The organism is Pseudonocardia sp. ICBG1142, from assembly GCF_020496255.1.
GTDB lineage: Bacteria > Actinomycetota > Actinomycetes > Mycobacteriales > Pseudonocardiaceae > Pseudonocardia.
In genome coordinates this window covers 1351529-1409199 of the sequence record NZ_JAHLJC010000030.1, presented here as the reverse complement: position 1 = coordinate 1409199, position 57671 = coordinate 1351529, and the positions used below count along the sequence as shown (strand labels likewise).

General features: G+C 75.1%; 49 protein-coding genes, 1 pseudogene and 1 riboswitch (2 of these 51 running past the window's edge). Of the genes and pseudogenes, 20 read left to right on the top strand and 30 right to left on the bottom strand.

Annotation, left to right across the window (positions count from 1 at the left end; translation table 11 throughout):
• A protein-coding gene (locus KPL59_RS20940; protein ID WP_226358065.1) for an MFS transporter crosses the window boundary here: on the top strand, positions 1-92 show its end. Its footprint begins 1438 nt before the window's first position; 92 of the gene's 1530 nt are visible here — the last part of the coding sequence; the start codon falls outside the window, past its left edge; the stop codon is at positions 90-92.
• 44 nt (positions 93-136) lie between these two features.
• Complete coding sequence (locus KPL59_RS20935; RefSeq protein ID WP_060710416.1) at positions 137-646, top strand: DUF2771 family protein; 510 nt, start codon at positions 137-139, stop codon at positions 644-646.
• Positions 647-791: 145 nt separating this feature from the next.
• Here the strand turns inward: KPL59_RS20935 and KPL59_RS20930 are convergent, their stop codons facing one another.
• From KPL59_RS20930 to KPL59_RS20915, 4 genes are all read right to left on the bottom strand, one after another.
• Complete coding sequence (locus KPL59_RS20930) at positions 792-1715, bottom strand: MsnO8 family LLM class oxidoreductase (protein ID WP_255677228.1); 924 nt, start codon at positions 1713-1715, stop codon at positions 792-794.
• 88 nt (positions 1716-1803) lie between these two features.
• Positions 1804-2190, bottom strand: a complete 387-nt coding sequence (locus KPL59_RS20925; RefSeq protein ID WP_043281879.1) for a cold-shock protein — start codon at positions 2188-2190, stop codon at positions 1804-1806.
• A 105-nt stretch (positions 2191-2295) separates the two neighbouring features.
• Positions 2296-3957, bottom strand: coding sequence for an AMP-binding protein (locus KPL59_RS20920; RefSeq protein WP_226362118.1), 1662 nt, complete (start codon positions 3955-3957; stop codon positions 2296-2298).
• Positions 3958-4047: 90 nt separating this feature from the next.
• Positions 4048-5682, bottom strand: a complete 1635-nt coding sequence (locus KPL59_RS20915; RefSeq protein WP_226361745.1) for a phosphatidylserine/phosphatidylglycerophosphate/cardiolipin synthase family protein — start codon at positions 5680-5682, stop codon at positions 4048-4050.
• Between the two features lie 48 nt (positions 5683-5730).
• On the opposite strand from KPL59_RS20915, the gene KPL59_RS20910 reads away from it, so the two are divergent.
• Positions 5731-6408 carry a hypothetical protein gene (locus KPL59_RS20910; protein ID WP_226358069.1) on the top strand — a complete coding sequence of 226 codons (678 nt, stop codon included), beginning with the start codon at positions 5731-5733 and terminating at the stop codon, positions 6406-6408.
• Here the strand turns inward: KPL59_RS20910 and KPL59_RS20905 are convergent.
• From KPL59_RS20905 to KPL59_RS20890, 4 genes are all read right to left on the bottom strand, one after another.
• Positions 6405-7604 carry a S8 family peptidase gene (locus KPL59_RS20905; protein WP_226361744.1) on the bottom strand — a complete coding sequence of 400 codons (1200 nt, stop codon included), beginning with the start codon at positions 7602-7604 and terminating at the stop codon, positions 6405-6407. The genes KPL59_RS20910 and KPL59_RS20905 overlap by 4 nt on opposite strands.
• Before the next feature lie 175 nt (positions 7605-7779).
• Positions 7780-8895: a sulfate/molybdate ABC transporter ATP-binding protein gene (locus KPL59_RS20900; protein ID WP_226361743.1), complete on the bottom strand. Its 1116-nt coding sequence runs from the start codon at positions 8893-8895 to the stop codon at positions 7780-7782.
• Positions 8892-9665 carry an ABC transporter permease gene (locus KPL59_RS20895; protein WP_075312735.1) on the bottom strand — a complete coding sequence of 258 codons (774 nt, stop codon included), beginning with the start codon at positions 9663-9665 and terminating at the stop codon, positions 8892-8894. The genes KPL59_RS20900 and KPL59_RS20895 overlap by 4 nt, the downstream gene beginning before the upstream one ends.
• Positions 9666-9760: 95 nt before the next feature.
• On the bottom strand, positions 9761-10165 hold the full coding sequence (locus tag KPL59_RS20890; RefSeq protein WP_020627631.1) for a molybdopterin-binding protein: 405 nt from the start codon (positions 10163-10165) through the stop codon (positions 9761-9763).
• Between the two features lie 95 nt (positions 10166-10260).
• Between KPL59_RS20890 and KPL59_RS20885 the strand changes: the two genes are divergently transcribed.
• The 3 genes from KPL59_RS20885 (at position 10261) to KPL59_RS20875 (ending at position 12967) form a co-directional block, all read left to right on the top strand.
• Positions 10261-11481, top strand: a complete 1221-nt coding sequence (locus KPL59_RS20885; RefSeq protein WP_226358072.1) for an acyl-CoA dehydrogenase family protein — start codon at positions 10261-10263, stop codon at positions 11479-11481.
• Positions 11482-11633: 152 nt separating this feature from the next.
• Positions 11634-12692: a GTP 3',8-cyclase MoaA gene (gene moaA, locus KPL59_RS20880; RefSeq protein WP_226358073.1), complete on the top strand. Its 1059-nt coding sequence runs from the start codon at positions 11634-11636 to the stop codon at positions 12690-12692.
• Between the two features lie 2 nt (positions 12693-12694).
• Positions 12695-12967: a MoaD/ThiS family protein gene (locus tag KPL59_RS20875; protein ID WP_149663398.1), complete on the top strand. Its 273-nt coding sequence runs from the start codon at positions 12695-12697 to the stop codon at positions 12965-12967.
• A gap of 66 nt (positions 12968-13033) precedes the next feature.
• On the opposite strand, the gene KPL59_RS20870 is transcribed toward KPL59_RS20875, so the two are convergent.
• Positions 13034-13510: a hypothetical protein gene (locus tag KPL59_RS20870; RefSeq protein WP_226358074.1), complete on the bottom strand. Its 477-nt coding sequence runs from the start codon at positions 13508-13510 to the stop codon at positions 13034-13036.
• Between the two features lie 104 nt (positions 13511-13614).
• Between KPL59_RS20870 and KPL59_RS20865 the strand changes: the two genes are divergently transcribed.
• Together KPL59_RS20865 and KPL59_RS20860 are read left to right on the top strand one after the other, a co-directional pair.
• Positions 13615-14361, top strand: a complete 747-nt coding sequence (locus KPL59_RS20865) for a response regulator transcription factor (protein ID WP_226361742.1) — start codon at positions 13615-13617, stop codon at positions 14359-14361.
• A complete protein-coding gene (locus KPL59_RS20860) occupies positions 14361-15641 on the top strand; it encodes a HAMP domain-containing sensor histidine kinase (protein ID WP_226358076.1) in 1281 nt (426 codons plus the stop codon). Before KPL59_RS20865 ends, KPL59_RS20860 begins: the two co-directional genes overlap by 1 nt.
• Before the next feature lie 87 nt (positions 15642-15728).
• Here KPL59_RS20860 and KPL59_RS20855 read toward each other — a convergent pair whose 3' ends face one another.
• The 4 genes and pseudogenes from KPL59_RS20855 to KPL59_RS20840 all read right to left on the bottom strand — a co-directional run bounded on the left by KPL59_RS20855 (position 15729) and on the right by KPL59_RS20840 (position 24010).
• Entirely contained in the window at positions 15729-16748 is a 1020-nt protein-coding gene (locus KPL59_RS20855; protein WP_226361741.1) for a hypothetical protein, read from the bottom strand.
• Between the two features lie 2 nt (positions 16749-16750).
• Entirely contained in the window at positions 16751-21289 is a 4539-nt protein-coding gene (locus KPL59_RS20850; protein WP_226361740.1) for a hypothetical protein, read from the bottom strand.
• A gap of 526 nt (positions 21290-21815) precedes the next feature.
• A pseudogene (locus KPL59_RS20845) lies at positions 21816-22553 on the bottom strand (hypothetical protein); the annotation flags it as partial.
• Positions 22550-24010, bottom strand: coding sequence for a hypothetical protein (locus KPL59_RS20840; RefSeq protein ID WP_226358079.1), 1461 nt, complete (start codon positions 24008-24010; stop codon positions 22550-22552). The gene KPL59_RS20840 and the pseudogene KPL59_RS20845, both read right to left, overlap by 4 nt.
• A gap of 146 nt (positions 24011-24156) precedes the next feature.
• Between KPL59_RS20840 and KPL59_RS20835 the strand changes: the two genes are divergently transcribed.
• Positions 24157-24666, top strand: coding sequence for a PepSY domain-containing protein (locus KPL59_RS20835; RefSeq protein ID WP_226361739.1), 510 nt, complete (start codon positions 24157-24159; stop codon positions 24664-24666).
• A 185-nt stretch (positions 24667-24851) separates the two neighbouring features.
• Here the strand turns inward: KPL59_RS20835 and KPL59_RS20830 are convergent, their stop codons facing one another.
• The 7 genes from KPL59_RS20830 to mftF all read right to left on the bottom strand — a co-directional run bounded on the left by KPL59_RS20830 (position 24852) and on the right by mftF (position 32784).
• A complete protein-coding gene (locus tag KPL59_RS20830) occupies positions 24852-25160 on the bottom strand; it encodes a hypothetical protein (protein WP_226358081.1) in 309 nt (102 codons plus the stop codon).
• Positions 25157-26173 (bottom strand): P1 family peptidase, encoded by a 1017-nt coding sequence (locus KPL59_RS20825; RefSeq protein ID WP_226361738.1) that lies wholly within the window; start codon positions 26171-26173, stop codon positions 25157-25159. Before KPL59_RS20825 ends, KPL59_RS20830 begins: the two co-directional genes overlap by 4 nt.
• Positions 26174-26249: 76 nt before the next feature.
• Positions 26250-26969 (bottom strand): SRPBCC family protein, encoded by a 720-nt coding sequence (locus tag KPL59_RS20820; protein WP_020626513.1) that lies wholly within the window; start codon positions 26967-26969, stop codon positions 26250-26252.
• 85 nt (positions 26970-27054) lie between these two features.
• Positions 27055-27906 (bottom strand): xanthine dehydrogenase family protein subunit M, encoded by an 852-nt coding sequence (locus tag KPL59_RS20815; RefSeq protein WP_075309902.1) that lies wholly within the window; start codon positions 27904-27906, stop codon positions 27055-27057.
• Complete coding sequence (locus tag KPL59_RS20810) at positions 27903-30386, bottom strand: xanthine dehydrogenase family protein molybdopterin-binding subunit (RefSeq protein WP_226361737.1); 2484 nt, start codon at positions 30384-30386, stop codon at positions 27903-27905. Before KPL59_RS20810 ends, KPL59_RS20815 begins: the two co-directional genes overlap by 4 nt.
• A gap of 1 nt (position 30387) precedes the next feature.
• Positions 30388-30906 (bottom strand): (2Fe-2S)-binding protein, encoded by a 519-nt coding sequence (locus tag KPL59_RS20805; RefSeq protein ID WP_226361736.1) that lies wholly within the window; start codon positions 30904-30906, stop codon positions 30388-30390.
• Between the two features lie 384 nt (positions 30907-31290).
• Complete coding sequence (mftF, locus tag KPL59_RS20800) at positions 31291-32784, bottom strand: mycofactocin biosynthesis glycosyltransferase MftF (protein WP_226361735.1); 1494 nt, start codon at positions 32782-32784, stop codon at positions 31291-31293.
• A gap of 97 nt (positions 32785-32881) precedes the next feature.
• Here mftF and KPL59_RS20795 point away from each other — a divergent pair, with 97 nt between their 5' ends.
• On the top strand, positions 32882-34015 hold the full coding sequence (locus KPL59_RS20795; RefSeq protein WP_226358087.1) for an alkaline phosphatase family protein: 1134 nt from the start codon (positions 32882-32884) through the stop codon (positions 34013-34015).
• A gap of 7 nt (positions 34016-34022) precedes the next feature.
• Here KPL59_RS20795 and mftE read toward each other — a convergent pair whose 3' ends face one another.
• From mftE to mftA, 5 genes are all read right to left on the bottom strand, one after another.
• Positions 34023-34745, bottom strand: a complete 723-nt coding sequence (mftE, locus tag KPL59_RS20790) for a mycofactocin biosynthesis peptidyl-dipeptidase MftE (protein WP_226361734.1) — start codon at positions 34743-34745, stop codon at positions 34023-34025.
• A 110-nt stretch (positions 34746-34855) separates the two neighbouring features.
• The gene (locus tag KPL59_RS20785) at positions 34856-39427 is read right to left on the bottom strand and encodes a mycofactocin system FadH/OYE family oxidoreductase 2 (protein ID WP_226361733.1); all 4572 of its coding nucleotides are present in this window, start codon (positions 39425-39427) and stop codon (positions 34856-34858) included.
• A 59-nt stretch (positions 39428-39486) separates the two neighbouring features.
• Entirely contained in the window at positions 39487-40722 is a 1236-nt protein-coding gene (mftC, locus tag KPL59_RS20780) for a mycofactocin radical SAM maturase (RefSeq protein ID WP_020626287.1), read from the bottom strand.
• Between the two features lie 37 nt (positions 40723-40759).
• Positions 40760-41071: a mycofactocin biosynthesis chaperone MftB gene (gene mftB, locus KPL59_RS20775; protein WP_043280690.1), complete on the bottom strand. Its 312-nt coding sequence runs from the start codon at positions 41069-41071 to the stop codon at positions 40760-40762.
• Positions 41061-41147, bottom strand: a complete 87-nt coding sequence (gene mftA / locus KPL59_RS20770; protein WP_060710386.1) for a mycofactocin precursor MftA — start codon at positions 41145-41147, stop codon at positions 41061-41063. The genes mftB and mftA overlap by 11 nt, the downstream gene beginning before the upstream one ends.
• A gap of 158 nt (positions 41148-41305) precedes the next feature.
• Between mftA and KPL59_RS20765 the strand changes: the two genes are divergently transcribed.
• From KPL59_RS20765 to KPL59_RS20750, 4 genes are all read left to right on the top strand, one after another.
• A complete protein-coding gene (locus KPL59_RS20765; protein WP_226361732.1) occupies positions 41306-41665 on the top strand; it encodes a DUF952 domain-containing protein in 360 nt (119 codons plus the stop codon).
• A complete protein-coding gene (locus KPL59_RS20760; RefSeq protein WP_226351754.1) occupies positions 41619-42842 on the top strand; it encodes an ISAs1 family transposase in 1224 nt (407 codons plus the stop codon). Before KPL59_RS20765 ends, KPL59_RS20760 begins: the two co-directional genes overlap by 47 nt.
• 16 nt (positions 42843-42858) lie before the next feature.
• The gene (locus KPL59_RS37055) at positions 42859-43830 is read left to right on the top strand and encodes a GNAT family N-acetyltransferase (protein ID WP_374111661.1); all 972 of its coding nucleotides are present in this window, start codon (positions 42859-42861) and stop codon (positions 43828-43830) included.
• 99 nt (positions 43831-43929) lie between these two features.
• The gene (locus tag KPL59_RS20750; RefSeq protein WP_226361730.1) at positions 43930-45507 is read left to right on the top strand and encodes an ABC transporter substrate-binding protein; all 1578 of its coding nucleotides are present in this window, start codon (positions 43930-43932) and stop codon (positions 45505-45507) included.
• 94 nt (positions 45508-45601) lie between these two features.
• Here the strand turns inward: KPL59_RS20750 and KPL59_RS20745 are convergent, their stop codons facing one another.
• The gene (locus KPL59_RS20745) at positions 45602-45964 is read right to left on the bottom strand and encodes a four-helix bundle copper-binding protein (protein ID WP_149663414.1); all 363 of its coding nucleotides are present in this window, start codon (positions 45962-45964) and stop codon (positions 45602-45604) included.
• A gap of 15 nt (positions 45965-45979) precedes the next feature.
• Between KPL59_RS20745 and KPL59_RS35865 the strand changes: the two genes are divergently transcribed.
• The 5 genes from KPL59_RS35865 to KPL59_RS20725 all read left to right on the top strand — a co-directional run bounded on the left by KPL59_RS35865 (position 45980) and on the right by KPL59_RS20725 (position 52183).
• Positions 45980-46102: a hypothetical protein gene (locus KPL59_RS35865; protein WP_020621844.1), complete on the top strand. Its 123-nt coding sequence runs from the start codon at positions 45980-45982 to the stop codon at positions 46100-46102.
• A 32-nt stretch (positions 46103-46134) separates the two neighbouring features.
• Positions 46135-46521, top strand: coding sequence for a hypothetical protein (locus tag KPL59_RS20740; protein WP_075333935.1), 387 nt, complete (start codon positions 46135-46137; stop codon positions 46519-46521).
• A 75-nt stretch (positions 46522-46596) separates the two neighbouring features.
• Positions 46597-46800: riboswitch (cobalamin riboswitch) on the top strand.
• Positions 46801-46930: 130 nt separating this feature from the next.
• On the top strand, positions 46931-49816 hold the full coding sequence (locus tag KPL59_RS20735) for a ribonucleoside-diphosphate reductase subunit alpha (protein ID WP_226361729.1): 2886 nt from the start codon (positions 46931-46933) through the stop codon (positions 49814-49816).
• Positions 49813-50901 carry a ribonucleotide-diphosphate reductase subunit beta gene (locus tag KPL59_RS20730; protein ID WP_020624607.1) on the top strand — a complete coding sequence of 363 codons (1089 nt, stop codon included), beginning with the start codon at positions 49813-49815 and terminating at the stop codon, positions 50899-50901. The genes KPL59_RS20735 and KPL59_RS20730 overlap by 4 nt, the downstream gene beginning before the upstream one ends.
• Before the next feature lie 205 nt (positions 50902-51106).
• Positions 51107-52183 carry a HoxN/HupN/NixA family nickel/cobalt transporter gene (locus KPL59_RS20725; protein WP_374111647.1) on the top strand — a complete coding sequence of 359 codons (1077 nt, stop codon included), beginning with the start codon at positions 51107-51109 and terminating at the stop codon, positions 52181-52183.
• On the opposite strand, the gene KPL59_RS20720 is transcribed toward KPL59_RS20725, so the two are convergent.
• The 4 genes from KPL59_RS20720 to KPL59_RS20705 are packed head-to-tail and all read right to left on the bottom strand — an operon-like array spanning position 52173 to position 57530.
• Positions 52173-53030, bottom strand: coding sequence for a siderophore-interacting protein (locus tag KPL59_RS20720; protein ID WP_226361728.1), 858 nt, complete (start codon positions 53028-53030; stop codon positions 52173-52175). The genes KPL59_RS20725 and KPL59_RS20720 overlap by 11 nt on opposite strands.
• The gene (locus KPL59_RS20715) at positions 53027-54772 is read right to left on the bottom strand and encodes an ABC transporter ATP-binding protein (protein WP_226361727.1); all 1746 of its coding nucleotides are present in this window, start codon (positions 54770-54772) and stop codon (positions 53027-53029) included. Before KPL59_RS20715 ends, KPL59_RS20720 begins: the two co-directional genes overlap by 4 nt.
• Positions 54769-56568 (bottom strand): ABC transporter ATP-binding protein, encoded by a 1800-nt coding sequence (locus KPL59_RS20710; protein ID WP_226361726.1) that lies wholly within the window; start codon positions 56566-56568, stop codon positions 54769-54771. Before KPL59_RS20710 ends, KPL59_RS20715 begins: the two co-directional genes overlap by 4 nt.
• Positions 56565-57530: an ABC transporter substrate-binding protein gene (locus KPL59_RS20705; RefSeq protein WP_226361725.1), complete on the bottom strand. Its 966-nt coding sequence runs from the start codon at positions 57528-57530 to the stop codon at positions 56565-56567. Before KPL59_RS20705 ends, KPL59_RS20710 begins: the two co-directional genes overlap by 4 nt.
• Before the next feature lie 81 nt (positions 57531-57611).
• On the opposite strand from KPL59_RS20705, the gene KPL59_RS20700 reads away from it, so the two are divergent.
• Positions 57612-57671 carry the start of a TetR/AcrR family transcriptional regulator gene (locus KPL59_RS20700; protein WP_020626904.1) on the top strand. The gene runs 618 nt beyond the window's last position, so the window shows 60 of its 678 coding nt (coding positions 1-60); its start codon is at positions 57612-57614; the stop codon falls past the right edge of the window.

The window sequence follows — 57671 nt, the reverse complement described above, 5'->3', positions numbered from 1 at the left end:
TGGCGGTGTTCGCGCTGCAGGCCGCCCTGGTGCGCCGCGGCACCTCGCTGGTGCCGGGGCTGGGGCCGCGCCCGGCCGCCGTCGCCCGCTGAGGGCCGGGCCCGCCCGCCGGGCCCCGGTCCGTACGCTGGTCGGCGTGATCACCCGCCCCCGACCGCGCCCCCGCCGGTCCGCCGGTGTGCTGGCCGGGACCCTGGCCGCGGCCGCCCTCGTCCTCGCCGGGTGCGGTGGCGCGGCCCCGACGGTGACGTTCGACGTCGGCGGCACCGCGCTGGTCGCCGCACCCACCCAGTTCTGCGACACCAGCCTGCAGAACTGCCAGGACGCCCCGAACGCCCGGGTGACCGCGCCGGTCCCGCCCGGGACGGAGGTCCGCATCACGGTGCCCGAGGAGGTCTCCTCCGCGCCCTGGCAGGTCGCCTACGCGTTCACCCGCGGTACCGACCCGACCCCGGTCCAGCAGCGCAGCGCGATCGCCGCGCCGGGCACCCGCACCGACTTCACGCTGTCCCTGCCCGAGCCGGGCGACCGGCTCGTCACCGCGCAGGTGCAGGTGTTCGGGGCGCCGCCGTCGATCGACCCGGAGAGCACCGACATCCAGTTCCCGGTCCGCGCGACGTGGGTCCTGGTCGGCGAGCAGGGCTGAGCGGGCACGGACCCCGGTCCCAGCGGCACGGACCCCGGTCCCAGCGGCACCGTCCCCGGTCCCAGCGGCACCGTCCCCGGTCCCAGCGGCACCGTCCCCGGTCCCAGCGGCACCGCCCCGGGTCCGAGCCGTAGCGAGCCGGGTCTCAGCGGCCCGCGCCGAGCAGCCGGGCCAACGCGGCGTCGGAGTCGGCCTGCGCGTCGCGGTCGTGGGTCGAGGAGAACACCAGCAGCTCGTCGGCGCCGGTGCGGGTCACGAGGTCGTCGAGGCGCTCGGCGACCGTGTCCTCGTCGCCGACGACGGAGCGGGCCAGCGCCCGGTCCACGGTCTCCCGCTGGCGCCGGGTGGTCACCCGCCTCGGGTCCGGCGGTTCCAGCGGCGGGAACTCGCCGGTGGTGCGGGCCGCGGCGTGCGCCCACGCCTCGGACAGCGCCAGCTGCGGGTCCCCGACGAGCACGTCGACGGACACCACGAGGTGCGCCGCGTCCCCGGCCCGCTCGCGGTAGTCCGCCAGCGTCGCCGGGTCGTCGAGCACCGGGCCGCCGACGACGACGGGCAGCCCCAGGTCACCGGCCAGGGCCAGGCCCGCCCCGGTCGCGAGCAGGAACAGCGGCACGGCGTGCTCCAGCCGCGGCCGGGCGGTGACCGGGCCGCTGCCGTCGAGGTAGGCGCGCAGCTCGTCGAGGGCGGCGCGGAACGCGGCGTCGTCCGCGGCCCCGGCACGCAGGGCACGGCGCACCGGCTCGGTGAACCCGGGCGAGCGCCCGATCCCCAGGTCGATCCGCCCGGGGTGCAGCGCCTCCAGCAACGCGACCTGCTCCGCGACGACGAGCGGCTGGTGGTTGGGCAGCATGAGCCCGCCCGAGCCGACCCGGATCCGCGACGTCGCCGCGCCCACCGCGGCCATCAGGACCGGCGGGCTGCCCGACGCGATCCCGGGCACGGCGTGGTGCTCGGCCACCCAGAACCGGTGGTAGCCGAGCTGCTCGGCGCGCACCGCGCGCGACACCGTCCCGCGGACCGCGGCGGCGTCGGGCTCCCCGGCCCGCGTCCGCGAGCGGTCCAACATCGACAGGCGCACACCCGCCCCAACGCCGCCCGCCCCGGCGACCATTCCGCCCCGCCCCGCCCCGCTGCGGCCCGGCGGGGCGGGTGGGTCAGCCGTCCAGGTCGCGGGCCACGGCCCGCACGGCCTCGGCGGCCAGCTTGCAGGTCTTGCGGTCGGGGTAGCGCCCGTGCCGCAGCGCCGGCTGGATCTTGTTCTCCAGCAGCCCCATCATGTCCTCGATGAGGCCGTGCAGCTCCTCGGCCGGGCGGCGGGTGTTCTCCACCGCGGACGCCTGCTTCTCGACGATGCGCACGGACAGCGCCTGCGGACCGCGGCGGCCCTCGGCCATCCCGAACTCGACCCGCTGGCCGGACTTGAGCGCCTCCACGCCGGACGGCAGCGCCGCCTTGCGCACGTAGACGTCCTCACCGCCGTCCTGGGAGAGGAACCCGAAGCCCTTCTCCGCGTCGTACCACTTCACCCTGCCGGTGGGCACCGTCGTCCTCGATTCCTGCTTGCTGTGTTGCTGCGTGCACGACAAACGCGCCCGGGCTCCCCGGACGCGCCGTCACCGATGGTACGCCTGGGAACCCGTCCGGGGTCAGGCGTTTCGGACGTTCGCCGCACCCTCCAGGTCCAGCAGCCCGACCGACTTCTCGCGCATCTCGACCTTGCGGACCTTGCCGGTGACCGTCATCGGGAACTCGTCGACGACGAGCACGTAGCGCGGGATCTTGTAGTGCGCCAGCTTCCCGGTGGCGAACTCGCGCAGCGTGTCGGCGGTCATGGTCGCCGCGCCCTCGCGCAGCACCACCCAGGCGCAGAGCTCCTCGCCGTAGCGCTCGTCGGGGACCCCGATGACCTGGGCGTCGACGACGTCGGGGTGGGTGTAGAGGAACTCCTCGATCTCGCGCGGGTACACGTTCTCCCCGCCGCGGATGACCATGTCCTTGATCCGGCCGGTGATGTTGAGGTAGCCCTCGTCGTCCATCACGGCGAGGTCGCCGGTGTGCATCCAGCGGGCGCGGTCGATGACCTCGGCGGTCTTCTCCGGCTGCTCCCAGTAGCCCAGCATCACCGAGTAGCCGCGGGTGCACAGCTCGCCGGGCTCGCCACGGGGCAGCGTCCGGCCCGTCTCCGGGTCGACGACCTTGACCTCCAGGTGCGGGTGCACCCGCCCGACCGTGGACACCCGCCGTTCGAGGGTGTCGTCGGCGCGGGTCTGGGTCGACACCGGGCTGGTCTCGGTCATGCCGTAGGCGATGGTCACCTCGGTCATGCCCATCCGGTCGACGACCTGCTTCATCACCTCGACCGGGCACGGCGAGCCGGCCATGATCCCGGTGCGCAGGGTGGACAGGTCGTAGGAACCGAAGTCCGGGTCGTTGAGCTCGGCGATGAACATCGTCGGCACCCCGTAGAGCGAAGTGCAGCGCTCCTGCTGCACGGCGTGCAGGGTCGCCTTCGGGTCGAAGCCCTGCGCCGGGACGACCATCGTCGCGCCGCTGGTGGAGCAGGCGAGGTTGCCCATGACCATGCCGAAGCAGTGGTAGAAGGGCACCGGGATGCAGACCCGGTCGGCCTCGGTGTAGCCGCAGGTCCGGCCGACGTAGTAGCCGTTGTTGAGGATGTTGTGGTGCGACAGCGTCGCGCCCTTCGGGAACCCGGTCGTCCCGGACGTGTACTGGATGTTGATCGGGTCGTCGGCCGTCAGCGACGCCTGGACCTGCGCCAGCTCGTCGCGGCGGGAGGCGTCGCCCGCGGCCAGCGCGTCCCACTCGGGCGATCCGGTGATCACGACCTGCTCCAGGTCGGGGCAGTTCGGCCGGACCTCGGCGATCATCTTCTCGTAGTCGGAGGTCTTGAACGACGACGCCGACACCAACGTCGAGATCCCGGCCTGCTTGAGCACGAACTCCAGCTCGTGGGTCCGGTAGGACGGGTTGATGTTGACCAGGACGACGCCGATCTTGGCCGTCGCGAACTGGGTCAGCGTCCACTCCGCGGTGTTCGGCGACCAGATCCCGAGCCGGTCCCCCACGGTGAGCCCGGTCGCGAGCAGCCCGGTGGCCAGGTCGTCGACGGCGGCCCGCAGCTCGCGGTAGGTCCAGCGGCGCCCGGTCTGCACCTCGACGAGCGCGTCGTTGTCCGGGACCCGGGCGGCCGTGCGGTCGAGGTTGTCCCCGATGGTGTCGCCGAGCAGCGGGGTGTCCGAGATCCCGGACGCATAGGACGGGACGGCGGGGGTTCCGGCGGGGATCACGACGTCGTACTCCTCGGGTGGCTCAGTGCTGGTCGTCACATCCTCACCCCGGACGACGCGGTTGCCAACACCCGTCGGCAGCACGCGACATCACGACGAGGACAGGCGGCGCCTCCCGGACTGCGCGACCTTCGCCGCCCCGCGCCGTGCCCCGTGGGCCGCGCGGCGCAGCGGCCGCGGGGAGGACTCGGGCCAGGGCCCGACCGGCACCAGCACCCGTTCGGCCGGGGCGAACCCGGCGGGGTAGCCGGGCACCCGCCAGGTCCCGGCCGGCGCGTCCGGCGGCAGCCACTCCGGCCGCCACATGCCCAGGGCGAGGTCCAGGTCGGCCAGCCGGGGGGCGAGCTCGTCGGTCAGCTCGGTGCGCAGGTGCTCGGCCCACAGCCGTACCCGCAGGTCACGCACCTGGTCGCCGGAGGTGACGAACGCCGTCGACAGCTCGGTGTCGGTGCCGCGCATCGAGCGGGAGAAGAAGTTGGCCGACCCGATGGAGGCGAAGACGTCGTCGACCAGCGCCAGCTTGGTGTGGACGGTGAGGTCCTCGATCCGGTGCATGATCACGTTGCCGCGGTCGCCCGGGGCGAGCTGGTCGATCACGCCACGCTGGACGTCGCCGGTGACGCGGCGACGGAACTTGTTCACCCCGGCGTCGACCGGGTCCTTGCGTCCCGAGCAGACGAGCACGACCTTCACCCCGCGGGCGGCGGCGTCGCGCAGCAACCCGTAGAGCCGGAACGCCCGCCGCCCGCCCGGGACCTCGAAGAAGTACTGGTCCTCCAGGTAGACGTAGCGCCGGGCGCCGCGGATCGCCGCGGACAGCGTGTGGAAGACCTCCTGCACGCCGTGCCGCGGGAGCACCGTCCAGTGCCGCCGGTAGAGCATCCCGAAGTGGTCGATCTTCCACGGCCGCAGCGAGCGCAGGACCTGCACCGCGGTGCCCGGGGAGGGGTACGGCGGGGCCGGCGGCGGCGGCGGCGGCAGGTCGGCGACGAACGGCTCGGGGTTCATCGGCTCCCAGTCGGTGGGGCCGACCATGAACCGGCGCGGCGGGAGCGTGGCGGCCTCGGTCCACCGGCCGCGGTAGACCTCCCACACCCGGGCGGCACCGGGCCCGCGCAGCGCGGCGGCACCGTCGTGCCAGCCCCAGCGCTCCTCGCCGATGGACAGCCGGTCGTGCGGCTCGGCGTCGAACCGGTTGGCGGACAGGTCCAGCCCGCCGACGAACGCCGTCAGCTCGCCGCCGACGTGGGTGAGCACCACCTTCTGGTGGTGGCAGCCGATCCCGGAGCCCGACCAGTCGAGCAGCACCCGTCCGGCCAGCTGCGGGCGGCGGCGCAGCTCCAGCGCGGCGAACGCGTTCGCCCGGAACGGCCCGATCGCCACCCCGGGCACCGACCCGGAGAACACCGCCGCGGTGAGCAGCACGCGCAGGTCGACTCCGGCGTCGACGAGGCGCGCGAAGCGGTCGGCGAGCGCCTCGTAGCCCTCCTCGTCGGGGGCCAGGCCGCGCAGGTCCATGTCGGGTTCGAGGTTCAGGCCGGTGACCAGCACCGTGTCGCCGGGCCCCGCCCGGTCGAACAGGTCCCGCAGCCGGGCGAAGTAGTCGACGCCGTCGACGATCGGCTCCCACTCGGTGTCCTCGACGAACGTGGGGCACTCGGCGGTGGCGGGGGCGAGGTAGCGACGGGTGAGGGACGCGAGGTCGGCGGGGGGCGTGCCGGGCATGCGCCGGACGCTATCCGGGTGACCGGGGGTCGCGCCTATCCTGCGGGCATGGCACGCCCTGGCACGGTCGACCGGGTCTCCGCAGCAGTCTCGGTGGCGGGGGCGGTGGTGGTCGGCGGCTGGTTCGTCGTGGCCGGCCTGCAGACCGGTCGGGCGATCCCGTTCGTGGCGGCCGCGGTGGCCGTCGCGGTGTTCGGGTTCCTGGCCCGGCGGTCGTGGCGGCTCGCGCGCCACGCCGAGCTCGCGCCCGCGGTGCCGGCGACGGAGGTCGTGGTGCCCGGCGCCGGTGGTGCGACCTCGACGCTGCCGGACGCGGTGCGGGTGGTGCCCGCACTGTCGGCGGAGGGCCGGGAGCGGCTGGACCGGGTGCTGGACGTGCTGGTCGCGGCGGGGGTGCTGCCGGACGGGGTGGTGGACCCGGACCGGATCGCGGCGTCGGTCGCCGACCACGGCGAGCCGGTGACCAGCGGGACCGTGCTCGGCGCGCTCGACGAGGCGGGACCGGACGGCTGGGACGCGCTGCTGGACCGCCACCCGGCGCAGGACGGTGCGCCCGACCTCTCCGGGGTCCGCGGACCACGCCTCGCCTGGCTGAGGACCGACCGGACGGTGTGGGTCGCGGCCCCGTCGTACGACCCGGCCGAGCTGAACGACCTGCTCGACCAGCCCGCGTACGAGCTGTGGGAGTGGGCCGACGAGGCCCGGACCGACGGGGCCCGGAGCTAGAGCCCGCCGGTCTGCAGCAGCCGGTTCGGGGTGCCGCCGGTGTCGCCGCCGTCGATCTTCCCCGGGACCGCGTTGTCGACGATCCACTTCTTGACGGTGGTGGCCGGGGCGTCCCCGCGGGCCTGCTTGTAGAGCGCCGCCACCCCGGCCGCGAACGGCGCGGCCATCGAGGTCCCGCTGTAGGAGGCGGTGCCGCCACCGGGGACCGGCGCGACGATCCGGGTGCCCGGCGCGTAGAGCGCGACACAGCGGCCGGTCGAGGAGTTCGAGGCGCGCTTGTCGTCGATCGTCGAGTTCGCGACGACCAGCACGTCGTCGATCGCGCGGGGCAGCGCGGTGCAGTCGTCGCCGCCGGTGTTGCCCGCCGAGGACGCCGCGAACACCCCGGAGTCGATCATGCGCTGGACGGCCTGCTGGAGCATCGGCGAGCCGCCGTAGCTCCACGACATCACCGCGACCGCGGGGCCGCGCTTGTTCTTCGACACCCAGTCCAGACCGGCGATCAGCGACGACAGCGTCCCGGTGCCGTTGCAGTCGAGCACCTTCACCGCGCGCACGTTCGCGCCCGGTGCCACGCCGTAGTCCGTCGACGCGGCGATCCCCGCGACGACGGTGCCGTGCCCGTCGCAGTCGGTGTCGGTCCGGTCGATGGTGTTGAGCTCGAGCTTCGCCCGGCCGCCGAACTGCGGGTGGCTCGCGTCGACGCCGGTGTCGAGGACGAAGACGTCCACCCCGGCGCCGGTCGCGGTGTGCCGGTACTGCCCGTCCAACGGCAGGTTCGGCTGGTCGATGCGGTCCAGCCCCCAGTTGCCCGGCGCCTGCTCGGCAGTGGCGAGCGGGACGACCGGCGCGTCCTGGTGGACGGCCTGCGGGTCGAGCGGGGAGATCGTGCGGTCCTCCTCCACCCCGACGACGCCGGGCCGGTCGCGCAGCTCGGTCGCCTGGGCGGGGGTGAGGTCCGCGGCGAAGCCGTGCACCACGCTGTCGAAGGTGGCCGTGGGTTCGACGCCGACGGACTCGGCGGCGGCCCGGGTCTGTCCGTCGGTCGCCGTCTGCACCAGGTATCCGGCAGGCGCCGACTGCGCCGACTGCGCCGTCTCGGTGGCGGACGCCGTCGGTGCGAGAGGAACACCGAACGCGACCGCCAGGACACCGGCAGTGACCAGTCGGGCGGCGCGGGGACGCAGTGGACTCACAGACAGCGACGGTATGCGCCTGTGACGCCTGATGCGAGAGACACGATGGTGGTCCGGGTGACACATGGGACCACCCGGGTGACGGAGTGTTTCGGCACCGGGGGTGCCGGGCACGCCTGCCGACCGGGGTCCGGCAGGGCGCCGAGCTGCGCGATCAGCGGATCGGTCGCTGCGCTCAGGCGTGCCGGCCGTGCACGGCGACCTCGGTCGCCTTCACCGCGAACCACACCTCGTGGCCGGGTTCGACACCCAGTTCGGCGACGGCGGCCGGGGTGACGTCGGCGGCCAGCCCGGCCACCCAGTCCGGCCCCCCGGCGACGGGTACGGCCCGCAGCCGCACGGTGTCCCCGCGCGGCTCCAGCGCGGCGATCCGGACCGGGAAGACGTTGCGCGGACTGCCCCCGGGCCTGCTGCCGTGCACCGCCACCGCCGACGGCGGGAACACCGCGACCGCGGGCTCGCCCGCGGTGACCTCGACCGCGCGGCCCTGGATCTCGGTCCCGTCGGCGGTGCGCACCCCCGAGCCCTCGGCGGTGCCCGGCACCAGGTCCAGCCCCGCGATCCGGGCGGAGAACGCGCTCCGCGGACGGGCCAGGACGTCCCGGGCGGGACCGGACTCGACGATCCGGCCCCGGTCCAGCACGACGACGCGGTCGGCGAGCACGAGCGCGTCGAGCGCGTCGTGGGTGACCAGCAGGGCGGTCTGCTTGCCGTCGGCGATGACCCGGCGCAGCAGGGTGCGCATGGCGGGGGTGGCGTCGACGTCGAGAGCGGCGAGCGGCTCGTCGAGCAGCAGCAGCCCCGGGCGGGGGGCCAGCGCGCGGGCCAGCGCGACCCGCTGCTGCTGCCCGCCGGAGAGCTGCGCGGGGCGGCGGGCGGCGAGCCCGCCGACACCGACGGCGTCGAGCAGGTCACGGGCCCGGGACTCGGCCGCGGCGCGGGGCGTGCCCTGGGCCCGCGGCCCGAACGCGACGTTCGCCAGCGCCGACAGGTGCGGGAACAGCAGCGGTTCCTGGGCCAGCAGCCCGACACCGCGCCGGTGCGGCGGCACGAAGGTCCCGTCTGCGGTGTCGAGCAGCGTCCGGCCGTCGACGCGCAGGTGCCCGGCGTCCGGACGCAGCAGCCCGGACAGGATGCCGAGCATCGTGGACTTGCCCGCCCCGTTCGGGCCGAGCACCGCGAGCACCTCGCCCGCGGCGACCGACAGCTCCAGGTCCAGGGCGAACCCGTCCCGGTCCAGCCTCGCCCTCAGCTCCACACCGGGCTCCACCGTGTCGCCGCCGCTGCTCATCCGCGGCCGTCCAGACCCCGCGGTCGCCCGACGACGATCACCACCAGCGACACGACCACCAGCAGCAGCGACAGCGCGACGGCCCCCGCGACGTCGGTCTCGCCCTGCAGGTAGACCAGCAGCGGCAGGGTCCGGGTGGTGCCCTCCAGGCTGCCGGCGAACGCGATCGTCGCACCGAACTCACCCATGCAGCGGGCGAAGGCCAGGACCAGCCCGGACGCCAGGCCGGGCAGCACCAGCGGCACGGTGACCCGGCGGAACGCCAGCCCCGGCGACGCGCCGAGGGTGGCCGCCGTCGCCTCGTAGCGCTCCCCCGCGGTCCGCAGCGCGCCCTCCAGCGACACGATCAGGAACGGCATCGCGACGAAGGTCTGGGCCAGGACCACGGCGGCCGTCGAGAACGGGATGAAGATCCCGAACGCGGTGTCCAGCCCCTGTCCGACCAGGCCGTTGGCGCCGAGCAGGAACAGCAGCGAGAGTCCGCCGACGACCGGCGGCAACACCAGCGGGAGCAGCACGACCGAGCGGATCCCGCGCATCAGGCGGGGCAGCCGGTTGATCCGGCCGCGGGCCAGGACCACCGCGAGCGGCCCGCCGAGCAGCAGGCACAGCGTCGTGGAGATCGCCGCGGTCAGCAGCGACAGGCGCAGCGCCGACAGCGCGGCCTCGCTGGTGAGCAGGCGGGGGGTCTCGGCCCAGTCGGCCTCCCAGAGCAGGCCGAGCACGGGCAGCGCGATCACGGCGAAGCCGATGCCGGCCGGGATCCACATCCAGACCGGCAGGCCGACGCCGGTGCCGTGGCGGTCGGCGGCACCCTCGCGGCGCCGGGTCGGGGCCGGCGCGGCGGCGGTGCCGGCCCCCGGGATCACAGGTGTCCGCCCGGCGTCTCCACCACCACGTTCGTCGACTTGATCACCGCCACCGCGAGCGCACCGGGCTCGAGACCGAGCTCGCGCACGGCCTCGCTGCTCATCAGCGACACCACGCGGTGCGGCCCGCACTGCATCTCCACCTGGGCCATCACCGTGTCGGCCAGCACCGAGGTGACCAGGCCGACCATCCGGTTGCGGGCCGAGCGCTGCACCACCGAGGGGTCCGGCGGGGCGGTCGCGTGGTCGCGGGCGAACGCGGCGAGCGCGGCACCGTCGATGACCTTGCGGTTCGACGCGTCGGCCTGCACCGGCAGCGTCCCCGCGTCCACCCAGCGGCGGACGGTGTCGTCGCTGACGCCGAGCAGTCGGGCGGCCTCGGAGATCCTGAAGTGCGGCACGGTCGCGATACTAGGGTCGCGCCTGCGGCGAGGCCACGGCGGACCGTCGACGCACGACCTGCCACCCGACGACGGCGTGTGGTCTGATCCTCGGCGTGGACTTCGCACCCAGCGCCGTGGCCGCCGACTACACCGGGCGCATGCGCGCCTTCCTCGACGAGCGCATCCTGCCGTCCGAGGCCGCCTACGACGCCTTCCGTGCGCAGCGGCGCGGCACGCCGCAGGAGTGGGACCTGCCACCGGTGGTGGAGGAGCTGAAGGCCGAGGCCCGCGAGCGGGGCCTGTGGAACCTGTTCCTGCCCGACGTCTCGGGCCTGTCCAACGTGGACTACGCCGCGGTCGCCGAGGTGTCCGGCTGGTCGCCGGTGATCGCCCCCGAGGTCATCAACTGCCAGGCCCCCGACACCGGGAACATGGAGACCCTGCACCTGTTCGGCACCCCCGCGCAGAAGCAGGAGTGGCTGGAACCGCTGCTGGCGGGCGAGATCCGCTCGGCGTTCGCGATGACCGAGCCGGACGTCGCCTCCTCCGACGCCACCAACATCCAGACCCGGATCCGGCGCGACGGCGACGACTACGTCATCGACGGCCGCAAGTGGTGGATCTCCGGTGCCGCCGACGAGCGCTGCCGGATCTTCATCGTCATGGGCAAGACCGCCGCGGACGACGACGACACCGTGTCGAACCACCGCCGCCAGTCGATGATCCTCGTCCCGCGCGACACCCCGGGCCTCACCATCGAGCGGCACCTGCCGACCTTCGGCTACCAGGACCAGCACGGGCACTCCGAGCTACGGTTCGACGGCGTGCGGGTGCCCGCGTCGAACCTGCTCGGCGAGGAGGGCGGCGGCTTCGCGATCGCCCAGGCCCGCCTGGGCCCCGGCCGGATCCACCACTGCATGCGGCTGATCGGCATGGCCGAGCGTGCCCTGCACCTGATGACCGAGCGCGCACGGTCGCGGGTGGCCTTCGGCGGGCCGCTGGCCGACCAGGGCGTGGTGCGCGAGCAGATCGCGCTGTCCCGGATGGAGATCGAGCAGGCCCGGCTGCTCACCCTGAAGACGGCCTGGCTGATCGACGCGCACGGCGCCAAGGGCGCGGCGACCGAGATCGCCTCGATCAAGGTCGTGGTGCCCCGGATGGCCTGCACGGTGATCGACCGGGCGATGCAGGTGCACGGCGGCGCGGCGATGAGCGACGACACCCCGCTGGCCTACTTCTACGCGTGGGCGCGCGCCCTGCGCTTCGCCGACGGACCGGACGAGGTGCACGTCCGCTCCGTCGCCCGGCAGGAGCTGAAGGCCCACCGGACGTAACCGTGTGACTAGTTCTTCGACTAGGTACACGGTGACTAGTTCCGCACCTGCGACAACGTGGCCGCAGCCACGTCCGCGGGTGCGGAATACCGGTCTGAGCTGCGGAAACCCGCTCTGGGCGAGCGTCGCCGTCGGCGGCTAGCCTCGGCCCCATGACCACCCAGCTCGGCCTGCCGTCGCTGCGGGGCGGCACGTCCCGGGACCCGTCCCGCCCGGCCGACCCCCGTCTCGTCGACGGGTTCGGACGGGTCGCGACCGACCTGCGGATCTCGCTCACCGACCGCTGCAACCTGCGCTGCACCTACTGCATGCCCGCCGAGGGCCTGGACTGGATGCCGCGCTCCGAGCAGCTGACCGACGCGGAGCTGAACCGGCTGATCGCGCTCGCCGTGCGGGACCTCGGTGTCGAGGAGCTGCGGTTCACCGGCGGCGAGCCGCTGCTGCGCAAGGGCCTGGAGGACATCTTCGCCGCCGCGTCGGCGCTGGAGCCCCGTCCGGACATCTCGCTGACGACCAACGGCATCGGGCTCGCCCGTCGCGCCGAGGCCCTCGCGGCGGCCGGGGTGAACCGGCTCAACGTCTCGATGGACACCCTGCGCCCGGAGCGGTTCGCGCAGATCACCCGGCGCGACCGGCTGTCGGACGTCATCGACGGGATGGCCGCCGCGCAGGCCGCGGGCCTGGCCCCGGTGAAGATCAACGCGGTGCTGCTGCGCGGTGTCAACGACGACGAGGCCGCGGACCTGCTGGAGTTCGCGCTGGCCCACGGCTACCAGCTGCGGTTCATCGAGCAGATGCCGCTGGATGCCCAGCACGGCTGGCGTCGCACCGAGATGATCACCGCCGACGAGATCCTGGCGCGGCTCGAGGAGCGCTTCGTGCTCACCCCGTCCGACGAGGACCGCGGCGGGGCTCCCGCCGAGAAGTTCGTGGTCAATGGAGGCCCGGCCACCGTCGGTGTGATCGCCTCGGTGACCCGCCCGTTCTGCGGGGCCTGCGACCGGACCCGGCTCACCGCCGACGGCCAGGTCCGCACCTGTCTGTTCGCCACCGGCGAGACCGATCTGCGCGCCATGCTCCGCGGCGGCGCGACCGACGCCGAGATCGCCGACGTCTGGCGCGACGCGATGTGGGGCAAGAAGGCCGGCCACGGCATCGACGACCCCGGATTCCTGCAGCCTGCGCGCCCAATGAGCGCGATCGGAGGATGACCATGACCCTGTCCCTGGAGACCAGGACCCTCACCGTCCGGTACTTCGCCGCGGCCAAGGCCGCCGCGGGGACCGGCGAGGAGGCCGTGGAGCTGCCCGCCGGCGCGACGGTGGCCGACGCCGTCGCCGCGCTCGGCACCGCGCACGGCCCGGAGCTGGAGCGGGTCCTGCTGCGCTGCAGCTTCCTGCTCGACGAGGTGGCGGTGCGCGACCGCTCCGCGGTGGTGGGCGGGGCGGCCACCCTCGACGTGCTCCCGCCGTTCGCCGGCGGCTGAGCCCGCCGCGGCCCGCGGGCCCCGGCGTCCCCCGCGAGCGTCCTCCGGAAGCGTCCCCGGGGCCGCTCAGTCCTCGGGGACGGCCGCGACCCGGCCGGTCGGCACCCCGCCCGCGCAGCTCAGGGTGACCAGGACGTCCGGTACGTCGTCGCCGTCGAAGACGACCTCGGCCGGGCCGATGTCCTTGTCGTCATCGCGCTCCCAGCCCTGCGCGGGGTTGACCGAGACGATCCGCGGGGTCGCGCCCTCACAGCGGGCCAGGACGTTCCCCGCGGCCCCGGCCTGCACCACCGCGGGCGGGGCGGCCACCGGCACCGATGTCGGTGCCGGGGCGGGTGCCGGGGCGGCAGGGGCGGTGGAGGTGGCTGCGGCGGAGTGCTGGGCCAGCCGGGCGTCCACCTGCTCGGCGCTCAGCGGCTGTGTCTGGGTGCCGGCGAGGTCGCTGCCGATGCTCCCGACGGCCGTCAGGCCCAGGAGCAGGGCGCCGGCGGCCGCGGCGGTCCAGAGCGCGATCTGCAGCACGGGGCGGGTCGGTCGTTCCACGCGCACAGCATGCCCCGGACCCCGGTTAACGGATCCCTAAACGGGACACAAGCGACGGCTGGGACCCACCGCGGGCGCGGTCACGGCGGATAGGTTCTCCTCCCGTGGCCCAGATCCTGATCGTCGAGGACGACCCCGGCATCCGCGGTGCCCTCATCCGCGGGCTGACCGAGCGGGGGCACGCCGTCGACTCCGCCCCGACCGCGATGGCGGGGCTGGAGCACGCCGTCGGGAAGCGGCCCGACCTCGTGGTGCTCGACCTCGGCCTGCCCGACATGGACGGCACCACCATGCTGCGCATGCTGCGCGGCGCCAGCACGGTGCCGGTGATCGTCGCCACCGCCCGCGACGACGAGACCGAGATCGTCTCCGTGCTCGACGCGGGCGCCGACGACTACCTGGTCAAGCCGTTCGCCGCCGCCCAGCTCGACGCCCGGATCCGCGCGGTGCTGCGCAGGCTCGGCGACGGGGCCGGCGCCCCGACGGTCGTCGTCGGCGGGCTGTCGGTGGACCCGCGGTCGCGGCGCGCGGTGCTCGACGGCGCCGAGCTGGAGCTGACCCCGCGCGAGTTCGACCTGCTGCACCACCTCGCCGCCCGCGCCGACCAGGTCGTCGGCAAGCGGGAGCTGATGACCGAGGTGTGGCAGCAGCCCTACGGCGGCGCCGACAAGACCGTCGACGTGCACCTGTCGTGGCTGCGCCGCAAGCTCGGCGAGACCGCGCAGGCCCCGCGCTACCTGCACTCGGTGCGCGGCGTCGGGGTCCGGCTGTCCGCGCCGTCAGCGCCGTCAGCGCCGTCAGCGCCGTCAGCGCCGTCAGCGCCGTCGGGAACCGGACCGGGCACCGCCTGATGCGGCGGCGCATCCTCGTCCTCGTCGGGGCGACCGTGCTGCTGGTGCTGGTCGCGTTCGCGGTCCCGCTCGCGACGCTGATCCGCTCGGTCGCGGAGAGCTCGGCGGTGTCCGCCGCGACCGTCCAGGCCCAGGTGCTGACCCCGGCCGTCGCAGGCGGCGACCGGTCGGTGCTGACCCCCGCCGTCCAGAACGCCGACGGCCGCGACGCCTCCGACGTCTCGGTGTTCCTGCCCGACGGCACCGTCCTCGGCGCGCCCGCACCGCGCAGCCCGGTGGTCCGGCTGGGGCTGCTCGGGACGAGCGCGTCGACCGAGGCGCCCGGCGGGCGCGAGCTGGTGTTCGCGGTGACCGGTGCCGCGGGCGGCAACGCCGCGATCCGGGTGTTCGTCCCCGACGCCGAGCTCACCCGCGGTGTGACCCGCTCCTGGCTGCTGCTGGGCGGGCTCTCGCTGGTGCTGCTCGCCGGCGGGCTGCTGGTCGCGGACCGGCTGGCCCGCACCCTCGTCGACGCCGCCACCGACCTGTCCGGGGTGTCGGAGCGGCTCGCGGCCGGGGACCTGTCCGCGCGCGCCGACCCCGGTGCCCCGGCCGAGCTCGGCGTCGTCGCGGGGGCGTTGAACGGGCTGGCCGGACGGATCTCGGAGCTGCTGCGCGAGGAGCGGGAGAACGTCGCGGACCTCGCGCACCGGGTCCGCACCCCGCTCACCGCGCTGCGCCTCGACGCCGAGGCCCTGCGCGACCCGGACGACGTCGCCCGCATCTCGGCCGGGGTCGACGGCGTCGCGCGGGCGGTCACCGGCGCGATCGAGCAGGCCCGGCGACGCGGCGGCGGCACGGCCCGCAGCACGGACGCGGCGGCCGTCGTCCGGGAGCGGGTGGAGTTCTGGCGGGTGCTGGCCGAGGACACCGACCGTGCGGTGACCCTGCACCTGGCCGACGGCCCGCTGCCGGTGGCCTGCGCGCCGGGTGACCTGGAGGCGTGCGTGGACGCGTTGCTGGGCAACGTGTTCGCGCACACCCCGGACGGGACGGCCTTCGGCGTGGAGCTGACGGCCCGCCCGGGCGGGGGCGCCCGGATCGTCGTGCACGACGACGGTCCCGGCCTGCCACCGGGCACCGACCCCACCTCGCGCGGGGTCAGCGGAGGCGGCTCGACGGGCCTGGGCCTCGACATCGCCCGACGCACCGCCGAACAGGCCGGCGGATCCCTGACCGTGACCTCACCCCCCACCAACGGCCTCCGAGTGGACCTGACCCTCGCTCCACCACCCCCCTGACGACGAAGTCACCCGCTCCCACACGGGGTCGTGCGTCCCACACGGGTTCGGGTCCCGTGTGGGACACCGGAACCCGTGTGGGACCACTCAGTCGAGGGCGAGCCCCGCGCGCCAGGCTGTGTCGTCGGCCAGGTGCTCGGCGCCTACGGCTTCCTGGGCCAGGCGTGCACCTGACGCGAACAGGTCGCGGACGGGGCCGCGCAGCGCGGGATCGAGCCACTCGACGTCGGCGTGGTCGACGCTCGACGCGGCCGCCGGACGGCCGTGCTCCAGCAGCGCCCGGTACAGCCCGGTCGCGGGCCGCACCGGCGGCAGCCCCTCGGCGACGGCCAGCTCGCCCGCGCGGCGCGGGATCCGCAGCCCCGCCGCGTCGAGGTCGCCGAAGTACCGGATCGCGGAGTACCGGACCTCCGACGGCGGGGCCTCCCGCAGCGCGAGCACCGACGCGGTGAACGCGTCCCCGGCGCCCCAGGCGACCCCGCCGACCGCGCCCGGCTCGGGGCGCAGCGCCCGGAGCAGCGAGTCCATCGTGTCGGCGTTCTCGACGACGAGCAGCACCGGCCCACCCCCGGGCAGCGGCTCGCGGTGCAGCGGCGGGACGACCCGGCGCGCCCGCAGGGTCGCCAGGGAGAGCGCGCCGGGCAGGCGGCCGTCGAACGCCTTCTCGTCGCCGGTGATCTCCAGTGCGCGCTCCCGCAGCGGGACCTCGACCGCCCGCGCCGCGTGCCGGAACAGCCATTCGTTGACCTGCAGCAGCGTCGGCGACGGCCGGGGCAGGCCCGCCGCCCAGGACAGCTCGGCGTGCCACGGGGTGCGGTCCTGCGGCGCCGGGGCCGGGGCGGTACGCAGCAGCCGGACCGAGTTCGGCAACGGCGGGCTGCCGTCGTCGGCGCGGTCGGTCGGCTCGATCACCCCCGCGGCGGTCAGCTCGGCCAGGACCGCGGCCAGGTTCCGCCGGGCGTCGACGCTGCCGACCATCGTGGGGTCGGCCCGCAGGAACGCCGCGCGCACCGCCGAGCGCGGGATCCGGGTCCGCCCGGAGGCCCGCAGCAGCTCCGCGAGCCGTTCCGCGACCGGCCCGAGCGCAGCCCCTGCGTCCCCGGGCACGGTCATCCTGCCGATCCCGCGCCGTCGCCTGCACCGGCGCGGCCTGCACCGTCGTTGCCTGCGCCGGCGGGCACCACGGCCTCGGGGCGCCGGTAGATCCGCGCCGCGGTGATCCGGCCGCCGGGGGCGTCGGCGTCGGGCACCGACCGGGTGACCCGCTCGTCGACGGACAGGTACTTGCGTCCCGCGCGCAGGTCGGCGTCGTTGCGCAGCCGCACGAGCAGCGGGAACGACGACAGCGCGCCCGCGTCGAACAGCCCGGTCGTGTAGACCAGCTGCACGCCGAGGGCCTGCGCGACGCCGAACTGCAGCTCCAGCAGGTAGCCCGCCGACGCGCGTCCGATCGGGTTGTCGAGGAACAGCACGCCCGCGTGCGCCCGCCTGCCCTGCCCGCGCTGGTGCGCCCGCAGCGCCGCCATCGTGCAGTACAGGACGATCGCCGCGGTCAGCTGCTGCCCGCCGGAGAACACGTCCTTGATCGCGGAGACGCGCAGCCGCTCGGTGCGCAGCACGGCGTCGGGCTTCAGCATCTCGACCCGGACGCCCTTCGGCATCGCCGCCCTGACCCCGCGCAGCAGCATGGACATGCCGTCGCGCCGGTCCTTGGCCTTGCCGCCCGCCATCCCGGTGGCGGTGCGGTCGACGACGGCGCCGAGCTCGTGGCGCAGCGCCGCGTCGGGCAGCTCCTCGAACCGGATCCGCAGGAACTGCTGGCCCGACCAGTCGCCGAGGCCCTCGGGCAGCTGGGACAGCCGCTGGGCGAGGCGCACCGTGCGCAGCGCCTCGCCGACCATCCCGGACAGCCGGGTGACGATCCCGGAGCGGTGCCGCTCGATGTTCCCGAGGTCGTCGTCGAGGGAACGCAGCCGCGGGCGCAGCGCCGCGATCCACTCCGCGGCGAGGCCCGGCATCTCCGACCGGTCGACGCCGCCGATGTGGCGGTGCACCGGGGAGGTGAGGGTCGCGAACCGCGGGTCCTGCGCGAAACGGGCGACGGCGTCGACACCCTCGCGGACCTTCTTCTCGGCGCGCGTCCGCTCCCCCGCCGCGTCGCGGACGGCGTTCTGGTGGCGCTTGAGCGCGGCCTGCGCGGCTTCGACGTCGCCGTCGAACGGCACCCCGGACGGCTCGGGCGTCTCGTCCAACGAGGACACGACCAGCCCGAACCCGCGGGCGAGGTCGGTGGCGGTGCGGTGGGCGTCCTCGGCGGCGGTCCGGGCCCGGCGACGGCGTTCCAGCTCCGTGCCCGCCGCGTCCAGGTCGGCCGCGGCGCGGGCGACCAGCTCACGGCCGTGCTCGGCGTCGCGGGGCACGTCGTAGGGCGCGCAGTCCGCGGAGCGCCCCTCGGCACCGTGGTCGATCGGCCGCTCGCCGCCGGTGAACCGCTCCAGCTCGCGACGGGCGACGGCCAGCTCCGTCGCCGCGTCGGCGCGACGGCGTTCGGCCTCGTCGTAGGCGGCCCTGGCCTGCTCCGCGGCGGCGCGACGGCTGGCGGCGTCGGCGCCGTCGGGGGTGTGCAGGAACGCCGTCGCGGCCTCGACGACGGTGCGCGGCAGTCCGTCGACGGCGATCCGGCGCTCCCGCGCGTCGGCCTCGGCCCGCTCCAGCGCACCGTGCAGGTCGGTGTCGACGGCGGCCGAGGCGTAGGCGTCGCGGGCCCGCTGGAACTCCTCGCGCAGCTCGGCCAGCGATCCTTCTGGGGTCCCGTCCGGCTCCGCGTCCGGGTCGCCGATCTCCTCGGGGGAGACCGGGAGGGCCGCGGCCTCGTCGCGCAGGGTGGTGCCGATGCCGCGCTGCCGATCGCGGGTCTGCTGGGCGTCGGCGGCCTCGCGAGCGGCGCGGTCGGCGGTGGTCCCGGCGGCGTCGGCCTCCTCGCGGGCCCGTGCGGCGTCGGCCTCCCCGGTGCGGATCCGCTCCTCGTGCGTCGCCCGGCGGGCGAGCTCGGTGCGCAGCGCGGCCAGCGCGTCCGCCCGGCGACGCGTGTCCCCGGCGGTCCGTTCCAGGCCGGGCCGGTCGGCGGCGAGCCGGTCGGCGCGCTCGTCGAGGTCCTCGACCGCGGCGCGGGTCGCCTCGTGCTCGGCGACGGCCGCGGCCCGTGCGGCCTCGGCGATCTCGGCGGCCTCGGTGAGGTCGGCGAGGGTGGGACGACGGTCGCGCAGCGCGGCAAACCGGTCCCGCAGCCTGCGGTCGTCGTCGAGGACGGTCTCCAGCTCGGCGAGCCGGGCGGCGCGCTCGGTGGTCTCGGCGACGAGGCGGACCCGGACCTGCTCGGCGGCCTCCTCGTCGTGCAGGGCCGGGTTGGGCGGCACGACGAAGTCGATCCCGGGCGCCGGGTCGGCGTCGGCGCGCAGCGCGGCGGTGGTGCCGACCGCGACCAGGCAGGCCGGCAGCAGCCGCGCGGAGTCCAGCCGGGTGCGGGCCCGCTCGGCGTCGCGCGCGTCGTTGAGCAGTACTCCGCCGGCCAGGTGCGGCAGCCGCGCCAGCACGGTCTCCCGGTCGGGGGCGGGCAGCTTCGCCAGGTAGCGACGCCCGGACCAGGCCGTGATCCCGGCGGACTCCAGCACCGCGAGGACGTCCTCGATCTCGGGCGGGTCGGGCAGCAGGCCGCCGTCGCCGAGCGCGGCGAGCGCGCGTTCGTCGCGGCGCTGGTCGCCGTGCAGGGTCGTCCGTTCCCGCTCGGCGCCGCGGATCGCGGTGGTCAGGGTGTCGACGACCAGGCCCGCGTCGGTGTCCGGGCGGATCTCGTCGAGCCCGAGCAGCTCCGCGGGTCGGGTCTCCCCGGCGAGCGCGACGGCCTCGGCCTCCGCCGCGGATCGTGCGGCCTCGGCGGTCGCGGCGTCGGCGCGGGCGGCGGCCGCCGCGTCCTGTGCCGCGGTGCGGCGGGTCTCGGCGGCCCGGCGCTCCTCACGGATCGCCGCGGCGGCGGTGTCGGCGTCGGCGAGCGCGGCGGCGCACCGCTCGGCGTCGATCCGGGCAGCCGTCGCCTCGTCCTCGACGTCGGCGGCGGTCGAGCCCGCCTTCAGGTGCCCCGCGTCGACGGCGGCCGCAACCCGGGTGTCGAGCTCGTCGAGGGCCTCGCGGGCGGCGCCGGCCGCGCTCTCGGCACGGGCGGCGTCGGCGGTGCGGGTGACCTGCTCGCGACGGGCGGCCGCCGCGCGCTCCTCGGCGTCGGCGCGGCGGGTCTCCGCGGCGGCGGCGGCGTCGGCCTCCGCGGCGACGCGGGCCAGCGCGGCGGCGAGGGCGCGGGCCGCGTCCTGCCGAGCCGCGAGCGCGGGCCGGGACTTCTGCTCCTCCTCCTCGACGCGGGCGCGCAGCCGCGCGGCCTCGGCGGCGGCGACGCGGTGCGCCAGCACCGGTTCGACGGCGTCGCGGGCCATCGACACGGCCGACGCGTCGTCGCGCTCGCGGGTCGCCTCGGCCGCGGTCCGCTCCGCGGCCTCGACGGTGAGGACCGCGGTGAGTCTGCGCAGCTCACCGACGGTGTCCTGCAGCCGCTCCGCCGCACGGGCCGCGGACTGCTCGGCCTCGACGGCGCCGGCGGCCTCCTCGGCGGCGGTCACCGAGCGGGCCTCCTCGGCGACCCGGCGGGCCGCGATCCGCGACGCGGTCGCCGCCAGCTCGGCGCGCGCGGCGGTCTCGGCGTCGCGGGCCGCGGTCGCGGTGGCCTCGGCGTCGACCATCGGCTCCAGCCGGGACAGCGTGCCGTCGACGAACTCCCGCTCGGTCTCCAGCTCCTCGCGCTGGGCGAGCCGGTCGGCGTACCCGGCGACGAGCTCGGCGACGTTCTGCGGCTCCGCCGGGTCGAGCACCGCCCGCAGGAGGAAGTCGACGAACGCCTCGTCGGAGGAGAACGAGAACGCCTCGGCGGCCTCGCCCTCACCGGCGTTCATGGCGCGCTGGTAGCGGAACAGCTCCGGGTCCAGACCGACGTCGACGAGGTGGCGCGTCCAGTCCCGGTGCCCGGTCTCCCAGGCGAGCTCGGCGTCGGGGTGCTCGCGGTGCGCGGTCTGCAGACGCTCCCGGAACGCCGCCAGGGTGACCCGGCGGCCGTCGTGGGTGAACGGCAGGTCGTCGAGCCCCATCCCGGGAACCGGCCGGAAGGAGTACCACGCGTCGGCCAGCTTCTCCGGATCTGTGGAGGCGACGTGCCCGCGCCACTCCGACACCTTCCCGGTGACCAGGAGCCGCCCGGTGCCGACGTGCATCCACTCGCAGACGACGTGCGCCACGTCCTCGGCGAGCACGAAGTTCTCCAGCACCGTGGTGCTGGTGGTGCCGACGACCTGACGCCGCCCCGGCAGCAGCACCGAGAAGATCAGCTTGAGCAGGACGGACTTGCCGCCACCGTTCTCCAGGAACAGCACCGACGCCGGCGACGGCCGCCGCGGCGTCGTGCGGTCCAGCGCGTCCGGGGCGAACAGGTCCTCCTGCACGGCGACCTTCACCGGGGCGCCGACGCCCCGCAGGTCGAGCGCGACGTCCTGGTAGCGCGCGGCGGTCGGCCCGACGGAGAACAGGCGGACGCGGGTCAGCTCATACATCGCGTTCCTCCGTGGGTTCGTCGGTCGCCGGAGGGTCCGCCCGATCCGTCGGGCCGGGCTCGTCCGTCGCGCCGGCATGCGCTGTCGAGCCGGCATGCGCTGTCGGGCCGGCATGCGCTGTCGGGCCGGCATCCGTGTCCCCGACCGGGACCCCCTCCGGTGCGGATTCGCTTACCGGGTAAGCGAGTTCCGCACCGGCACCTCCCACATCGGCACCGACCGGTACGCCATCCGCCACCACGCCGTCTCCCCCGGCACCCTCCCGGGCGAATTCGCTTACCCGGTAAGCGAATTCCTGCGGGGCACCCGTTCCGTCGAGGCCGTCGGGGTCATCGGCGCCGTCGAGGACACCGGCACGTTCGGCGCCACCGGCGCGTTCGGGGCCACCGGTGCCGTCGAAGGCAGCGGCCGGGCCGCCACCCCGGGCAGCGGGCGACGGGCCGGCGGACTCCGCCGGCCCGGACAGCCCGGCCGCGCCCTCCGCACCGGCGCCCGGCGGGTCGAACACTCCGTCGTGCTCGGTCACCAGGGTCCCGGCGGCGGTCGCGGCGGGCAGGACGTTCAGGGCCAGCAGCTCGTCGAAGGCCCGCTGGGCGGCGAGCTCCCGCACCTGCACCTGGTAGCGCGGCGTCGTCCGGTAGGCGCCCTCCGCCCCGACCGGCACGAGGAAGCCCTGGTCGGCGAGGAACCGCAGGGCCTTGCCGACGATCCCGCGGGTGGTGGACTCCCCGACCCGGCCGTCCTTGGTCGCGGTGGCCTCCGGACGGCGCTGCCAGACCCGCCAGACCTCCTCGAGCTGCGGGGCGTCGGACTCGGGGTCGGCGGGACCCGCGGCACGCTCGTTCAGTACCCGGCAGGCCTCGCGGACGGCACCGTCGACGAGCTCCACCGAGACCCGGCCGACGTAGGAGTCGTCGCCGAGGTCATCGGGGCGGGGGAAGGCCAGCGCGGCGACGGCGAGGTGCGCGATGCCGTGCAGGACCTTGTCCGCGCCGCGGTTGGCCAGGGCGGTGCGGCGGGCGTACTCGTCCATCCGGATCTCGAAGACCGAGCCCTCGGTCGCGGCGAGGACGATGCCCGGGCCGGTGTCGACGGCGAGCACGACCAGGCCGAGGCCGGAGGCGACGCGCTGCACGGTCGTGCGGAACTCGTCGTCCTCCCGGTAGCGGCGGACCAGGTCGGCGTAGTCGGGGTCGCGTCCGGGCAGCGCCTTGGGTCGCATGCCGTAACCGACCAGGCGGGCCGCGGTCTCGGTGTCACTCATGTCTGCGCCGTCCGTCGGTTCGTCTGTCCACCCAGCACACCGGCCCGCGCCAGCAGCAGGTCGGCGCCGCCGAACTCGGGGTCGTCGAGGACCGTCCCGTCGTCGACGGCGACCAGCACCGACGGGTCACCCTGGGTCCGGGCCGTGGCCACCGCCGTCCCGACGGCGTGCACCGCCCGCAGCGCGACCAGCTGCGGTAGGTCCGCCCCGGCGGCGCGGGCCGCCGCGAGCGCCGCGGACAGCCGCACCGGGTGCTCGATCTCGTCGGGCAGCACGGCGTCGGCGGCAGCCCACGTCTCCACCCCGAACCGCTCGCGCGGCTGCGGGGCGAGCTCCGGCTCGGGCACCTCGGCGCCGAACGGGTCCCGGTCGCTCGGCGGCGTCAGCAACGTCTCGACCAGCCCGCCCAGGCTCGGCACCGACGGGTTGCGCACACCGGCCCCGGCCGCGAAGTAGCCGGTCACCGGGTCGTGCGCCGCCTCGACGGTCAGCGCCAGCGACGGCCGCAGGAGCTGCCCGAACACGTCCACGGCGGCCCGCTTCGGCTTCCCGGAGAACTGCTGGCGATCCTGCTCGGCGCGGAACGCGGCCCCCGCCTCCTGCAACCGCGCCTGCAGCTGGGTGTGCCGCTGGATGCAGTCGTCGACGACGGTCACCAGCTCCGCGGCCTGCCGGCGGCGCCCCGGCTCGGTGGCCTCGTCGCGGGCGTCGGCGATGTTCGCCTTGATCATCGTCTCGGCGCGGTAGCGGGCCTCGATGTGCGTCAGCGCCTCGTCGAGCAGCTGCGGGACCGCGTCCAGCCAGTCCACCGACCGGACGTCGCGGCGGGTGGCCTCCAGCTTGCGCCGCAACGACTCCGCGTACTGCACGGTCCGGTAGCGGGCCTGCTCGGCCGCCAGCCGGGCGTCGCCGAGACGACCGCGGACGATCAGCGTCTCCAGCTTCGTCTCGGCCGCCTCCTGGGCCGACTCGACGTCGGTGTCGAGCGCCCCGACCAGCACGTTGATCGCCTCGTCCGAGGCACGCAGGTAGATCCCGCCGTCCGGGGCGGCGACCTCGACGAGCAGCTTGAAGTCGAACCGGCGACGCACGTAGCGCCCCTCGTCGTCGGTCGTGCCGTACTCCACGGCGAACCCGCGGTCGATCGACCCCACGTTGATCAGGTTGTCGATCACCCACTGTGCGACGCGGACGTACTCCGACCGCGGGGCCCCCGGCACCTGCGCGCCGACGAACGGCAGCAGCCGCCGGACGACCTCCGCGTGGTCCGCACCGTGGTCGAAGTCCATGGCCAGGGTGACCTGGTCGATCGCCTGCAGCCCGATCTCGGCCATCTGGTAGCCGGTCGCGTCCCAGTCGAGCCGCCCCTTGCGGGCGTCGAGGTCGTGCAGCGGCGCCGTGCAGGCCAGGGCCTTCAGCCGGCGCGCCACTCCCTCGTCCGGGCTGATGGTCGACACCCCGACGACTGTAGTTCGACCGCTCCGGGCCCTAACGCCGCCTTAGGGCTCACGCAGCGCGACCTTGGGGCCGACGACGGCACAGTTCCCACCGTCACCGGGTCGCACCGACCCGGACCAGCCGAAACCCCCGGAGGAAGATCATCGTGCGTACCCCGCTCACCGTCGCCGCCGTCGCCGCCACCGGCCTCCTGCTCGTCGGCGGGGGCACCGCCCTCGCATTCGGGGCGGGCGGTGCCCCCGACGAGCTCGCCGTCGTCCCGACCGGCGCCGCCATCGCGCGCACCGCCGACCTGCTGCCCCCGGAGCTGCCCCGCACCGACGCCTCCGCGCCGACGACCGCCGCTCCTGCACCCGCCGCGCCCGCGGTCGACCGCGCCGCCGCCGAGCGTGCCGCCCTGGCCGCCGCGGGCGGGGGCCGTGTCACGAAGGTCGAGTTCGACAGCGACGACCGGGACGACCGCGACGACGACCGCGACGCCGGCGACGACGACCGGGACCACTGGGAGGTCGAGGTCCTGAACGGCACCATCGAGCACGACATCGACATCGACGCCGCCACCGGCCAGGTCCTCGACCACGACCGCGACGACCAGGCCGACGACCGGGACGATCACCGCGACGACCACCGGAACGACGACCGCGACGACGACTGACCCGGCCGCACCCGGCGCGCGACCGCTGTCCCGACCGCACCCGGCGCGACGCCGCCGTCCCGACCGCGCCCGGCCCGGCCCGGCGCGGCGCGGCACGGCGCGGCACGGCACGGCACAGCACGGCGCGGCGCCGCCGTCCCGACCGCACCGCAGGCCGGGGCGGCGGCGTCCGACGGCCGGGCCGGTCAGTCCCGGCCCGCGCTCCCGTCGGCCGCGGCCAGCACGGTCGCCCGCAGCAGCTCCCGCTCCCCGGACGGGGCGACGGCGTCGAGCAGCTCGTCGAGGGTGTGGCACAGCGTGTAGTGGCCGCTGAGGAACGACACGGTCCAGCCGTCGCCGAACGCGCGCACGTCCACGCCCCGCACCACGTCGTTCACCGCCCGGGCCGCGGCCCGCCGCCGGGGCAGCCCCACCAGACGCACCGCGTCCGGGTCCGGCGCGGGCGGCGGGCGCGGCGCACGCGGGCGTCCCAGCCACGGGTTCGGCGCGCTCACCGACCCGCCACGAGCGACGAGTACGACGGCCGGTCCGGCGCCGCCTCCGCCGCGATCAGGGCGTGCGCCACGGCCCGCGCCGTCACCTCCGCCGCGGCCGCCTGCAACGCGAACACCCCGGTCGCGTCCGGCGCGGACCGCGTTCCCGTGGCCAGCGCGAACGCGCAGTCGCCGTCGCGGATCGTGTGCACCGGGGAGATCGACCGGGCCAGGCCGTCGTGCGCCATCGTGGCCAGCCGGGTGCAGCCGACCTTGTCCAGGGCGGCGTCGGTGCCGACGACGACCAACGTCGTCGCCGTCCCCAGCGGGTTCACGTGCCCCGCGTACAGCTCCGTGAGCCGCTCCGGCGGGGCGAGGGCCGGAGCCACCCCGACGGTGAACTCGCCGGGAAGACCGTGCCGGGCGCCGTACACCGCACCGGTGGCCGGGTCCGCCGCCGCACCGGCCGAGTTGAGCACGACCAGGGCCGCGACCGTCGTCCCGGCGGCGGAGCCCTCGGTCAGTACCGCCGACGCCGAGCCGACGCCGCCGCGCAGCCCACCGGACACCGCGCCGGCGCCCGCCCCGACCGAGCCCTGGACGACCGGCCCGGCGTGCGCGTCGTCGTAGGCGGCCGCGCCGGTGTCGGCGGTCGGGCGGACACGGGCGTCGCCGCCGCGGCCGAGGTCGAACACCACCGCGGCCGGCACGATCGGCACGACGGCGCCGGGCACGGGGAAGCCCTCGCCGTCGCGCTCCAGCCGGGCCATCACCCCGGAGGCGGCGTCGAGACCGAACGCGCTGCCCCCGGACAGGGTGACGGCGTGCACCCGCTGGACCGTCGCGACCGGGTCGAGCAGGTCGGTCTCCCGGGTTCCGGGCGCGGCGCCGCGCACGTCGACACCCGCGATCGTGCCGCCCGGCGGAGCCAGCACCACCGTCGTCCCGCTGCGGGCGCCCGGCCCGCTCACCGCCGCGTGCCCGACCCGCAGGCCCTCGACGTCGGTCAGCCCGTTCCGCTCACCCGCTCGCACCGCACCATCCTGCCCCGCAACGCCACGGGCCGGCACCGCGGAACGCGGTACCGGCCCGGAAGAACCTGCGGGGGACTCAGCCCTTCGAGTCGCCGCGCAGGCGCTTGACCAGCACGAACAGCAGCACGAGCGCACCGATGCCGCCCAGCACGGGCGCGAGGCGCTTGAGCACCGGGGCACCCGCCGAGTCGAGCAGGTCGATGGCCTCGACCGGGCTGCTCTGCGGCTGGTAGGTGCGCTTCACCGGCGTCGGAGCGGCCTGCTCACCCGGAGCCGGCGGGACCGCCGGGATCGGGCTGGTCTCGTCGGCCGCGTGCTTCGGGCCGGCACCGTTGGACGACGCCCCGCCGGGCCCGGTCAGCTTGTCCGCGACGCAGCTCGAGAACTGGCCGATGATCTTGTCGGCGACGTCGGAGATGACACCCCGGCCGAACTGCGCCGGGCGGCCGGTGACGGTCATGTCGGTGACCATCGTGACCGAGGTCTTGTCCGGGCCGTCGGCGACCATCGTGCCGGTCACGATGGCCTTGGCCGTGCCGTTGCCGCGGGCGTCGCGGCCGGACGCGTCGATGACGACCTTGTGGTTGGCGTCGTCCCGCTCGATGTAGGTGCCCTTGCCCTTGTAAGTGAGCGAGATCGGGCCGAGCTTGACCTTGACGGTGCCCTGGAACGAGTCGCCCTCGTACTCGGTGAGGGTCGCCCCGGGGAAGCACGGCGCGATGAGCTCCGGGTCGTTGAGCGCCTTCCAGGCGTCCTCGATCGGCGCGGCGATCGTGAACTTGTTCTCCAGCTGCATGTGTCTTCCAAGCCTCCTCGAACGAACACCGGCGCCGGTCCGGGAACCCCGGAACCGGCGCCGGCGTCGGCGTGCTTCTGGTTCGTCAGCCGGCGGCGGCCAGCACCGCACGACCGGTGAGCACCTTCGCCAGGTGCTCACGGTAGTCGGCGGCGGCGTCGGCGTCACTCGGAGCGGAGGTGCCCTCCAGGGCGTGTTCCGCCGCGGCCTTCGCGACGTCCGGACCGGCGGACTTGCCCACCAGGGCCTGCTCCACACCGGTCGCCCGGATCGGCGTGCTGCCCATGTTGGTGAGTCCGACGCGGGCCTCGGTGATGGTCCCGCCGTCCACCTTCAGCGCGACGGCGACGGCCACCATCGACCACGCCTGGGCGACCCGGTTGAACTTCTCGTAGTGGCTCTTCCAGCCGGTGTACTTCGGGAACCGGATCATGGTGAGGATCTCGCCCTCGCCGATGGCGGTCGTGAAGTAGTCCTGGAAGAAGTCCTTCGCCGTGACCAGGCGGGTCCCGCCGGAGCCGAGGATGACGAACTCGGCGTCCAGGGCCAGCGCGGCCGCACCGAGGTCACCGGCCGGGTCGGCGTGCGCGAGCGCACCGCCCAGCGTGCCGCGGTGGCGGACCTGCGGATCCGCGACGGTCTCGGTGGCCCGGGCGATCAGCTCGACGTGGGTGTTCACCAGGTCGTTGCGCATGACCTCGTGGTGGGTGGCCATCGCGCCGACCATGACGTACTGGTCGTCCTCGCCGATCCGCTTGAGCTCGGGGATGCCCCCGAGGTCGATGATCGTGCTCGGCGCGGCCATCCGCAGACGCAGCACCGGCAGCAGGCTCTGGCCGCCCGCGAGGATCTTGGCGTCCTCACCGGCCGACTGCAGGGCCGTCACGGCCTCCTCGACCGAGGAGGGCCGGACGTAGTCGAACTTCGCCGGGATCACTGGGCCTCTCCCTTGGGGTTGTTCGGGTCGATGGATCCGAGGCCGGCGCCGGGGGCGTGGACGTCGCTCGGGGTCTCCTGCGGGTTCCTGCCCTTGGCGACCTGCAGGGCGCGCCACACGCGCTGCGAGGTGGTCGGCATCTCGATCTCGTCGACGCCGAGGTGGCGCACCGCGTCCAGCACACCGTTGAGGATCGCCGGGGTCGAGGCGATGGTGCCCGCCTCGCCGACGCCCTTCACACCGAGCGGGTTGGACGTCGCCGGGGTGGAGACCGTCTCGGTCGTGAAGCTCGGCAGGTCCGCCGCAGACGGGATCGTGTAGTCGACGAACGTGGCGTTGACCAGGGTGCCCTGGTCGTCGTAGTTCGCCTCCTCGAACAGGGCCTGCGCGATGCCCTGGGCGAGACCGCCGTGCACCTGCCCCTCGACGATCAGCGGGTTGATGACGTTGCCGATGTCGTCGACGCAGACGTACTTGCGCAGCGTGACCCGGCCGGTGTCGGTGTCGACCTCGATGGCCGCCAGGTGCGTGCCGTGCGGGTAGGAGAAGTTCTCCGGGTCGAACACGGCGTCGGAGTCCAGCGACGGCTCCATGCCCTCCGGGTAGTCGTGCGCCATGAACGCGGCGAACGCGATCTCCTGGATGGCCTTGCCCTTGTCGGTGCCCTTGACCGTGAACTGGCCGTTCGCGAACTCCAGGTCGTCCTCGGAGGCCTCGAGCAGGTGCGCGGCGATCTTCTTCGCCTTCTCGATGACCTTGTCCGCGGCGTTGACGATCGCGACACCGCCGACGACCAGCGAGCGCGAGCCGTAGGTGTCGAGGCCCTTCGGCGCCACCTGGGTGTCGCCGTGCAGGATCTCGACGTCCTCGAACGCGACGCCCAGCTTGTCCGCGACGATCTGCGAGAACGCGGTCTCGTGGCCCTGGCCGTGGGCGGAGGCACCGGTGGTGACCTCGACCTTGCCGGTGGCGAGCATCCGGATGCTCGCGGCCTCCCAGCCGCCGGCGCCGTAGTCCAGCGAGCCGAGCACACGGGACGGGGCGAGACCGCACATCTCGGTGAAGGTCGAGATGCCGATGCCCAGCTGGACCGGGTCGTTGTTCTTCCGGCGCTCCTCCTGCTCACGGCGCAGACCGGCGTAGTCGAACAGCTCCATCGCGCGCTGGGTGGCCTGCTCGTAGTTGCCGGTGTCGTAGGTCAGGCCCACGACCGTCGTGAACGGGAACTCCTCGTGCTTGATCCAGTTCTGCTCACGCAGCTCCATCGGGTCGCGGCCGAGCTCGACGGCCAGCTCGTCGAGCATGCGCTCGACGGCGAAGGTCGCCTCGGGACGGCCGGCACCGCGGTAGGCGTCGGTCAGCGTCTTGTTGGTGAAGACGTTGGAGCAGGTGAACTTCAGCGCGGGGATCTTGTAGATGGCGTTGAACATGAACGCGCCGAGGATCGGCACACCCGGCCCGACCAGGCCCAGGTAGGCGCCCATGTCGGCGTAGAGGTGGACGTCGAACCCGGTGATGGTGCCGTCCTTCTTGGCGGTCATCACGAGGTCCTGGATCTGGTCCCGGGCGTGGTGCGCGGTGAGCATGCACTCGCTGCGGGTCTCGGTCCACTTGACCGGCTTGCCCAGCTTCTGCGCCAGCAGGACGCAGAGCATCTCCTCGGGCAGCACACCGATCTTGCCGCCGAAACCGCCGCCCACGTCGGGGGCGATGACGCGCAGCTTGGACTCCGGCACCCCGAGGGTCACCGTGGTCATGGTGCGCAGGATGTGCGGCACCTGGGTCGCAGCCCAGATCGTCAGCTGCTCGCCGGGCGGGTCCACGACGCAGGAGCGAGGCTCCATGAACGCGGGGATCAGGCGCTGCTGACGGAAGCGGCGACGGACGACGACGGAGTCGCTGTCGGCCTCGGCGGCCTTGATGGCCTCGGCCACGTCGGCACCGGTGCCGGCCGCGGCGGAGTCGAACACCCAGGTCGCGGAGACGTTGGTGCCGAGGTCCGGGTGGACCAGCTCGGCGCCGTCCTGCGCGGCGGCCTCCATGTCGAGGACCGGCTCGAGCGGCTCGTAGTCGACCTCGACGAGCTCGGCGGCGTCGCGCGCGGCGGCGGCCGACCGGGCGACGACGACGGCGACGCCCTCACCGGAGAAGTTGACGCGGCCGACGGCGAGCACCGGGCGCTGCGGGGCCTTCTGGTCCGGGGTGATCGGCCACGCGCAGGGCATGCCGACCTCCTCCGCACCGAGGTCGGCCGCGGTGTAGACGCCGAACACACCCGGGGCCTTCTCGGCCTCGGACTTGTCGATCGAGGTGATGGTCGCCCGCGCGATCGTCGAGCGGACGACGGCGATGTGGACGGTGCCCGGAGGGGTGATGGAGTCGGTGTAGCGGGACCGGCCGGTGATGAGGCGCTGGTCCTCCTTGCGGACCCGGGCCTTGCCGATCTCGCCGGTCGTGGTGGGTTCGGCGGTCGTCGTCACGTCAGTTACCTCCCGCGACCGGGGCGGCCTGGCCGGAGGGCGCAGCGGCGACTCCCGGCTTCATGTTCTTCGCCGCGGTCTGCACGGCGCGCACGATGTTCTGGTAGCCCGTGCAGCGGCAGAGGTTGCCCTCGATGCCCTCGCGGACCTCCTGCTCGGACGGGTCGGGGTTGTCCCCGAGCAGGTCCACCGCAGCCATGATCATTCCCGGCGTGCAGTACCCGCACTGCAGGCCATGACACTCGCGGAAGGCCTCCTGCACCGGGTGCAGCTGACCGTCGCGGGCGAGGCCCTCGATGGTGGTGACCTCGGCGCCGTCGGCCTGGACCGCGAGCACCGAACAGGACTTCACGCTCTGTCCATTGAGATGAACCGTGCAGGCACCGCAGTTGCTGGTGTCGCAGCCGATCAGCGTCCCCGTCTTGCCCAGCGTCTCCCTCAGGTACCGCGCGAGCAACATGCGGGGCTCGACGTCGTCGGCGTAGTTCACGCCGTCGACGGTGACCCGGACCTCTGTCATGAACTCTCACTCCTCGTACGCGACCACGCACGCTCCGAAGCGCGGGGGTCTGACCGGGGACTCCGTCCGAGGAACGCCGTTCGCCGTCGCCTGACTCGCGACCACGCCGGCGCGCCCGGAAAAGTTGCCGCACGTCTCGTGTGGCGGCGCCCACATCACACTCCCGATCTTCCTGGGGTGCAAGGAGCCCGGAGCGGGCGGAGCGGAGGTCGGATGGCGTGTCGCCGACGTCACGGCGACAGCCTGTCGTGCGCAACCGCAGGCGCGGAGAACGCAGGCGAGAGCCGCCCGCAGAAACGGATCCGTGACGCAACACGAATCACCCGTTCAGACCAGCCCGGACGGAGTGGTTCCACGTCGCAGGTCAGGGAAGCCTAACCTGTGTCAGCGTCGGGCGCCAGGGCCGGCCGGACGCAGCGGGGCGGCGGTCCGGTGCTCGACCGCCCCCCACCACAGACCCGCCCCGTAGGCGAGGTCGTCGAGCCGGTGCGCCAGCAGGTGCAGCAGCGGTCCGGTGCGGACCCTCGGGTCACGGTCGCGGTGACGCCACCAGTCGGCCAGCCCCTCCGCCAGCGCCGCCACGACGACCGCGCGGCGGGCCCGGCGCGACACCAGGCAGCCGAGGGCGGCGACCGGCCAGAAGTGCCGGGTCAGCGCCGACGCCGTCTGCCACAGCGCCCCGGCCAGGCCGAGCGCGGTGAGCAGCGCCGCACCGCGCCGCGGCCGCGCGAGCCGAGGCAGTGCGCGGGACAGCCGTTCGGTCGCGACGCCGGTGACGACGGCGGCGAGCGCCGTCGCCCCCCGCCGCTGGACGAGCAGGAGCAGGCAGACCGCCGCCGTCCACGGCGACAGGATCAGCGGCGGGACCGCGCCGGGGTGCCTGCGCGCCAGCGGCGCCGCCCCGGTGCCGTAGAACGCCTTGCGCCGCAACCACTCACCGGGGTGCGTGCGGTGGTCGTGGGCGACGCGGGAGACGGGCTCGAAGCGCATCGCCCAGCCGGCGTCGTGCAGGCGCAGGACGAGGTCGACGTCCTCCGCGACGTGCATCCGCGGGTCGAACGCGACCGGGCCGACCGCCGACACCCGCACGAGCATCGCCGCACTCGGCACGTAGGCGACCCGGGACCGCGGCACGACCAGTGCCGGGTCGGGGCCCAGGTCCAGCGACGACCGCACCGCCTCGTAGCGCCCGACGGCCCCGCGCAGCCCACCGCCCCGCTCCGGGTCCAGCGCCACGATCCGCGGTGCGACGAGGCCGACCGCGGGGTCGGCGAGGTGGGCGAGCAGTGGGGGCAGCCAGCCGGGTTCGGGGACGACGTCGGAGTCGAGGAACACCACGAACGGGGTGGTCGCGGCGGCCAGGCCGGCGTTGCGGGCGGCTGCCGGGCCGCGCGGGGTGGCGTGCCGCAGCACGGTCCCCCCGGCCCGATCGACGGCGCGGCGCAGCGGTGCCGGGTCGGCGGACCCGTCGTCGACGACGATCGGGCCGGCCACCCCGGTCCCGGCCAGCGCGGCGAGGAGCCGGTCCAGCGGGCGGTCCTTCACCGGGACGACGACGGTCACCTCGGCCGCGGTGACCCCGGCCGGTGCGTCGGTGAGGGGGTGGGCGAGCCCGGCGTCGAGCAGGGTGCGGGCCAGGGACCGCTCGGTGGGACCGGTGACGACCAGCGGGCGCCCGGGGGCGGGCAGCAGCGCGCGGGCCCGCGCGGACAGGTGCACCAGCCGGGGCGGGGCGCCGCCGAGCAGGGCCGCCCCGCCGTCGAGCCGTCGGGTGCGCCGGTCGAGCACGACCCGGAAGCCGTCCGGGAGCCTGCGGTCCGCCGGGCCGGCCGGTTCCCCGGTGGACGGGCGGTCGGGGTCGGTCCGGGCGACGGTCACCTGCGGGAGCCTTCCATCCCCGGGCGTGGCCGGTCGACACCCGCACCTGCCCGATCGGCGTGGTCCGCCCGGGCCCGGCCGGGGCAGACTCCCGGACATGTCCGAGGTCCTCCCCCGCTACGGCTCGGCGACGCTGGCCGACGTCCTGCCCACCCTGACGCACGCGATCGGCGCCCCGCTCGACCAGCGGCCGCCCGCGTTCGTGCTGCCGCAGGCCCGGGCCGCGGTGCTGCTGCTGGTCGACGGCCTCGGCCACGAGCTGCTGCGCGCCCACGCCGACGACGCGCCGGTGCTGGCCGGGCTCGCCGACGCCGGGCCGCTGACCGTCGGCTTCCCCTCGACGACGCCGATCAGCCTGACCTCGCTCGGCACCGGGCTGCCCCCGGGCGCGCACGGCACCCTGGGCCTGCGGTTCCGCGTCGACGGGGAGCTGCTCGACGCGCTGGGCTGGTCCTCGGGTCGCCGAGACCTGCGGACGACGCTCGTCCCGGAGCGGGTGCAGCCGGAGCCGACGGTGCTGGAGCGCGCCGCGGCGGCGGGCGTCGCGGTGCGGTCGGTGTCACCGCTGGAGTTCCGGACGTCCGGGCTGACCCGGTCCGGGCTGCGCGGCGGCGAGTACCGCGGGGTCGCCGCGCTCGGCGACCTGGCCGTCGAGATCCTCGCCGGCGTCGAGGGGCCGGGGCCCCGGCTGGTCTACGGCTACCACGCCGACCTCGACAAGGTCGGCCACCTGTACGGCCCCGGGACGCCTGCGTGGCGCTGGCAGCTGCGCCAGGTCGACGCGCTGCTCGGGATGCTCCTGGCCGAGCTGCCCGCGGGCACGCTGCTGGCCGTCACCGGCGACCACGGCATGGTGACCGTCGACCGGACCGTCGACGCCGACACCACCCCGGCGCTGACCGACGGAGTGGCGCTGCTCGGCGGGGACCCGCGCGCCCGGCACGTCTACACCGGACCCGGTGCGACGGCCGACGTGCTCGCCGCCTGGCGGGCCGTGCTCGGCGACGACGCGTCCGTCGTCACCCGGGAGGAGGCGGTGGCCCGGGGCTGGTTCGGCCCGGTCGCCGACCGGGTGCTCGACCGGATCGGCGACGTCGTCGTCGCGATGCACGGGATGGCGGCGGTGGTCCGGACCGAGGCCGAGCCGTTCCTGTCGACGTTCCCCGGTCAGCACGGCTCGTTCACCACCGCCGAGCAGCTCGTGCCCCTGCTGGTGCACGCCGCGGGGTGACCCCTCGCTACGCCCGCGGCGGGCGGAGACGCCCGGTGCCGGGATCGGGGTCCCAGGCGGTGACGGCCGCCGACGCCGTCGCCGTGATCGCCGCGAGCAGGCGCCGGCCCTCCTCGGCCGACGCCCCGGCCGGGTCGCCGAGCACGCCGTTCGGGCTGACCGCGGCGATCCCCCCGGCCCGCAGCTCCGCGATGACCTCGCGCAGCGGCCGGGTGTCGCCCATCTCGGCGCGGTCGGCGCGGACCGTCCCGGGGTGCAGGTGGGTGAGCAGCGAGGTCTCGTAGCGCCCGGCGTGGGCGTCCAGCGGTACGCCGGGGACGTCGGCGAGGCAGGACAGCCAGCCGGCGTCGCGGCCCTCGTGGCGCAGCAGGGTCACCGCGGACCGCAGCGCGGCGACGTTGCCGCCGTGCCCGTTGAGCAGCACCAGCCTCGACGCCCACCGGCACGCCGAGCGGCCGTACTCGACGAGCACAGTGCGCAGTGCGTCCTCCCCGATCGACACGGTGCCGGGGAAGCCCTCGTGCTCGCCCGCGGCGCCGTAGGGCAGCGCGGGGGCGAGGACCAGTCCCGGGTCGGCGTCGTGCAGCGCCGCGGCGACCGCCGAGGCGACGGCGGTGTCGGTGCCCAGCGGCAGGTGCGGGCCGTGCTGCTCGGTGGAGCCGACCGGCACGAGCACCGTGTACGCCGCGGCCGGGTCGAGGTCGGGCCAGGTGAGATCCGCGAGCAGCACGGTCCCAGCCTGCCCGGTCGGGTCCCGGTCCGGTGCGGCGCGGTCGCCGCGAGGAGGACTACGCCACCCGGCAGCCCGGAGGCCGCTCGGCCGGCGCGCCGGGGCGGTGGTCACGGCGCGACAGCAGGGACCGGAGCCGAATGCAGGTCGAGCAGCGTCCCCTCGCGGATCGCGGCGTCGAACCGGCGCGGGGCCAGGGCGTCGCCGATGCGGTGCACCGGCCACGGTCCGTCGGCCAGTGCGGTCCAGAGGCGGGTGGCGGGGACGGTGGCCGTCGCGGCAACGACGGCGCCGACCTCGCGACGCTCGGTGCGACCGGTCGGGTGGTGCAGCAGCTCCACGGTGCAGCCCGGTCCTCCTGCGCAGCCCGGCCCCCCTGCGCTCTGCTCACCCCTGCGCAGCACCCCGAGCACGGCCCGGTCGGTGCTGCAGCGGATCCCGGCGGCGTGCGCGCGGCGGCGGAACCCCTCGCGGTCCAGGGTGAGCCCGAGGTCCTGCCCGACGACCAGCGCCGGGGTGACGATCTCGACGGCGTGCCCGCGGGCGGCGAGCAGCTCGGCGACCGAGGTGGCCTGGTGGAACCCGAGCTCGTCGACGACGAGCACCGGGCCCGCAGGCAGGCGAACCCCGGCCAGCACGTCGTCCGCGGCGGCGGTCAGCCGCTCGGGGTCCCACGGCGGGGTGGCGGGCACCGACCCGGTGGCGACGACGACCGCCGCGGGGTCCAGCTCGTCGACGAGACCGCGGTCGACGGTCGTGCCGTACCGGACCTCGACCCCGGCCGTGTGCACCTCGCGCAGCAGGTCGGCGACGACGTGGCCGAGCTCGGCCCGCCCGGGCGCCGTCGCCGCGAGGGCGAGCCGCCCACCGGGGGTGCCCGCGCGTTCGGCGAGCAGCACCCGGTGCCCACGTCCGGCGAGCGAGGCGGCCGCGGCGAGCCCGGCGGGCCCGGCCCCGACGACGAGCACCCGCCCCGGTCCGGGGTCGGCGGACCGGGCGATCGGGACGAGCCGCTCGCGTCCCGCGGCCGGGTTGACCGCGCAGCCCAGCGGCAGGTTCAGCCCGACCCGGCCGATGCAGTCCTGGTTGCACCCGACGCAGCGGCGCACCGGGCGCCCGGTGAGAGCCTTGGTCGCGAAGCCGGGGTCGGCGATCTGCCCGCGGGCGACGCCGACGAGGTCGCACTCGCCGCGCGCGAGGGCCGCGGCGGCCTGCTCGGGTGTGGTGAACCGGCCGACCCCGATCACCGGGAGGTGCACCCCGGCTGCCCGGACGGTGCGGCGCAGGGTCGCGGCGAGGTGCCCGGCGTAACCCGGCGGGGTGTGCATGGAGGGCTCGATGAGGTGCAGCGTCGAGGTGGCGACCCCGATCGAGGTGTTGAGGTGGTCGACCTGCCCGGTCGCGGCGAGCCGGCGGGCGAGGTCGGCGCCGTCGGCGGGGGTGATGCCGCCCTCGATGCGCTCGTCGACGCCGATCCGCAGGCCCAGCACCGGGCCCGGGCCGATCGCGGCGCGGACGGCGGCGACGACGTCGAGCACCACCTTCGCCCGGTCGCGGCCCCAGGCGTCGGTGCGGTGGTTGGTGGCCGGGGAGAGGAACAACCGCAGCAGAGAGGCGTGCGAGCACTGGAGCTCGACGCCGTCGAACCCGCCGGCGACGCAGCGCGCGGCGACGTCGGCGAACGCGGCGACGATCTCCCCGATCCCGGCGGCGTCGAGCTCGGCGGGGACCTCCCGGAACATCGGGTCGGGCAGCGCCGACGGCCCGACGACGGCCGCACGCGAGTACATCCCCGACCCTTGCGCACCGTTGTGGTTGAGCTGGGCGAGCACGAGCGCGCCGTGGGCGTGCACCGCGTCGGTGAGGGCGCGGTAGCCGGGCAGCACGGACGGGTCGTGACCGCGGATCAGCCGCTCGTACGGACGGTCCGACGGGTGGACGGCGTGCTCCTCGGTGATCACCAGTCCGGCGCCGCCCGCGGCGCGGGCCGCGTAGTAGGCGGTGTGCCGGTCGGTCGGCATGCCGCCCTCGGCGAAGCCGGTGAGGTGGGCGGTGAAGACGATCCGGTTGCGCAGCGTGGTGGGGCCGAGGCGCAGGGGGTCGCCGAGCCGGGGCCGCGGGATCTCCCCGTCCGCGGACTCCTGCGCCGCGGCCGTGTCACGTGCCCCGGCGCGGGCGGTGACGCCCGCCGTCGCGTCCGCCTCTGCGTCTGCCTCCGCCTCCGCCTCCGCCTCCGCCTCCGCCTCCGCCTCCGCCTCCGCGAGAGCGAACGCGGCCCGCCGCCCCTCCCGCACCGCCTCGGCGAGCGTCCGCGGCGCGACCCGGTCCCCCGCGAGGTGACAGCCGGGCAGCGCCGGGAGCGCATCCTGCGGCAGCCGCGGTCCGCAGTCGACGACAGCCGCGCACGGCACGGTCGTCACCGCAGCGGTGTGGACGTCCACCAGCTCAGCGACCCCGCCGCGCACCGCTCCCGGCCGGGTGAACAACGCCCGCCGGACACCGGCCCGTTCCAGCCGCGCGTTCGCCGCGGCCATGTCCCCGCAACGGCCGAGCTGGTGCCCGGCGACGGCGTCCGGGGTGGACAGCACCACCCGGTACCCGGCTCCGGCGAGCAGCTCCGCGACCCCCGGCCCGGTCCAGTCCCCGAGCGGGTCGACGACGAGCACCGGTGCGTTCCGCGGAACACGCGCGGAGGCGAGCACCGCGACGACCGCGTTACGGTGCCCGCCATGGAGGTCGTCGGCATTCTGCTCTACCTGGTCCTGGCGTTCGCGTTCTTCTACGTCCTCTACCACGTGGTCCGCCGCGCGGTCCGCGACGGGATCGCCGACGCCCGCACGCCCGCCGACTCCCGCATGCACGGGGACACCCGTATCCACGGGGACACCACGCCCGGCACCGGCCGCGACGACACCGGCTGACCGCGCCACCCCGCCGCAGAGCTCCGCCGCGGCGAGCACCGGGACGTCCGCGTCGACCACCGGTGGCGACGACCGGGATCCGGTCGCGAGCACCACCGCCACACCCCGCTCCCGGGCGGCGGCGAGCGTCGCGGCGTCCACCTCGGACCCCAGCCGGACGTCGACGCCGAGCCGGTCGAGCTCCGCGGCCCACCACGGCGCCGCGAGCGCGAGCCGGTCCCGGCCGGGCAGCACCGCTGCCGCGGGCAGCAGGCCGCCGAGCCGGTCGGCGCGCTCGTGCAGCGTGACCGGATGTCCGCGCAGTGCCAGCGTCCGGGCCGCTTCGAGCCCCGCGGGCCCTCCTCCGACGACGAGCACCGCCCGCCGGGGTGCCGTGCCGCGTTCCGCGGAACGCACCCGTCGACCGGCGACGCCCTCCGGGGCGCGTTCCGCGGAACGCTCCGGTAGCCCGGTGCCCCCTTCCGGACCGCGTTCCGCGGAACGCGCCCGAGGACCGGCGGCCCCCTCCGGGGCGCGTTCCGCGGAACGCGGCGGGACCGTGTGCGGCTCCGGGTCCGGGTCGGTCCGTTCGTGCCCCGACCGGGGCTCCAGCTCGTCGCCGACCACCGGGTTGCGCGGGTCCCGGGCCGCGGCGAGGGAGTTGGTGAGCAGGCACGGCCGGATCCGCTCCGGTGTCCCGGCCCGGGCCAGCGCGACGAGCCGCGGGTCCGCGATCTGCGCTCTCGTCATCTCGACGATATCGGCGTCGCCGCTGCTCAGCACCTCCTCGGCGAGGGCTGGGGTGGCGACGCTGCCGGCCAGGACGACCGTCGTCGCCCCGGCGATGGCGCGCCGCAGCCCGCCGCACCGGCCCCGGAGGAACGCCTCGGGCGTGTGCAGGTCCGGCCGGGTCGCGGCGACCGACAGCGCGCTCCCGACGACCGGGACGAGCAGGTCCACCCGGTCGGCGACGGCCCGGGCGAGGGCGAGGCCGTCGTCACCGGTGACGCCGGCCCAGGGCGCGAGCTCGTCCACGCACAGCCGCACCGCCAGCAGGGGGTCCGGTCCGATCGCGGCCCGCACGGCGTCGAGGATCTCGCGCAGCAGCAGGGCACGGTCGCGGCCGTACGCGTCGTCGCGGTGGTTGGTCAGGCCGGAGCAGAACTGGCGCAGCAGCGAGTGCTGTCCGGCGGAGATCTCCACACCGTCCACACCGCTGTCCACAGCCGCGCGGGCCGCATCGGCGAAGCCGCGGACCACCGCGTCGATCTCCGCGACCCGCATCGCGACCGGGACCTCGCGGGACACGACGTCGGGCACCGACGAGGGCGCCCACAGCGGGTGCCCGGAGTGCGCGGAGCTGCCCTGCCCACCGGCGTGCGCGAGCCCGGCGAGCACGAGCGTCCCGGGCGGCCGGCACGCCGCGACGACCGCCGCCCACCCCTCCGCGGCGGGCACCCGCGCGCCGTCCCGGTCGCCGAGATGCAGCTCAGCGGGCCCGAAAGATCCACGACTCCCGCTGAGCTGCATCTCGACGCACGCCGCCGCGGCAGCGCCGGGCCGTGCAGCAGGGCCGGACCGTGCAGCAGGGCCCTGCGGCGCGGCGGCAGGGAAGGCGGCGGGGGCGTAAGCGTAGGGATGATCCGAGGCGTGCACCGACGCCGGCTCGGTCACGACGATCCCGGCGCCCCCCGCGGCCCGGGCGGCGTAGTAGGCGACGTGCCGGTCGGTGATCTCCCGGGCCGCGTTCCCGAGGTTGGTCTCGTGCGGCCCGAACAGCACACGCGAGGGGGCCCGCCGACCACGCAGGTCGACGGGCCCCGTCAGCAGCAGGTCCGTGGTCAGCGGGTCGCGACCGGCTGCGCCGCGGGCACGGCGTCCGGCGCGAACCCGGCGAGCGGGTTCTCGTCGCAGGCCCGGTCCGGCCGGCGCGGCGGCGGGGCGAGCGAGAGCATCGTCGGCTGCTTCGGCGCACGGGAGTTGCGCGGCGCGGAGCGCGAGTGGTCCACGTCGGACTTCGGGATCACCGCGTCGGAGGAGCGCGCGGCCAGCATCGCCTCGCCGTAGCCCTGCACGCACTCCGGGTCCGGGCCGTCGAGCGGCAGTCCGGTGAAGAACTTCGCCGCCATGCAGCCGCCCTGGCAGGAGTCGTAGTGCGAGCACGACGCGCAGGCCCCACCGGTCTGCGGCTGGCGCAGCTCGGTGAACAGCTCGGAGTGCTCCCACACCTCCTTGAAGCCGCCCTCGTCGCGGACGTTGCCCGCCAGGAAGTTCTCGTGGATCGCGAACGGGCAGGCGTAGACGTCGCCCACCGGGTCGATCAGGCAGACCACCCGGCCGGCGCCGCACAGGTTCAGCCCGGGCAGGGCCTCGCCGTAGGCCGACAGGTGGAAGAACGAGTCACCGGTCAGGACCTGGTCGCCGTTCGCTACCAGCCAGTCGTAGAGCTGCTTCTGCTGGGCCTGGGTCGGGTGCAGCTCGTCCCAGACGTCGGCACCGCGGCCGGACGGGCGGAGCCGGGTGATGCGCAGCTGGGCGCCGTACTTGTCGGCGATGGCCTTGAACTCGTCGAGCTGGTCGACGTTCTCCCGGGTCATCACGACCGAGATCTTGGGGTGCTTGAAGCCCGCCTCGGCGAGGTTCTCCAGCGCGGTGATCGCGGTGTCGAACGAGCCGGGGCCGCGCACGTAGTCGTTGACCTCGGCCGTCGCGCCGTCCATCGAGATCTGGATGTCGACGTAGTCGGTCGCGGCGAGCTGCGCGGCACGTGCCTTGTCGAGCTTGACGCCGTTGGTGGAGAACTTGACGCCGACGTCGTGGGCGATGGCGTAGTCCAGCAGCTCCCAGAAGTCCGGGCGCACGGTCGGCTCGCCGCCACCGATGTTGATGTAGAAGACCTGCATGCGCTGCAGCTCGTCGATGACGGCCTTGGCCTCGGCCGTGCTCAGCTCGCGCGGGTCGCGACGCCCCGAGCTGGACAGGCAGTGCACGCACGCGAGGTTGCACGCGTAGGTGAGCTCCCAGGTCAGGCAGATGGGCGAGTTCAGGCCGTACTGGAAGTGGTCGACCAGCTTCACGGGCACCTCACTGTGGTGGTCGGCGGGGCGGGCGGGACTAGCGGGCGACGATCGTGCGGGACTTCAGCAGTCCGGCGAGGGCACGCAGGTAGGCGTCGTGCTGCGCCTCGGGGACGTCGGCGGCCACGACGGCCGACCGGGCGTCCGGCTGGTTCTCCAGGTCGCGCACGACCGAGACCAGCTGGGGCGTCTTGAGGAAGGACAGCTTGCGGGTCACGAAGTCGTACACCAGGGCGCCGAAGGGCTCCGGACGCAGCGAGACGCTCTCGCTGAGCCGGTACGGTGCCGCGGGGTCGAAAGCCCCCGCGGCACCGTCCGGAACCGTGGTGTCGAGGGGCTTAGTAGACACCGCACATGCCGTCGATGGAGACCTCCTCGACGAGGGTCTCCTCGGTCAGGGCGTCCTCGTTCTGGTGCTCACTCATGCGCAACCTCCGCTGGATCCGACTCTCGGCGAGAGAGGTGGTGAACCGCCCCGCCGGCCGGCGGTGGCAGCGGATCGGACGCTATTGGCACCCGGTGCCGGAAATCAATACTCGACATCCACGCCCGTCCGTTCGGACGGGCGGGCAGGCTGTCTCCCATGACGGTCGGGACGGTCCTGCTGCACCTCTGCACCCCCGGTGAGTGGCGGAGGTGGCTCGACACCGGAGCCGTGGCTCCCCCCTCCCTCGACGAGGTCGGGTTCGTGCACCTGTCGACGCCCGACCAGGTCGCCCTGCCCGCGCAGCGCCTGTTCGCGGGCCGGTCGGACCCAGGGCCCCGGCAAAGTCGTGATGGGTGGGTCCTGAGCTGCGGTGATGTGGGGGGTGGGGGTGGGTGCGGACACAGGCTTGGCGTGATCATGAGGGTGTCGAATCCTTGCTCACGTCAGGAAGCCTGTGTCCGCAGTGTCAGTGTCTCCGATCGTTGCTGCTCTGGAAGGCCTGGAGGTCGGTCCTGACGCGGGGAGAGCCGCGCCGGTCGGTGAGGCGGCGGGGTTGTCGCTGGTGGAGGCCCTGTCGCGAGTGCCGGACCCGCGGAAACCACGCGGTGTCCGCCACGGTGTCCTCGCGGTGTTGCTACTGGGGGCGTGCGCGGTGTTGGCGGGGGCCCGGTCGTTCACCGCGATCGCCGAGTACGCCCATGACGTCGGCCGCGCCGTGCTGGACGTGCTCGGGGTGGGCGCGGTCGCTCCGCACGAGTCGACCATCCGCCGGGTCCTGCAACGGGTCGACGCCTCGGCGCTGGAGGCGGCGTTGCAGTCCTGGGTGTTGCCCCAGCTCAGCGCCCAGCCGGCGGCGGAGGGCACACCCCGGCGAGAACAGCGTCGCGTGCTGGCCTTGGACGGCAAGACCCTGCGCGGCGCCCGCGTCCGTGCCGCCGACGGCAGGGTCTGGCTCCCGCATCTGGTGTCGGTGCTCGACCAGACCAGCGGTGGCGTGCTCGGCCAGGTTCAGGTCGCAGAGAAGGGCAGCGAGATCACCGCGTTCACCGCGCTGCTCGACCCCCTCGACCTCGACGATGTACTGGTCACCGCGGACGCTCTGCACACCCAGCGAGCCCACGCCGACTACCTACACCGCCGCGGCGGGCACTACCTGATGACGATCAAAGCGAACCAGCCCACGCTGCTGGCACGGGTACGGGCGCTGCCCTGGACCCAGATCGGCGTCGCTGATCGTCAACGCGGGCGTGGGCACGGCCGCGTCGAGACCCGCACGATCAGCGTGGTCAGCCTGCACCCCTGTCCCGACCTGGGCGCAGAGTTCTTCCCCCACGCATCCCAGGCGATCAAGCTGGTGCGCCGGCGTCGCCCACTGCGGCCTGGCGGGAAGTGGAGAACCGAGACCGCCTACGCGATCACCAGCCTGACCAGCACCGACGCCGATCCAGGACTGCTCGCCCGCTGGATCCGTGGGCACTGGTCGATCGAGAATCGCCTGCACTGGGTCCGTGATGTCTGCTTCGACGAAGACCGCGCCACCGCCCACACCGGTCACGCCCCGCAGGTCATGTCGGCGTTGCGGAACCTCGCGATCACCGCGCTACGCCTGCACGGCGTCAGCAACATCGCCGCAGCACTCCGCCACCACGCCCGCGACCCCCATCGACCACTGACCACCTACAAGATCATCTAGCGACTTTGCCGGGGCCCTGCGGTCGGACCTGGTCCTGCTCGTCCTCGACCCGGCCCGGATCGACGGCGCCGGGATCGACGTCCGGCGGGAGCCGGGCGTGCCGACCGACCCGGCGTCGATGCGGTTCCCGCACGCCTACGGGGCGGTGCCGGCGTCGGCGGTGCTGATGGTGCTGCCCTACCGGCCCGGCCCGGACGGCTTCTCCGCACCGGAGGTCCCCGAACCCGGCGCGGCGGCGCGGGCGATGGGGTTCGAGCCGTCGATGCTGCGCCGCGGCGCGAGCGCGGAGGAGCCCGTGACCGGCGGCGTCGCGGTCCGGACCGACGCCTGGCCGGTGTCGCGGATGCACAACCGGCTGCTGCTCGACCGCCCGGACCGGACCGATCCGGCCACCGTGCTCGCCGAGGCCGACCGGGCGCTCACCGCGCACGGCCTGCACCCGAACGCGCTGCTGTGGGGACCGGGCGCGGATGAGCTGGCCGACGGTCTGCGCGCCGCCGGGTGGTCGGTCGCGGCGAACGAGGCCATGACCGCCCCCACCACGACCGGCGCGACCCCGGACACGGCGACGGTCACCGAGCTGGACCACCACGAGCTCCGCGGGTTCCGGCGCGCCTCCTGGGCCCGGGACCTGCCCGGCACCGGACCCGACGACCTCGACCAGCTGGTCGACCGCGACACCGGCGACGACCGGGTGCTGGCCCTGCACCGCCTCGCCGTCGTCGTCGACGACCGGGTGGTGGCGGCCGCGACGCTGCGCCGCGACGGTGCGACGGCCTGGCTCGACGCCCTGGAGACCGACCGGGCCCACCGCGGCCGGGGGCACGGCCGGGCGCTGCTGGCCCGCTTCCGCGAGCTCGCCGCCGAGCACGGCTGCGACCTGCTCGCACTGGGCGCCGACGTCGACGACTGGCCGCGGGACTGGTACCGGCGCAGCGGGTTCACTCCGGTCGGCACCCACCTCGAGGCCGCCGCCCCGCGCCGGTGACCCCTCCGGGTCTGGCACGCCCTGTCCTGAGCCCGCCCGGCACCCGCGGAGATCCCTCCCGGCCGCCTCGGCCGTGACCGCACCGGGCACCCTGTGGTCGTGCAGTTGAGCCGTCGATCGTTCCTGCGGGCCGCCGGTGCGACCGCGGCGCTGGCGGGGATTCCGGCGCTGGCCGCGTGCGGGGCCCCGGCCGACACCACCGCCCCTCGGCTGGTGGCCGCGTTCGCCGGTGACGGCCCGCTCGGTGTCCCGGACCCGCACGTGGTGTGGCGGCCGGTGGACCGGGCGCGGGCGGCGGCCGTCGCGGACACGCTGCTGGTCTGGGACCAGGACATGACCCAACGGCCGCACCTGGCCGCGTCGGCGGCGCCGGACCGGACGGGGACGAGATGGCGGATCCGGCTGCGCGACGCCCCCGCCCACGACGGGCGCCCGCTGACCTCGGCCGACGTGCTGGCGTCGCTGCGCCGGATCACCGATCCCGCCACCGGGGCGACGGCGGCACCGCTGCTGGCCGGGCTCGACCTCGCCGCCAGCCGGGCGGTCTCGGCGTCGGAGGTGGAGCTGGTGCTCGGTGCCCCGGACTTCCTGTTCGGCCTCGTCCTGGGCGCGCCGGGCACCGGCATCGTGCGCGACGGCCGCGGCACCCCGCCGGTGGGCACCGGCGCGTTCCGCTGGCTGCCCGGGTCCCCGGACGCGCTCTACCGGCACGACGGCCACTGGCTGGGCGCTGCGCGCTCGCCCGCCGTGGAGTTCGTGGTGGACGACGACGAGGAGAACCGCTACCAGTCCCTCGTGGACGGTCACGTGCACTGGGCACACGACCTGTTCCCGCACAGCGCGCGCCGGCTGCTCGGGCGGGTCGGCACGACGGTGGTGTCCGCGCCGGGCTCGGCGACCCGCTTCCTCGACGTCGGCCCGGCCGGGTCGTCCCCCGGCACCGGTACGGCAGGCGGCACGACCGCCGGGGCGTCCGGCGACGTGCTCGGCGATCCCCGGCTGGCCGAGGCGGTCCGGCTCGGCATCGACCGGACCGAGCTCGTCCGCGAGGTGCTGCTCGACCTCGCCGAGCCGGGCGACGACCTGTTCGGCCCGGGCCTGGCGTATCACCCGGCCGGGTTCGCGCCGGTGGAGCGCGACGTCGCCCGCGCGCGGGAGCTCGTCGCGGCGGCGGGCGCGGACCGGCTGGAGGTGCCGCTGCTGTTCGACCCGTTCGACCCGATGTCGCGCCCGGCCGCCGACACCGTCGTGGAACAGCTCGCCGAGATCGGGCTGACCTGCACGCCACGCGAGCCGGACCCGCCCGACGCCGTCCCGACCCCGGGCATCCGGTTCCGCCGGGCCGCGGCGACCCCGCTCCCGCTGTACCTGCGCGCGGCCGCGGGCCCGGACCCCGCCGACGACGCCCCGCCCGTCGCGACCGCGGGCGAGGACGACGCACCGGCCGCGGCGGGACGGGCCGACGTGGGTGCCCTGCTCGCCACCGCGCGCGGGGTGCCGGACGAGGCACGCCGGGTCGAGGCCCTGCGACGCGCCCAGCTCCTGCTGCGCGACCGCTCGACCGTCTGGTCCTCGGGCGACGAGCACGTCGGCGTGTCCGCCGACCTGACCGGCGTCGAGCCCGCCCGGCCGGACACCGCCACCTGGGCCCGGTTCCACCGGCTGCGGATGGGGTGACCCGCTGCGGGCGGGGCTCCGAACCGCTCCCGGCCGCAGGACGGGCCGTGCCGCAGCCGGGTCACGGCAGGGCCACGGCACCGCCCGCCGGGCCTCAGGCGCCGGCGTGCTCGCGCAGCAGCGCCGCCGTCTCGCGGGTGACCTCGGCGTGCAGCCGACAGTGCTCGTGGTGGTCGGCGTGGGCGCCGCAGGCCGCGGCGGACGCCTCGCAGGCCAGCGCGGCGGCCGAGGCGGCGGCCTCGCCGACGGCCTTGTCCCCGGTGCGGCGGCCGAGCACGGCCGCGGCGGCGGTGCAGAGGTCGGCGGCGTCGAGCGCCAGCAGGACCTCGGTCTCCATCCCGCCGGAGGCGACCATCGCCGAGGCGCAGGCGGTGCTAGCGCGGGCGGCGTCGTGCAGCTTCTCGACGACGGCGGCCGGGGTGGTGACGCCGGCGGCGTCCAGGACGTGGTGGCTCACGGGATCTCCCTCTCGATGGTGGAACGGTCGGCGGCGGAGTACCCCACGGCGGGCCCTGCCTACCCGCCGCGCCTCGTCGACCACGACCGTCCGCCGGGCCGGTGCCGCCGGACACCCGTCGTCGCCGTGATCACCTGAACAGTTCGTCAGGTGTCACGTAGGGTCGGGGCGTGTCCGCCCTCCCCGCCGTCACCGCCTGCCGGGGGTGCTGCTGCGGCTCCGGCCGCAAGCACCCCGGCCTCGACCGCGACCACCACGACCGGCTGCTCGACCGGCTGACCGACGGCCTGGCCGGGCACGCCCGGCTGCGCACCAGCGAGTGCCTGGGCCCGTGCGCGGACTCCGACGTCCTGGTGGTCGCCCCGGCGCCCGGGGCCCGCCGGGCGGGCGCCCGGCCGGTCTGGCTCCGTGCGGTCCTGGACGCCGCGACCACGGACGCGGTCGCGGCCTGGGTGCGCGCCGGCGGGCCGGGACTCGCCGCCGTCCCGCCAGCACTCGCGGGGCACGTGTTCACCCCCGGCCCCCGGGCGACGGCCGAGGGGCGGGCGGCGGGCTGACCCCGGACCGCCGGTCACCGAGGGGGGTTGCATCCGCACCGATGGGGGGATGGAGTAGCTCCGCCCACAAGATGTAGTGTCCAGACCACTGGTGGTTCACCGGCCCGCCCGGGCCGGTGAGGCAAGAGGGAACCCGGTGGGAATCCGGGACTGCCCCGCAGCGGTGAACGGGAACGACCGCCGTCAACAGCACTGGGAGTGATCCCGGGAAGCGACGGCCAGTAGGTGTGAGCAGTGCGCCCGTGAGTCCGAAGACCTGCCACCGGTGCGCGTACCGACCGGTGCGCGCTGCTCCGGGGCCTCGTGGGACGGCACCAGGGTGCGGTGGGCCGCCGACGACACGCGACCCGCCGCCTCCTCGCACCGCGCCCGCCCCCGGAGGCGACGGCGACTCGCGAGGAGAGAGCCCGTGACGGCTTCCACCGCTGCACCGGCAACAGCACCCCCGGCCCTGCGCGTCATCCGGCGCGACGGCTCCGAGACCGGGTTCGACGCCACGAAGATCTCGGTGGCGACGACCAAGGCGTTCCTGGCGGTCGAGGGGGACTCGGGCGCGACGTCGTCGCGGCTGCACCACCTCGTGGCCGGGCTGACCGACCAGGTCGTCGCGGCGCTGACCCGGCACCCGGCGCACGCCGTGCACGTCGAGCAGATCCAGGACCAGGTCGAGCTCGCCCTGATGCGCGGCGGCCACCACAAGGTAGCCCGTTCCTACGTGCTCTACCGCGAGCAGCAGGCACGGGCCCGGGAACGCGACGGCGGGGACCGCGCGTCGGACGCGCCGGTCGTGCACGTCACCGGGCCCGACGGCAGCCGGACCCCACTGGACCGCGACCGGGTCGCCGCGGTGCTCGGCGAGGCGTGCGACGGCATCGACGACGTCGCGCCGGAGCCGGTGCTCGCCGAGCTGGACCGCACCGTCTACGACGGCATCACCGCCGACGAGCTGGCCCAGGCCCTGGTCCTGGCCGCCCGCACCCTGGTCGAGCGCGAGCCCGCGTACTCCCTGGTGGCGTCGCGACTGCTGCTGGACCGGCTCCGCGCCGAGGCCGTCTCGCACCTGGCGGGCACCCGGGAGACCCCGGACCACGCGACGATGACCGAGCGGTACGCGTCCTACACGAAGGACTACCTGCGCCACGCCATCGCGATCGGCCTGGTCGACCCCGAGCTCGCGACCTTCGACCTGGACCGGGTCACCGCCGCCCTCCGCCCGGACCGTGACCTGCAGATCGGCTTCCTCGGCCTGCAGACCCTCTACGACCGCTACTTCCTGCACGAGCGCGGCGTGCGCTTCGAGCTGCCGCAGGCGTTCTTCCTGCGGGTCGCGATGGGACTGGCGGTGCGCGAGATCGACCGCGAGGCCCGGGCGATCGAGTTCTACGAGGTCCTGTCGAGCTTCGACTTCATGGCCTCGACCCCGACGCTGTTCAACTCCGGCACCACCCGGCCGCAGCTGTCGTCGTGCTTCCTCACCACCGTCGACGACGACCTGGAGTCGATCTTCGGCGGCTACCGGAACAACGCGCTGCTGGCCAAGTACTCCGGCGGGCTCGGCAACGACTGGACCCCGGTCCGCGGCCTCGGCGCGCACATCCGCGGCACCAACGGCGTCTCCCAGGGGGTGGTGCCGTTCCTCAAGATCGCCGGGGACACGGCCGTCGCGGTGAACCAGGGCGGCAAGCGCAAGGGCGCGGCGTGCGCCTACCTGGAGACCTGGCACGTCGACATCGAGGAGTTCCTCGACCTGCGCAAGAACACCGGCGACGACCGCCGCCGGACCCACGACATGAACACCGCGAACTGGGTGCCCGACGAGTTCCTGCGCCGCGTGCAGGCCGACGCCGAGTGGACTCTGTTCTCCCCGGACGAGGTGCCCGACCTGCACGACCTCTACGGCACCGCGTTCGCCCAGCGGTACCGCGAGTACGAGGCGGCCGCGGCGCGCGGCGAGGTCCGGGTGCACCGCACGGTGCGCGCGGTCGAGCTGTGGCGGCGGATGCTGACCATGCTGTTCGAGACCGGGCACCCGTGGATCACGTTCAAGGACCCGTGCAACCTGCGCAGCCCGCAGCAGCACGCGGGGGTGGTGCACTCGTCGAACCTGTGCACCGAGATCACCCTCAACACCCGCGCCGGCGACGAGGGCGAGGTCGCGGTCTGCAACCTCGGCTCGGTGAACCTCGCCGCGCACGTCACGCGCGACGGGCTCGACGCGGACAAGCTCCGCCGCACGGTGACGACCGCGGTGCGGATGCTCGACAACGTCGTGGACATCAACTTCTACACGATCCCCGAGGCCCGCCGGTCCAACCTGCGCCACCGCCCGGTCGGCCTGGGCATGATGGGCTTCTCCGACGCGCTGTTCGTCCAGCGCATCGCCCCCGCGAGCGACGCGGCCGTCGAGTTCGCCGACACCTCGGCCGAGCTCCTGAGCTTCCACGCGATCACCGCGTCGTCGGACCTGGCGGTCGAGCGCGGCCGCTACGCCAGCTTCGACGGGTCGCTGTGGAGCCGCGGGATCCTGCCGCTGGACTCGCTCGACCTGCTGGCCGCCGCCCGCGGCGACGGCGAGCTCGAGATCGACCGGTCGTCCACGCTGGACTGGGACACACTGCGGGAGAAGGTCCGCACCCAGGGAATGCGCAACTCCAACGTGCTCGCGATCGCCCCGACGGCGACGATCTCGAACATCTGCGGGGTCGGGCAGTCGATCGAGCCGATCCACCTCAACCTGTACGTGAAGTCCAACATGTCCGGCGACTTCACCGTGATCAACCCGCACCTGGTCCGCGACCTCAAGGAGCGCGGGCTGTGGGACGAGGTGATGGTCGCCGACCTGAAGTACTTCGACGGGTCGCTGGCCGAGATCGACCGGGTCCCCGCCGACCTGAAGGAGCTCTACGCGACCGCGTTCGAGATCGAGCCGAGCCGGCTCGTGGCCGCGGCGTCGCGCCGGCAGAAATGGCTCGACCAGGCCCAGTCGCTGAACCTCTACCTGGCCTCCCCCAGCGGCCGCGCCCTGGACGAGCTCTACCGCCTGGCCTGGCGTTCGGGCCTCAAGACCACCTACTACCTGCGCACCCGCGCGGCGACGGCCGTCGAGAAGTCCACCCTCACCGGCACCGACGGCCGGCTCACCGGCGTGCCCAGCACCCCCGCGGCCTCCCCCGCCCCGGCGGCCCCGGCACCGTCGCCCGCGGCGACCGTGCCCGCGGTCCCCGTCACCGCCCCCGATCTCGACCCGGGCGCCGCCTGCTCGGTCGACGACCCCGACTGCGAGGCCTGCCAGTGAGCACCCCGACCACCGACCGCCACACGGGCGCCGACACCAGCGGGCTCGGCGAGATCGCCCGCGGTGCCGCTCCGATCGACGCCGACGACAAGCGCATGATCAACGCGCGGGCCGACGTCAACCAGCTCCTGCCGCTCAAGTACACCTGGGCCTGGGAGAAGTACCTGGCCGGCTGCGCCAACCACTGGATGCCGACCGAGGTCGCCATGCAGGCCGACATCGCGCTGTGGCGCTCCCCCGGCGGCCTCACCGACGACGAGCGCCTGATGCTCACCCGCAACCTCGGCTTCTTCGCCACCGCCGAGTCGCTGGTCGCGAACAACATCGTGCTCGCCGTCTACCGCCACCTCACCAACCCCGAGTGCCGCCAGTACCTGCTGCGGCAGTCGTTCGAGGAGGCGGTGCACACCCACACGTTCCAGTACGTGTGCGAGTCCCTCGGGCTCGACGAGGGCGAGCTGTTCAACGCCTACCGGACCGTCCCGTCGATCACCGAGAAGGACGCCTGGGCGCTGCGCTACACCCAGGCGCTGTCCGACCCGGACTTCCGCACCGGCACCCCGGAGAACGACCGCGCGTTCCTGCGCGACCTGGTCGCCTTCTACGTGGTGTTCGAGGGCATGTGGTTCTACACCGGGTTCGCCCAGATCCTCGCGCTCGGCCGGCGCAACAAGATGGTGGGCATCGCCGAGCAGTACCAGTACATCCTGCGCGACGAGTCGATCCACCTGAACTTCGGCATCGACTGCATCAACCAGATCAAGATCGAGAACCCGCACCTGTGGACCGCGGGGTTCGTCGCGGAGATCCGGACGATGCTGCGGGAGGCGTGCGAGCTGGAGGTCGCCTACGCCCGCGACACCATGCCCCGCGGGATGCTCGGGCTCACCGCCGAGTCCTGCGAGCGGTACCTGCGGTTCATCACCGACCGGCGCGCCGAGCAGATCGGGCTCGCCCCGCTGTTCGGGGAGCCGGAGAACCCGTTCCCGTGGATGAGCGAGGCGATGGACCTGCGCAAGGAGAAGAACTTCTTCGAGACGCGGGTGACCGAGTACCGCACCGGGGGCTCGCTGGACTGGGACTGACGGCGGAGCGGACGGGCCGGCCGACGTCGGTCCGTCCGCTCATCCGTTCAGGCGCACCTACCCGAAAGGCGAGGGATCTTCCGGGCACCGCCGCAGCAGCGTCGCCAATCACCGGCAGCAGCCATGACACCGCGGCTGCGGTGGGCGCACGGTGGCCGCGATCGCGCCGCCCGCTCCGGGCGGCCCCGACGCCGGGAGTCCGTCGATGTCCGCCCCCCAGCCCGTCCCCACCGGGGCCCCCTCCCCCACCCGCCGGTGGCGTGCCGCCCTCGACCGCCACGACCGCCGGTCGCTCGCCGGCATGCTCGGGTTCATCGCGCTGCTGCACGTCCTGGGGTTCGGCGTGCTCGCCTACACCCTCGGCCTGCGGCACGCCTTCGACGCCGACCACATCGCCGCGATCGACAACACCACCCGCAAGCTGCTCGCCGACGGCGGCCGCCGACCGCTGTCGGTCGGGTTCTGGTTCTCCCTCGGCCACTCGACGGTGGTGTTCGCCCTGACCTTCCTGCTCGGGCTCGGGGTCCGGGCACTCGCCGGGCAGGTCGGCGACGACGACTCCACCCTGCACGCCGTCACCGGGATCATCGGGTCGTCGGTGTCCGGGGTGTTCCTGTGGATCATCGGGCTGCTCAACCTGGTCGTGCTGGTCGGGATCGTCGGGGTGTTCCGGCGGATGCGGCGCGGCGAGTACAGCGAGGCCGAGCTGGAGGAGCACCTCGCCAAGCGGGGCCTGATGAACCGCTTCCTCGGTGGGCTGGCCCGGTCGGTGCGCAAGCCATGGCACATCTACCCGATCGGCTTCCTGTTCGGGCTCGGCTTCGACACCGCGACCGAGGTGACACTGCTCGTGCTGGCCGGCGGTGCCGCCGCGTTCGCCCTGCCGTTCTACGCGATCCTCGTGCTGCCGGTGCTGTTCGCGGCCGGGATGAGCCTGCTCGACACCGTCGACGGCGTCTTCATGAACGTCGCCTACGGCTGGGCCTTCGCCCGGCCGGTGCGCAAGGTCTACTACAACATCACCATCACGGCGCTGTCCGTCGCCGTCGCGCTGGTCATCGGCACCATCGAGCTCGTGAGCGTGCTGGTGCAGGAGACCGGGACCACCTCCGCGCCGCTGGTCGCGGTCGCCGACATCCCGCTCGACGACGCCGGCTACGGCATCGTCGGCCTCTTCGTCGTCGCCTGGCTGGTGGCGCTCGCGGTCTGGCGGTTCGGCCGGGTCGAGCAGCGGTGGGCCGCCGCGCCCACGGAGGGCCCGACGGAGGCCGTCAGGAGGTGACGGGCATCTGCTCGGCCACGTCCGCCATGTCCTGTTCGGTCGGCGCGTCGTCCTGGGTCAGGTCGCGCCGCCAGTACCCGGTGAACGCGACCCGGGCCTTGTCGAGTCCGCGCTCGCCGACCAGGTGGCGGCGGACCGCCCGCACCGCGGACGCCTCACCGGCGACCCAGGCGAACACCGGCTTCGCCGGGGTCGCCGGGAGCTCCACCGCGCGCACCGCGTCGAGCAGGGTGCCCGCGCCGCGGTGCACCCAGTGCACGTCGGCGCCGAGGAGCTCCTGCTCCTCCTCCGGTCCGGCGACCTCGACGACCGCGACCGCCCGGGTGCCGGCCGGGAGCTGCTCCACGATCGCGCCGATCGCGGGCAGCGCGGTCTCGTCGCCGACCAGCAGCCGCACCGGCTCGCCGTCCGGGCTGCGGTACCCCGCGACGGCCGGGCCCAGCACCCCGACCGGGTCGCCGATGGCGGCCCGCGCCGCCCAGCGGCTCGCCGGGCCGGCGTGCCCGCCCCCCGGCTCCCCCTCCCCGTGCAGCACGAAGTCGACGACCATCCGGCCGGCGTCGGGGTCCAGGGCGCGCACGGTGTAGGAGCGCATCCACGGCCGTCGTTGTTCGGGCACGGCCAGGTAGCGGGCATACCAGCCGGCGACACTGCCGTCGTCGGGGGCCGGCGGGATCTCGGGCACGCCGCCGTCGCGGGCGAAGAACAGCTTCACCTGCTGGTCGGGGGCGACCTGCTCGACGCCGACCAGGTCGTCGGAGTCGAGAGTGATCCGGCGCATCCGCGGGGTCAGCGGCTCGATGCCGCTCACCCGGGCGATCGCGTAGGACGGCAGTGGTGCGGTCATGAGGGCTCCCCGGTTCCGACGAGCCGCCAGCCGCGGGCGCGGCGGCGGGAGTTCCAGAAGGCGGCGTACCGGCCCTGCTGGGCCAGCAGCTCGGCGGGCGTGCCGACCTCGGCGACCCGCCCGTCGTCGAGCACGACGATTCGGTCGGCGCCGACCACCGTGGGCAGCCGGTGGGCGATCACCAGGACGGTGCTGCGCTGCGCCAGGACCCGCATCGACTCCGTGAAGAACCGCTCGTTCTCCGGGTCGAGCGCGGCGGTGGCCTCGTCGAGCAGCACGATGTCGGCGTTCTTGAGCAGCGCGCGGGCGACCGACACCCGCTGGCGCTCCCCGCCCGACAGCGACGTGCCGCCCTCCCCGACCCGGGTGTCCCAGCCGTCGGGGAGCCGCTCGACGATCTCGGTCACCCCGGCCAGCCGGGCGGCCTCGGCGACCTCGGCGTCGGTGGCGGCCGGGCGGCCGAGACGGACGTTGGCCTCCAGCGTCCCGTCGAACAGGTAGACGTCCTGGAAGACCAGCGCCAGCTGGGCCATCAGGTCCTCGGTGGTCTGGTCCCGGACGTCGGCACCGCCCACCCGCACGGTGCCGGTGTCGACGTCCCAGAAGCGCGCGACCAGCCGGGTCACCGTGGTCTTGCCCGACCCGGACGCGCCGACCAGCGCGACCGTCTCGCGCGGCGCGATTCGCAGCGTGACGTCGCGCAGCACCGGCGTCGACGGCTCGTAGCCGAACCCGACCCCGTCGAGCTCGACGGCCCCGGGCTCGTGCCGCTCCGCCGACCAGTGCGGCTCGGGCAGCGGCTCCTCGCGCAGCACCGCCACCAGCCGGCCCAGGTCGTTGCGGGCGATCCGGACGACGCCGGCGTAGTCGCCGACCTCGGCCAGCGGGCCGGTGAACCGGGCGGCCAGCGCGACCAGCGCCACCATCCGGAGGGCGTCGAGCGTGCCGCCGAGCACCAGGTACACGCCGGTCAGCAGGATCGCGCTGAACGTCAGCTGCACCGCGAACCCCCCGGTCACGATGCCCGCCGTCGCCAGCCACACCGAGCGCCGCCCCGCGCGGTACTGGGCGTCGATCGCGTCCTCCAACGGCCGGTGCCCGGCGGCGCCGCGGCCGAACGCCCGCAGCACCCGCTGGGTCCGGGCGAACTCCACGACCCGGTTGCCCGCGGCCACCGCGGCGGCGTCGTCGAGCGCGTCGCCGCGCCCCACCCAGGACGCCGACGCCCGGAACGCCAGCCAGAGCACCGGCACGCACACCAGCGCGGCCAGCGCGAGCCGCACGTCGAACAGCAGCATCGCCAGCACGATCGTCGCCGGCGTCACCACCGCGACGACCAGCGGTGTCAGCAGGTGCGCGAACAGCCCCGCGATCATCGTGGTGCCGCCGGTGGCGATCCGCGACAGCCGGCCGACCCGCTCCGAGGAGAACCAGCCCAGCGGCAGCGCGGACACGTGGTCCCCGAGCCGTTCGTGCAGCGTCGTCAGCACGACCAGGGCGACGCCGAAGCCCGCCATCGCCTGCACGTAGTAGAGGACGCAGGCGGCCACGACCGCCACCGCCAGCACCCCCACCCAGGTCAGGGCGGCACCGGTGTCCCCGGCGAACAGCGCCTCCAGGAACGGCACGAGCAGGACCGTCGCGACGCCCTGGAGGACACCGAACGCGCTCACCCACCCCAGGTAGGCGTAGAGCCTGCGCCGGTGTTCCGGCCCCAGGATCAGCAACAGGTCGCCGATCACGTCAGCTCCTCCCCCACCCGGTGGGCGGTCCACATCGCGGCGTAGCGGCCGCCGCGGGCCAGCAGCTCGGTGTGCGTGCCGGTCTCGCGCACGACCCCGCCGTCGACGACGGCGATCCGGTCGGCCCCGGTGACCGTCGAGAGCCGGTGCGCGACGACGATCACCGTCCGCCCGCGGGCCAGCTCCGACAGCGCATCCTGGATGTCGGCCTCGGACTCCGGGTCGGCGAACGCGGTCGCCTCGTCGAGGACCAGGACCGGGGTGTCGGCGAGCAGGGCCCTGGCGATCGACACGCGCTGTGCCTCGCCACCGGAGAGCAGCGCGTCCTCGCCGACGACGGAGTCGTAGCCGCGGGGCAGCGCCAGGACCCGCTCGTGGATCCGGGCGGCCCGGCAGGCGGCGTGCAGCTCCTCGTCGGGGGCGTCGGGTCGGCCCAGCCGCACGTTGTCCGCGATGCTCCCGTGCACGAGCTGCACGTCCTGCAGGACGAAGCCGACGTGGCGGTAGAGCACCTCGGGTGCGATCTCCCGGACGTCGACGCCGCCGATCCGGACCGCGCCGCCGGTGACGTCGTGGAACCGGGCGACCAGGGTGGCCAGCGTCGACTTGCCCGCCCCGGACGGCCCGACCAGTGCGCTCACCGTCCCCTCCGGACAGTCCAGGTCGATCCCGCGCAGCACCTCGCCGCCGCCGGGGTAGGCGAACCGCACCCCGTCGAACTCGACCCGGTGCCCGGACGGCACCCGCGGCGCGTCGGGGACCGGCAGCACCGGGGTGTCGAGCAGCTCGTGGATGCGGCGCGCGGCCGCGGCGGCGGTGCGCCGGTTCGACGCCCCGAAGCCGAGCGCGGTGATCGTGGTCGGGACGACGAGCGACACCAGGATCCCGGTCATCGCCTCGACCGGGGTGACCCAGCCGGCGTCGACGAACCACAGCACGCCCGCGCAGGACACGAGCAGCACCACCGGGGCGGAGAGCGCCATCGCGGCGAACGCCTCGACCCGCAGCATCGGCCCGACCCACTCGGCGTAGAAGCGGCCGAAGTCGCGGGCGGCCTCGGCGTAGCCGCGGTGCGCGCGCCGGGCCTGGCCGAAGGTCTTGACGACCGCGATGCCGGAGACGAACTCGACGACCGCGCTGCTGATCCGGGCGTTCCCGGCGGCCATCTGGTCGACCTTCGCGGCGTAGCCGCGCATCATCCAGGCGTAGGCGGCCGCGTAGAACGGCACCGTGACCAGCGCGAGCAGTGCGAGGCGCCAGTCCAGCCAGGCGAGGTAGCCGACCCCGGCGAGCGGCAGGACCCAGGCCGCGACCCACTCGACGGGATGGTGGGCGACGACCTGGTGCAGGTCGTGCACGTCGTCCTGGGCCGCCTTGCGCACCAGTCCCGAGGAGCGCTCGGAGAACCAGCCCAGCGGCACCCGCCCCAGGTGGGCGGTCATCCGGCGGCGCAGCACCGCCTGCAGCCGGACGTCGGCGAGGTGGGTGATCGCGAGCGCCAGCCCGGTCAGCCCGGCCCGGGCGCCGAGCCCGGCGAGGACCAGCCACACCGCGGCCTCGACGGCGGACCGGTCCACCGGGCCGGGTGCGAGCAGCGCGTCGGCGAGCCCGGCCAGAGCCACGAAGGGGACGAGCCCGGCGGCGGCGCCGAGTGCGCCGAGCACCTGCGCGACCCGGATCCGGCCGGCGACGGGTCGCAGCAGCTCGGTCAGCGCGGCGGCCTCGGCCCGCTGCCGCGACGGCGGGGCGTCGGGTTCGGCCGCCGGTGCGGCGACCTGGTCGGTTGTTGCCGTCACGACGTCTCCAGCAGCGGTCGCAGGGTCTCGATCAGGGCGGGGGTGGACGCCGGGTTCGGCGTCAGCAGCAGGGCGGAGTCGGCGACGGACAGCAGGTGCAGGCGGCCCTCGCGCACCAGCGGGCCGCGCGCCACCAGCGGTCGGGTGGTGAACTCCCGGCCCTCGCCGTCGGTGGGCACGCCGATCAGCACGACGTCGGCGTCGTCGAGCAGGCCGAGCTGCTCGTCGGGGAGCTGCGCGATGCCGGCCTGCCACGGCGGCAGCGCGGCGACCGCCGGTGGGACGGTGAGACCGATCCGCTCGAAGAACCGGACCGACGGGCCGTCCGGGGCGGTCACCAGATAGGTGGTCCCGGCCGCGTACTGGCCGAAGACGTAGCGCCGGTCCGGGCCCAGCTCCGCGCGGAACCGGGCGAGTGCGGCGTCGGACCGGGCGATCAGGGCCTCGGCGGCGTCGGCACGGCCGAGTGCGGCACCGATCATCCGCGTGAGGTCCTCGCCGGCGTCCTGCAGCAGCGCGTGACGGTACGACACCGTCGGGGCGATCGTCGCCAGCCGCGGATAGGCCGCCGCGTAGCCCGGCTGCGCGGTCGTCATCAGGATGAGGTCCGGCCGCAGCGCCGCGACGGCCTCGAGGTCGGGCGCGAGGGGATCGAGTGTCGACACCCCGGCCGGCAGCGGCGGGTCGACCCCGCGCCAGGACCCGTCCGGCGCGGCGGGGTTGCGCACCGCCCCGACGACCGGGGCACCCAGCGCGCTCGCGATCTGTGCGTCGCCCGCCCCCAGGACGACGACCCGCTGCGGGGGCGCGGGCACCACGGCCTCCCCCTGGCCGTGCGGGACCGTCACCGGGAACGCCGCACCCGCGGGCCCGGCCGGGTCACTCGTTCCGGTGACCCCGGGCGCGCACCCGGACAGCGCGACCAACCCGGCCAGGACCAGCACCGACCATGGGATCCGCACGCCGCCTCCTCTATGATGATTAGGCGAACCTTAGCTATCTCTGAATCGCGTTCGCAATCCCCTCCGACGTACGGTCCCGGGGTGAGCCCCACCACCGGCGCACGGGCGGGCAACCGTCCGGGCCCCAAGCCACGCCTGACC

Excerpts from the sequence above, each read along its gene's own strand:
- KPL59_RS20900 (WP_226361743.1), bottom strand. The coding sequence starts at position 8,895 with ATGAGCAGCGGCGGCGACACGGTGGAGCCCGGTGTGGAGCTGAGGGCG.
- KPL59_RS35865 (WP_020621844.1), top strand. The coding sequence starts at position 45,980 with ATGGTGGAACGGTCGGCGGCGGAGTACCCCACGGCGGGCCCTGCCTAC.
- mftA (WP_060710386.1), bottom strand. The coding sequence starts at position 41,147 with ATGAGTGAGCACCAGAACGAGGACGCCCTGACCGAGGAGACCCTCGTC.
- KPL59_RS20895 (WP_075312735.1), bottom strand. The coding sequence starts at position 9,665 with ATGTGGATCCCGGCCGGCATCGGCTTCGCCGTGATCGCGCTGCCCGTG.
- KPL59_RS20915 (WP_226361745.1), bottom strand. The coding sequence starts at position 5,682 with ATGCCCGGCACGCCCCCCGCCGACCTCGCGTCCCTCACCCGTCGCTAC.
- KPL59_RS20930 (WP_255677228.1), bottom strand. The coding sequence starts at position 1,715 with ATGTTGGACCGCTCGCGGACGCGGGCCGGGGAGCCCGACGCCGCCGCG.
- KPL59_RS20850 (WP_226361740.1), bottom strand. The coding sequence starts at position 21,289 with ATGTATGAGCTGACCCGCGTCCGCCTGTTCTCCGTCGGGCCGACCGCC.
- moaA (WP_226358073.1), top strand. The coding sequence starts at position 11,634 with ATGACCACCCAGCTCGGCCTGCCGTCGCTGCGGGGCGGCACGTCCCGG.
- KPL59_RS20820 (WP_020626513.1), bottom strand. The coding sequence starts at position 26,969 with ATGCAGCTGGAGAACAAGTTCACGATCGCCGCGCCGATCGAGGACGCC.
- KPL59_RS20795 (WP_226358087.1), top strand. The coding sequence starts at position 32,882 with ATGTCCGAGGTCCTCCCCCGCTACGGCTCGGCGACGCTGGCCGACGTC.
- KPL59_RS20725 (WP_374111647.1), top strand. The coding sequence starts at position 51,107 with ATGTCCGCCCCCCAGCCCGTCCCCACCGGGGCCCCCTCCCCCACCCGC.
- KPL59_RS20765 (WP_226361732.1), top strand. The coding sequence starts at position 41,306 with ATGACGGTCGGGACGGTCCTGCTGCACCTCTGCACCCCCGGTGAGTGG.
- KPL59_RS20910 (WP_226358069.1), top strand. The coding sequence starts at position 5,731 with ATGGCACGCCCTGGCACGGTCGACCGGGTCTCCGCAGCAGTCTCGGTG.
- KPL59_RS20875 (WP_149663398.1), top strand. The coding sequence starts at position 12,695 with ATGACCCTGTCCCTGGAGACCAGGACCCTCACCGTCCGGTACTTCGCC.
- KPL59_RS20805 (WP_226361736.1), bottom strand. The coding sequence starts at position 30,906 with ATGACAGAGGTCCGGGTCACCGTCGACGGCGTGAACTACGCCGACGAC.
- KPL59_RS20720 (WP_226361728.1), bottom strand. The coding sequence starts at position 53,030 with ATGACCGCACCACTGCCGTCCTACGCGATCGCCCGGGTGAGCGGCATC.
- KPL59_RS20860 (WP_226358076.1), top strand. The coding sequence starts at position 14,361 with ATGCGGCGGCGCATCCTCGTCCTCGTCGGGGCGACCGTGCTGCTGGTG.